This window comes from Kosmotoga sp. DU53, assembly GCF_001639905.1.
GTDB lineage: Bacteria > Thermotogota > Thermotogae > Petrotogales > Kosmotogaceae > Kosmotoga > Kosmotoga olearia.
Genome location: NZ_JGCK01000014.1, coordinates 1 through 57233 on the forward strand (window position 1 = coordinate 1; position 57233 = coordinate 57233).

Sequence of the window (57233 nt, forward strand, 5' to 3'; positions counted from 1 at the left end):
GTTGTTGATTTTCCTCTAAAGCTCCTCACTTGTTAGCTTTTGTTCTTTCTTCTTTCTTTTTCTTATTTGATCTTCTATGTTCTTTAATTTACTTAATTCACTCTTTGTCGCTTCAACAGCAAGTCCACGTGGAATAAGATAATTTCGACCGTATCCGTCAGAAACCTCTTTAATCTCTCCTTTTTTTCCAAGTTTAGCAACGTCTTTCAAAAGAATTACTTTCACAGCGACACCTCCTGTTAAAAACGGGAGGCTCCAGCCTCCCGTTTCATCTTTCGTTATTCTTTGGTGAAGGGCAGGAGCGCCATATGTCTGGCACGTTTAATGGCGGTCTTCACCATCCTCTGATGTTTAGCGCAATTGCCGGTAATTCTCTTTGGAACAATCTTCCCCTTTTCCGTCATGAATTCTTTCAATAAAGCGGTGTTCTTATAATCAACATAAGTTACCTTCATCGCACAGAGTTTACACTTCTTCTTCGTTCTTCTCCTTCTTTTTTCTCTCATTTCTATCCTCCTTATCAGAATGGTATGTCGTCACTATCGGTGTTTTCCGATTCGCTTCCAAAGAAGGTTATATCGTCATCGACTGGCTTTACATTCTCATCAATCAATGGTCCTTCTGTATCCACATTGGCCTGAGATTTCGTCTCCATAAATCTTATATTATTGGCCACTACTTCTGTAGTAGTCCGTGGATCACCATCCTGCGTTTTCCACTTTCTGATACGTAGCGAACCTTCAACAAGAACCAGACGGCCTTTTACAAGGTAGTTGCTGACAAATTCTGCGAGTTTTCCAAAAGAAACGATTCTAATAAAATCAGTGTTATTGCTATCGTTAATATCGGTCCTCATAGGTCTATCGACAGCCAGCGTAAAAACCGAGACTTGCGTTCCATTCGCACTGAAACGTATCTCAGGATCTCGCGTCAAACGCCCGACCAACACCACACGGTTATAACTAATAGACATAATTACTCCTCCACAGAGGGTTCCGTTGTTGTTTTCTGGGAAATTTCACTGGAAACCCCAGATTTTTCATTCTGTTCTTCAGCCTGAGGAGTTTCAATAACCTCAGTTACAACGGCTTCCGCTGCCTTTTTTCGAGCTTTTTTCTCTTCTTTCTCAAGGTCTTCTCTTCTAAATGTCTGCCATCTGAATATCTCTGGCGTTATATTGTAGAGCTTTCCAGAGAGTTAACTTTTTCGGGATCTGCACGGAAAAGTACAACAGTATAATCTCCTTCCGTAAACCCTTTTCTAACACGGTAAGCAAGTTTTCTCATGCCCCATCTGTCAAATTGCTCAATAGTTCCCTCAACACGTTCTTCGATGTACCTTTTGACTTTCTCAGCAATAGCCTCTCTTGCTTCATCAGGTAATTCCGGTGAAACGATGAACATCGTTTCATAAATACGCTTTTCAGACATACGTTACCTCCTCCCATGGACTTATGGCCTTGCCTTTTGGCAAAGCGGGATTTTGACGCAAAAAGATTATAACACAGTAAAACCCAGACAATGGAAATTTTTTGTTTCTGATAAAAATCTCTAAATTTAAGAATACCATCAAGGTTTCCCGTACCAAGGGGAAACTCTCGATGGTACCTAAAAAGTCCTATCCCTTTTATTCCTTTAAAGAATTTGGGAATATGTCAAGAAGTCCAGCTCCTCTTCGGAAAAAACTTCAACACCATGGGTCCTTAAATACCATGCGGTGCACCCCGTGCCGGGTACAAGAACGGATTTGAAGGTTCCATCATAAACATAGTGCGTCCCGCATGAAGGACTCTTTGATTTCAAGATGGCAATCTGTGCCCCCATCAGTTTGGCAATTTTAAGGCTCTCACGAGCACCTTTAATGAAATATCCAGTCACATCTTTGCCATATTCGTCAATTACTCTGGCCCCTTCGTGCCAACCTTTTGAAGAAACTATTTCTGCTCGTGGACGCGGGGTTGGAAGCCCTCCGAGTTGTTCCGGACATATTGGAATTAGAAAAAAATCTTTGGTTAACTGAAGAACATTCAAACTCAAACTGTTTTTCCCGCAATAAGTACAGTTAATCCCTAAAAGACAAGCACTAACAAGTATTTTTTTCATATCACTTCCCACCACTCTGAGTTCCATCGTGTTTGTATTCTCTAACATAGTAAATAAGGTCTCTTGTAGGCAAAAAAGCTATTGGATCACGTGGATAAGACTTTCCGTCAGCAGCGAGCCGCCTTACCTCAAAATGAACGTGAGGCCCCGTTGCTAATCCGGTGCTACCCACTCTCCCGAGAAGATCTCCAGCATAAACATGTTGCCCAACGTAAACACTTATGTGACTCATATGTGCGTATCTCGTTACCGTTTCACCGTCATCATGCATTATTTCAACCATATAACCATACCCTTTGTCAAAACCTGCAAACACAACTGTTCCTCTTCCAGCTGCAAAAATTGGTGCTCCTTCCGGAGCGGCAATGTCCAAACCAGTATGAAATTTTCTTTGGCCGGTGATAGGATGAATTCTCATTCCATAATAAGAACTTATATATCCGTATACAGGCCACCTCAAAGGTTTTTCTATTGGTTCATAAGCAAAAACGTTAATAATGGATGCTGGAATAAAAATCTTCTGTCCTGGAAACACCCAGCTATCTCTGGTAAGGTTATTAGCCTTCAAAAGCGGTTCCAATGGCGTAAAAAACAGTTTAGCAATGTAGGTCAAGGTATCACCTTTTTTTACTTCATAAAGGAGCCCATCAGGTTGAGGAATAATAAGCTGTTCTCCAACACGCAAAAGCCTCGGATTTTCAATATCATTGAAATCAAGGATGGTAGATATATGTACGTCAAATCTTCTGGCAATTTCGTAAAGTGTATCTCCAGGTTGAACTTCATAAGTTAATAGCATATAGGCGTATAAATGTGCAACAGCAATTATAAAAACTAACAGCATTATGTGCTTCAACTTCACCTTTCAACACCTCCACGACTAATTAAGAACACCAAAACAACAATGATTATACCAAATGGAAAGGTATAAATAGAAGAAAACCCGAAAATCGCTCTACCAAACACGTTCAAGCCAATAAATATGGTCATCGATGCTCCAAAAAGTACAACGCTCGCCGCAACATCCTTGATGACCTTCACTTTAGTGTTAAATCGCGGCTCCAATAAATCAGATAGTTCTTCTATTAATGTATTTACCCCTTCAAGTATCCATACTATGAAAACTGAGAATATGATCCACAAAAGATCCGAGTCATCAAGTTGATAAAGAATAGCAAAAAAGAGCACAATAAACCCAATAATAAGCTGGATTCTAAAATTACGTTGCGTCTTGAATAAATGCGTAAATCCATCAAATGCATGTGTGAGGCTCTTTATAAACCTGCTCATTCGAACCCTCTTCCCACAAAATCATGTCTCTCTTCCTTTAATACATAGGATCTTTCAATCAGGGAAAATCCAAGATCGATTGCTTTTTCATTCAGTTCATGATATTTAGGCTTTATATACTTTTTCATAGCTTTTTTTAGCTCATCGGATTGCAATAGATTCGCTGCTTTTGCAATCATTCCAAGACCGGCCATGTTCGCTGGTAAACTTGAGCCAAGTTTTTCTTCAACAATTTTTGTAACGGGTTGAATAATTATTTTTTTCGTGGCTCTGAAGGCTTCTTTGGGTATCCTGTCAATGTAAGAATTATCGACTATTAGAATTCCATTCGTTTTGAGTAGAATCGCATGCATATTCAGAGCGAATTGGTGCATGCTGTAGATAACATCAAAACTGCTCGCTTCTGGATAATCGATCGGTTCTTTGCAAAACAAGACATCGCAGTACGACAATCCCCCACGAACCTGAGCGCCATGGGATTGAGTCTGAACAACCCAGTATCTCTTAGAAACAAGTGCATCGGCTAGTATTATTCCCATAAGAACGTTTCCCTGGCCACCAATACCTGATATTCTTATTGAATGTGGATAAGAGACTGCCACCTATTATCACTCCTCGTTTTCTTCAAGAAGTTTTTCTTTCAGTTTTTCGTATCTATGGGTATAGGTTTCCCTTTCTACGTTCACGAACTCACCCGTAATTATCTTTCCAGTAAGTTCTTCTTCGGACATTTTCATTGCTTTCGTCAGCAGGACGGCATTTTCTTTGAAGTGCTGAAGCATACCCGTAGGAACAGGCATTCCGTTATAACGTCCAAAATACGTATGACAGTTTGTGAGTATCTCAACAACAGAACATCCTTTATGTTTTAGGGCTTTTCTAATGTACGTTACCATCTGGGCATAGTGGTAAACGGTGCTTCTCGCCACGTATGTAGCACCAGAATTAACAGCCAGGTTAACCACATCAAAATTATTCTCGACGTTTCCGTACGGCGCGGTTGCCGCATACATGTCTTCCGGGGTAGTAGGCGAATACTGACCACCAGTCATCCCGTAAATCTGATTGTTGAAAACAATGATTGTTATATCCATATTTCTACGACATGCGTGGATAAAATGATTACCGCCGATTGCCAGCAAATCCCCATCTCCCCCCATAACAACAACATTGAATTCGGGTCTTGCCAGCTTTACACCGGTCGCAAAGGCTATTGCACGCCCGTGAAGGGTGTGCAAGGTATTGAAGTTTAGGTAACCTGTAACCCTCGAAGAACAACCAATACCTGATACCACAGCTATTCTATCTGGATCGAGTTGTTCTTTGTCAACAGCATCGATAAATGCTTTCATTATTACGCCATTTCCGCAACCCGGACACCATACATGAGGCATTCTATCCTGTCTCAGGTACTTGGTTAATCTTGTAATCGCCATGATTACCTCCCCGCATTCTCATAATGTTCTAAGATGACGCCGGTTTTTTCTAGCAAAAACTCAGACAGTGGATCAGGATAATCAACATCATAAACAACACGTTTTATCCCTGCATTGATTATTAACCGCGCACAAATGGAGCAAGGCTTGTGAGTTACATATATGGTTGCACCATCAGTAGAGATACCAAACTTTGCAGCCTGAGAAAGAGCATTTTGTTCAGCGTGAGCAGCATAGCAGATTTCTTGATTTTCACCGGATTGTATCGAAAGCGCATCTCTTATACACTCAATTTCATTGCAGTGGGGAAATCCTGAGGGGGGCTGATTATAACCGGTTGCCAGAATCCTGTTTTCTCTAACAATGATCGCTCCAACTTTTCTATGTAAACAGCTGGAACGTTCTTTTATCAAATGCGCAAGACTCATGAAGTAAGAATCCCAATCCTTTGAATCTCTTGGTTTTTCTTCGACTTTAAATTTTTTTAAAAATGCTTCTATCACATCTTTCTTCATATTCTTACAACAACTCCCTTAGAGTTACCACATGTTTCTTTTCTTCCACTATTATCTTCTTCACTGCTTCTTTGGCCTCATTGTCAGTAATTATCTCCAGCAACTCATAATAGAATATAACCGTTTCTTTCTCTCTTTCGATAGCATAGCGAATAACCTCTTCAGGTTCACTGTTTGCAAACCGTTTGACCAATGTGGCTGAATCCGGAAAAACCTTGTGTTCACTCATCGTCTTAAGATAATCGGAAGCTTCATCCCAGTTTATCAGATTATCGGCTTCTTCCTCGAAACGCTTCAGGAGGGTTTTGAATGTTTGCATATGCTCTTCTTCCTGCTTCGCGAGATATTGAAAAGTGGATTTTGCATCTTCTCTATTACTGTTTTTCGCCATGGTCATATAAAACTTGTAACCCTCAACCTCAATATTCAAAGCAATCTCCAGTATCTCATGAGGTGAAAACATCTTCAATCTCCTCCTTTATCCCCATCAGTCTTTCAAACACAACTTTCGAAAGATCAAGACCCCTATCGTTGAGTTTGATCCTTTCATTATCCACTATAACAAAACCTTCCAAACTTTTTTCTATTCTCTCTACCACTTTCTCCAGCAATGACTCATTCACCTGGAATCTGCTGATTCTGACACCTTCAACAAGCCTGAGCCCCATAAAAAGGGTTTCGAAAAGTTCCTCTAAATCATTGTTTTGATGTTCGTACTCTCTTGCAAAGTGTCCAACATTCATTGCCTTCACATACTCCGAAAATGAAGTTGTGTTGACATATCTAAATCGATTGAAATGACCACCTGCAGAAATCCCCAAGCCGACGTATTCCCCGTTTTCCCAGTAGTTTTTGTTGTGTATACACTGGTAACCTTCCCTTGACCACGAAGAGATTTCGTAACGATTATATCCCTTCTCTTCAAGGGTTTTGATAAGATGTTCATGTAGTTCCGTTATCAAATCTACGCTCGGCAGCTCAATTTTACCAGTTAAAACTCTTCTCATCAAAGGAGTGTCATGGTCGGTATCGAGGATATAATAGGAAATATGTTCAGGTAGGAACCTTTCTATGAGTTTTATATTATTCTCAAAGGTTTCGCGGCTCTCACCTGGAAGCCCTAAAATAAAGTCAAAATTTACGTTATCAAAGGCTTCCCGCGCAAACCCTAATCTTCTGAGCAAATCTACTGGATTTTTTCGGCCAACGTTGTTGAGTACTTCTGTTGGCGCTGTCTGTATTCCGATGCTCAATCTGTTTACACCAAGCTCCTTCCAGTCTCTCAGATTTTCGCAAGTTATCTCCCATGGATTGGCTTCAAGAGTCAATTCTTCTACCTGAAACTGTGAAGAGAAAGCGAGTCTATCGATAAGTTTCTCGAGAAAACGAGGCTGATACAATGAGGGGGACCCACCGCCAAAGTACAGGGTTTTTAGCATTAATTCATTGTTAGAAGTCCACAACTCTATTTCGCTTAACAAGGCTTTATTATAGGTCTCCGCTTGATCTGCATCAAACGGCAGTGTCAAAAAATCGCAGTAATCGCATTTCCTTTTGCAAAAGGGGAGATGTATGTATATTCCAACCTCTTTCATTAATAAATGAACCTCACGAACATCGTGACAACATCTAAATTATTCAAACCGATCCCCAAAGCAAACAGCTCACGATTACCAAGATTGCTGACGAGGAGATGTGTTTTAACCTCATCCAATCCAATAAACATCTTAGCAGACACCGTCAAATTGGTTGTTCCTATCTTAACTAGTCTGTTTAAGTAAAGAGCTATGCCAGGAGAAAATTCTGCGATTGAAGCTCCTATACCAGCTCCGTATCCCAGCTCTCCCAGCGAATCAATTGTTTCTATGTCTAATGTCAACTGAACCCAGCTCTCTGTTAAAAATAGCCTAAAGCTCCTGCTGAAATCCTTTGCAAAAAAGTATAATTCGGAATCCCAGAATTTCGAATTATTATCACTCCTGTTGATTACACGTACTCCTGTGTTGAAAGCACCAATAGGCATACGAAGATTAACCCTGGAATAACTCCGATATCCACCGTTAGAAAACAAATAAACCTCATTGTAGGAATGGGAGAACAAAGGGGCTTTATAAGAATTCGATACTAATCTTCCATACGCGCAAAAATCACCAGTATCGCTAGCTATTATTCCAAAAAACAGGTTTCCATCTTTTACTTTTATCTTGAAAAAACCCGTGGAATATTCCTCCCAGCTGTCGTGATAATAAACCCCAAGGTATGGATTCCCGGAAAAAAGCGAGATGTTCAATCCCACGCTGTCAAAAAACAACGGCAATTCGAATTCAGTTGACCAAAAAGCATCCTGAAGTGTAAATCGTACTGTGGGTGCAGCATATATCAAAACAGAAAAAATGATAAATAGGCCTATCATAAATGTTTTTTTCATTCTTCCAGCAACCTCCTGACAATCTCATTTACAAGAGCTGGATTGGCTTTTCCTTTCGTTCCTTTCATCACGATACCAACGAAATATCCCGCAACGCCTTTTTTGCCGCTCCTGTATTGTTTAACAGCCTTCGGATTTGCCTCCATGGCTTTTCTTATAAGCTCTTCTATCAACTTTTCATCGTTTATCTGCTGTAAACCAAGTTCTTCAACCAGTTCTGATGGTCATTTTTTTGTTCTCTACCATTTTTGAGAAGAGCTCTTTCGCTATTTTCGTGGAAATTTTTCCTGAATCCAGAAGTTTAAAGAGATCGACGAAATGCTCTGGCTTGATACCAAGCTGATCTACGGAAGCGTTCCGCTGCTTTAGCTCTCTTAAAAACTCCGTCATTATCCAGTTTGATGTTTCTTTTGGTTTTCCGGTGGCTCTCGCAACATCCTCAAAGAAATTGGCAAGTTCTTTGTCCGAGCACAGTACTGACGCGTCGTACTCAGGGATACCGTACTCCTGCACAAATCGACTCTGTTTTTCCCATGGAAGTTCCGGCAATTCTTTTTTCACTTTATCCACATATTCCTGCGTCAATTTCAGTTCCGGAAGATCTGGCTCCGGAAAGTATCTGTAATCATTCTCCTCTTCTTTGGATCTCATTGAAGTGGTTTCCCGCGCAGAAAAGTTCCAGCTTCTGGTTTCCCGTACAATATTTTCGCCGTTTTCCAGAGCTGCTTTTATTCTCTCAAATTCAAACTCCAGAGCTTTTTCAACAAACTTAAAAGAATTTATGTTCTTTACTTCCACCCTTTCCGAGGATTTACCTGTCTCTGTGTCGTAAACGGATATATTGGCATCACAACGTAAAGCTCCTTTTTCCATATCTCCACTGCATACCTCTATGTATCTAAGGGTATCTCTCAAAAGCTCCATAAACTCCCTGGCTTCTTTTGGAGAATTCAAATCCGGCTCCGTGACAATTTCTATAAGCGGCACACCACAACGATTCAAATCGACAAAACTTTCCGTGGCTCCAGATATGGAATCTGCTCCCTGATGGATCATTTTCCCGGCATCTTCTTCTATATGTATTCTCCTTATTCGTACCTTCTTTCTATTTTCACCTGTTCCTATCATAAGATAACCATGTTCTGCTATTGGATGAAAATACTGCGTTATCTGGTACCCCTTGGGAAGATCCGGGTAAAAGTAATTTTTTCGATCAAAGGAAGAGAAAAGGTTAATCTCACAATTAAAAGCCAGTGCAGCTTTCAAAGCATATTCCACAACTTTTTCGTTCAGTACCGGTAACGATCCCGGTTGCCCGGTACAAACCGGGCAGATTGCAGTATTAGGTTCCAATTCGAAGACATCGGCGCTACAATTACAAAAGGCCTTTGTCACTGTTGAGAGCTGGGCATGTATCTCCAAACCTATAACTGCTTTATACATGTCAATACCACCTTTCAGCTATTCTCGCCAGACCATTTTCATCATAAGATGGAGAAAGCTTCTCCAGAATTCTTGCTGTGTTTAACATCCGAACATCTTCGAATCGTCTCGCCATCATCTGAAAACCAACGGGTAGCCCTTCATAAGCGCCTGCTGGAAGTGATATTGCGGGAAGACCAGCAAGATTGGCCGGAATCGTGTAAATATCCATTAGATAATAAGTCAAAGGATCGCTTATTTCACCTATCTTAGGAGCTACAATAGGGCTCGTTGGGTTGATCACAAAATCGTATTTCGAGAGAATCTCATTGATTTCTTTTGAAATAAGCTTTCTAACCCTCAGGGCTTTACGGTAGTACGCGTCATAATAGGCTGCGCTTAAAGTAAAGGTCCCGAGAAGTATCCTTCTCTTCACTTCGTCGCCAAAACCAAAATCCCTGCTTTGATTAACAACTTCTTCATATCTATCCGCATCTTTACGCTGTCCGTATCTAATACCATCATAACGAGAAAGGTTCGAACTCGCTTCTCCTGGTGCTATAAGATAATAAGTGGCAACAACATATTTGAGTGATGGAATGGAGACCTTCTCCACGATACCGCCAGCTTTTTCGATAGATTCCACCATTTTCATAAATACCTCTTTTACACTTTCTTGAAGCCCGGGATATTCAATCATTTCCCCAGGAAGGGCGAATTTTAGGCCGGTTAAGTCTTTCGGCTCTTCGTTTTCAAAGTTCAAAGGATGCTCGATCGTTGTGGAATCATCTGGATCGAATCCGATTATTACTTTTGCTACTTCAACGGCATCATCCACACATCGAGTTATTGGACCGATTTGATCAAGAGATGAGGCAAAAGCTACCAGTCCATAACGCGAAACCAATCCATAGCTAGGCTTATAACCCACAACACCGCAAAAAGCGGCAGGTTGCCTGATGGAACCTCCGGTATCACTCCCCAGAGCAAAGGGGACCAAACCTGCAGCTACTGCGGCAGCACTTCCACCACTGCTTCCACCCGGAACTCTATTTGCATCCCATGGATTCTTTGAAGGTCCAAAAGCTGAGAATTCCGTTGAAGACCCCATAGCGAATTCGTCCATATTTGTCTTTCCCATCAATATTGCTCCCGAGTCCCTAAGACGCTTTGTTACCGTGGCATCGTAGACTGATTTATAATTTGATAGAATCTTACTGCCACATGTGGTTTTAGTTCCTCTGGCAAGAATGTTATCCTTTAAGGCGTAGGGAATCCCATTAAGTGGCCCTTCTCCTGAGGTTCTATCAGGATCGGGAATTATCTCTGTAAAAGCATTCAGTTCATCATTGTAGGTGTTAATCCTATCGTTAAAGAAACGAAAAATGCTTTCTTTGTCCTTTAGATTTACGAGTTCTTTTATTTTCATTCGAAGAAATTTATTTGGCAACTGACCCACCTCCCATTTTTACAAAAGTATTGTAGCATCATATATTGAAAAGCTTGTAAAAGCTATCGGGTAATTTTACTCTGAATCATAACCTAACAGGAGTGATGGAATGTTTGAAAGATACAAACACTTTGTGGCGATTGTAAACAATGAAACGCGTGAAGAACTCGAAGACTTATCCGTTAAAAACGGTTTCTTTAACATCTATTTCGAAAACGTGTCTGATGGAGAATGGATTGCCCATCTTTATCTGGTGGCAGATGAAGTAGTTCCCGATTTTTTGAAGGATTTCCCATTCAAATATCTGGAAGATGAAAGCAGCAATAATTGGCATAAAAAATTTAGAGAGAGCTTAAAACCTTTCGAACTCTGTGACGGTATAACTGTTGTCCCGCTTGAAAAACCAGAACCGATTTATCAAAATGATCAGATTGGTATAATTCCTGGATTAGCATTTGGAACTGGGCTGCATGAGAGCACCAGATTAGCAGCCGAATTATTGAAAAAGTTCCTTAAGCCCGGAGACAGTCTGCTGGATGTGGGGTGCGGCACCGGAATCCTTTCGGTGCTAGCGGCAAAGCTCAGGGCAGGGCACGTTGTTGGAATCGATAACGATCCAAATGCCATAGAAAAGACACGTGAGACGTCTAAAATCAACGGGGTATCGTTGAACATACTAGAATCTAATTTCCTTCAGGCTCTGGCTTCAGATGAAAAATTTCATATCATAGTATCTAATATGATCGTCGAGCTTCTCAGCAAGTTCTACGAAGACGCAAAAAATTTCCTTTATGACGATGGAATACTGATACTTTCAGGAATCATCAGTAACAAAGAAGAAAAGTTCACAGAAGAACTAAAGCGTCATTATTTGCTTCTGGAGCGAAAGGCGGAAGGAGAATGGGTGGCTTTAGCAATGAAAAAGAAATAATAAAACTTCAGCTTGGTAGAGATATAGAAAATGATTTTATCGTTGTTAGAAGGTGTAGCTGGGGATATCCGCAGTGTATAAAATCTTCATTGATTACAAATGGAAAACCTTTTCCCACATTGTTTTGGTTGACATGCCCACTTCTCTTGAAGGAAATTTCAAAGCTCGAAGAAAAAGGTATGATTAAAACCATAGAAAGCAGGCTGGAAAACGACGAAAACTTTATGAAAGCATATGTGAAAGCACATAAGGAAACCAAAGATTTGAAAGAACAACTCCTTGCTTCTCTTTCAATAAGTGAATGGCAACGCAATGCCATTATTGAGAGAGGCATAGGCGGCATAAAAGATCTAAAACGTGTAAAATGTCTCCATCTCCAGTTAGCAAATTACATGGGAGGCATAAAGAATCCCATTGGAGAATTGATCTGGAAAATTATTGAACTTCAAGAATGTCCACCAAACGATATCATCTGTGATAGGCTGGTGAATAAATTTGAAAAATAAGCTCCTGGCAAAGGTTCGGGAACTTCCCGAGAAACCCGGGATTTACTTATTCAAAAACAAAAAGGGAGAAATTATATACATTGGAAAAGCAAAAAAACTAAGAAAGAGGGTTTCTTCATATTTTCGTGCTTCAACACACGAACAAAATGGAAAAACAAGAGAACTTTATCAGGAGATTGACGATCTGGAATTCATAGTCGTTCCCACTGAGAAAGAAGCTCTGCTGCTTGAGGCAAATTTGATTTATCAATACAAACCGAAATTCAATGTTCTTCTCAAGGATTCCAAACGTTATCCCTATATTTTTATCTCTGATGATGAATTTCCATACATCTCCATAACAAGAATACGGGATAGAAAAGGTTTTTATTACGGTCCATACACCAGCATAACCCTCGTAAGGAATCTGTTGGACCTTCTCCAGAGGATCTTCAAACTCCGATCCTGTATGGATAATAGAGACTGTAAAAAAGGACGTCCGTGCTTCCTGTATCATTTGAAGATGTGTTCCGCCCCTCTCGCCGGGGAAATTTCCCACGCAGAATACCAGAAGCAGGTTCGTGGATTCATGGACTTTCTCGATGGAAAAACGCTGGATGTCAGAAGACAACTGGAAAGAAGTATGCAAAGACTTGCTGAGAACCTGCAATTTGAGAAAGCAAAAGAGATCCGCGATGTTCTTGTTTCCTTCGATCGTCTTTACAGCAAGCAAGCTGTGGATGTTTCAGAGAGTTATACCGCTGATTTTATTGTTCTTGATTCTGGAATTGTAACATTATTGGAAGTCAGGGGTGGCCTATTGCTCGGTAAATTGACCTTCGATTTTCCCGAAGGAAATTTAAAGGATTTCATTCAACAATTTTATTATGGCCAGAATCACAGAAAACCTCCCGTTTTAATCGTCCCTGGACTGAATAAATCCGAAATCAAAGAAATAGCAGAAGATTTTGAATACATAGGAAATCCAAGGAGCGAAGAGGAAAAACGTTTATTGCTGATAGCCAGTGACAATACTATAGAAGAACTGAGAATTCGATTAAAAGTACAACAATCGTTGAAAATGGCAAAAGAGCTATTGGGGTTGAACAAAATTCCAAGAATTATTGAAGGAGTAGATATTTCACATACGCAGGGGGTTTATACCGTTGCCTCTGTTGTTGTGTTTCGAAATGGCCAACCCGACAAGATGAGTTACCGCAGGTACAGAATCACCGAGCTTAATGAACCTAATGATTTCGAGGCTTTAAAAATACTAATGAGACGTAGATATTCCAAACACCCACCACCGGATCTGCTGCTCGTTGATGGAGGGGCTCCACAACTTGCAGCGGTTCGTGAGTCACTTGAAGAGCTCGGACTGAAGAAGATAGATTTCATTGGATTAGCAAAAGAAGAAGAGGAAATAGTTTTTCCTGACAACAGAGGAAGATTGAAACTTTCACCCGATCATCCCGTTTTGCGATTGTTGACAACGATTAGAGATGAATCACACAGATTCGCAGTGAACTATCACAGAGTCTTAAGAGAGCGAAAGTTTTCAACATCAAGACTCGATGACATTCCCGGTATTGGGCCAAAAAGAAAAAGGGCACTGGTTAGAGCCTTCGGAAGTGTGACAAACATAAAAAAGGCCAGCAAAGAGGAACTCATGAAGGTAATAAAAAATCGAAAAGTTGTTGAACAGATACTTGCATGGACAAAAAAACAGGGGTGAGACAATTTCTCACCCCTGCTTTCTTGAAAGAAAATTACTTAACTTTCTCTTTTAATTCTTTACCGGCTCTGAACTTGGGAACCTTTCCTCCAGGAATCTTGATGGGCTTCTTGGTCCTTGGGTTCACGCCTTTTCTGGGCTTTCTGGTAGCAACCTCAAAGGTACCGAAACCAACGAGCTTGACTTCCTCACCTTTGGAAAGCTTCTCGCCGACGATCTCGATAAAGCAGTCAAGGATTTCTGCTGCAAGTTTCTTTGTTACCCCAGTTCTCCCAGCAATTTCTGCCACAAGCTCCTTTTTGTTCACAGAAACACCCCCTATTCTAGAAATGAGCTGTCGTCGATATTCTAACACTTTTCAAGTAGTCTTTGCAACTATATAAGAGCTGTAAGTCTTTGTTGAAAATGGTTACAAAAAGGGGGTGAATAGAACATTGTTCAAAAGCCATTTACAAACGTTGCTACCTTCTAAGAATTCGTTCTTTCTGGTAAATTCTTAAATTCTTCATCCTTTTAACTTCAAAATTCGTGATCATATAAGAATGCAATTTAAGCCTCATTTCTACGTCCACCAGACCAAAATTAAATTATTTTCAGAAAGATCGTGGATTCGAGAACCTTTGCCAGTCACTCCAGGAAATAGCCATCATTGTTTGGAGTCTTCGTAATGTTAGAATATTGAAAGGATAGAAAAATTGGAGAAGATGTGACTATGCGGTTGAACACAGTTAGAAAATATTACCAGAGCAGAAATGCGAATGGCGCCCTATTCGGAAAGGTTTCCAATATCTACTGGCTATTCGAAGGAAATATTGATCCCAGAATGGATCTTTTTTCCGACAGAGGGTCATTTTTCATTCTTATCCTCAGTGACAGAGTTCTCATAATTTGCCCAACCACAATCTACAGAAGGTTAAAAGAAGAGGTTTTTACCGGTTTTGACTTCGAGTATTTAGAGTATCCCTGGTATGGCGATCCGCTACCCTTACTTGAAAAACTTGGCCACAAATTCGGTACTATAGTAACCGATCTACCGGAACTTCGTGGAGTGAAGGGATATATTGGTGTCGATGACTCTTTCTATTCGGAAAAAATGGTTCTTTCAGAAAGGGAACTCACAAGATTGAGAGCAGTAGGGAAACTGAGTGAAAGTATGCTTTACGAATTCTCTCCAGAGCTTTCTCCTGGTTTAACAGAGATTGAAATTGAAAAGGTACTGAGAGCTCTACTCAATGAAATGGGGCTTGAAGTTCCCTTCATTGGTGTATGTTCCGATGAACGTATCACAAGTTATTCTCAAAGTCATTCCACAGAGAAACGTGTAAAAAGATATCTCAGAATATCGCTTACCACCCAAAAACAGGGATTGCGAGTTTCTCTCACAAGATTTTTCTATTTTGGGACCATACCTTCAGAACTTATTACCGTACATGAAAAGGCCTGCGCTCTTTACGCTCACCTTGCATTTGACACTCTGAACTCTGAAACAATGGAAGAAGTCTACAATAAAATCCATCAGGCATATTCAGTACTCGGGCTCAAAAGAGAAAAACAGGAACTATATGTAGGAGGTCACACAGGATATGTTGACAGAAGTTTTTTGGTTTACACCAGGAATGTAAAGATAAGACCATGTACAGCTTATGCCTATGGGATCGACTACGAAAGTGCCAGAAGTGAAGATACTTTTCTTATTAAAAACGACGGCAACGCCGAATTTTTGACACTAGGAGAAGATTTCCCAAAGATCGTTGTGAAAGTAGAAAACCTGAAGGTTTTTCGTCCGTGGATAATGGAATTGTAAGTTGGGACCGAGAAAAAGCGTTGCGGGTTGTGCGTAAATATCAAGAAACGAGATTCCGAGAGTCCGAGAGAGCTGCTTCGCAGCGACACGAATCCCTTCGGGATTGACACGAACTCATTCTGAGTTGTCACGAACTGCTACGCAGTTGAAAAAACATTTGACGCTCGCGAGGCTGTCAGCTGATGGAGCGACGATAAAGACGGTTGTAGGTTGTACGGGAAGAACACCCTTTTGAAAAGAGTGGCTATAGGGTTGGGGTCTGGGGTTTGAAAAAGATACGCACAACGCACAACCTGTAACCAACAACCATAACTAGCCCTGCATCATTCGCGTCAGCGAATCTAACCCCATTTCCCGCTAGGGATATTGACGTTTAGACCAAAATCTGATATATTTAATGCGTGCACGGGGAGTAGCGCAGATGGCAGCGCGCCTGTCTTGGGCACAGGAGGTCGCTGGTTCAAGTCCAGTCTCCCCGACCAGTAATGCGGCTGTAGCTCAATTGGTAGAGCATCGGCCTTCCAAGCCGAGGGTTGCGGGTTCGAGTCCCGTCGGCCGCTCCAGCGCCCGTGGCTCAATGGATAGAGCATCGGACTTCTAATCCGAGGGTTGCAGGTTCGAATCCTGCCGGGCGCACCATACATACTCCTAATCATGGTGGCTATAGCTCAGCTGGCAGAGCGCCTGACTGTGGATCAGGTGGTCGTGGGTTCAAATCCCACTAGCCACCCCATTTTTTGTGCGCGCCCGTGGCTCAACTGGATAGAGCATCGGACTTCGGATCCGATGGTTGCGGGTTCGAATCCTGCCGGGCGCGCCACTGTCTTTCCCAAGCGCTATCGCACCAGACTCAAAGGAGGTAGCAAAAGATGGAGGTTTTAAAAGTTGCATCCAGTTCAAAACCAAACGCGGTTGCAGGTGCTCTTGCAGGGGTGATCAGGGAAAAGGGAGTTGCAGAAGTTCAAGCCATTGGAGCAGGCGCTGTCAATCAAGCCGTGAAAGCGATCGCAATCGCCCGTGGTTATGTTGCTCCCAGTGGAATTGACCTTGTTTGTCTGCCGTCTTTCGCCGATGTTGAAATCGACGGTGAGGTTAGAACAGCGATAAAATTTGTGGTTAAACCCAAAGAGTAAAAAAACAGGCCAGGTGGCCTGTTTTTCTATTCTACTACAGCAATAAACACATCACCGGGACCTAACGAAAGGTTTAAAGGTCCTGATGTTTTCCATGTTTCATCAACAATATCCTTACCTTTCATGCAAACCTTTAATGTGTGCTCGCCTCTCCAGGTATAATAACCGAGGTCCAGTGTAACGTTCTTCATTTCATTGAAATTGATGTTTCCCACTATGACTAAACCTTTTTCACTATTCCAATACAACATTCCGATAACGTGTTTGTCTTCGGCAAAAAGTAATCTAAGGTTGTGTGGCTCTTTCAAAAGTGCATTCATTGAAATTCGGAGCTGTGAAAGGTGCCTGGTCAACTTACAAAGGTTTTCTTCCGTATTCCAGTGAAGAACGTAATGATCAAAAAAGGCCAGTTTTCCATAAAAAGGGTCCTCAGGTGGAAGAACAAACCTTCCCTCTTCTGAGTTGTCGAGGCCGAGGTTCATAGGCTGACGCTCAAAGATTTCCTGTCCAGCATTGATAAAAGGAATGGTATTGGGTAAAAAGAAATTCAACGCCGTCATAAATTTCGAAAACACCTTCCCATACTTACGGGTACAGGCCCTTGGGGTATCGGGGGTTTCAACAGCTGCGAGAGCTGGTAGTTTTAGCTTCGGCAGGATTTCGTAACAAAGTTCCTTAGTTTTTCCTTCTTCAAATCTCGCTTCCATCCACCAAACATTCCCAAGAATACCATTGTAACCCGAGTCTTTTGCTTTAACATCATTTGACATAACAAGCTCTTCCGCGATTATGGCAAAGGCTGGATCGGCTTTTCGTGCTGCTTCTACAATTTGACGCTCAAGAGCCTCGGGAAGGGCATGCCCCATATCAAGGCGAGCACCATCAACCCCAAAATGTTCATTAAAGTAGGGCATTATGTCTTGAAGCACCTTCCAGAGGCCGGAATTGGGTATGGTCCCCGGGAAAAGAGAAGATTTTATTACATCAAAAAGAATATACGGCGGCTGTTTAGGATCATCGAGATATTTTTTCGCCTCTTCAGGATGGTCTTCATATAATCTGAGAAATGTAATGTCATTCCAGGTTGGCTGAGAGTCATTGATCCAATCCGAGAAACCTGGTGGTGTAATGACTTTGAACTCACGTACCAGTTCCTCTAAAAAATCCTGGTTCCCTTTGTTAGCTTCAACAAAGTTTTCCCAGCGTTGAGGATCCATAACGTTTGGTGCATATCTGAATTTCCTGAGATGTTGTTTTACTATGTCAGAAGAGTAGACCTTTTCCAGATTTTCTTTTGATGGAAGTTCAAAGCCGAGCCCTTCGATTTTCGGCGGAGCGTAATCTTCCAACTCTGAAACATCTATCCAGTAAAACCAATCCGGATGTTCTAAAATTAGGTCCGCATCGCGGGCTGACGTCCGGGGAATAAAATCAAGAATCACGCGAATTCCAAGAGCGTGAGACGCCTCCATAAAAGCCTTGAATTCTTCTTCAACACTGAATCCATCCAACAAAGTATCATGATACCTTGGGTCTATCTCAAAGAAATTTTTTACCGAATATGGTGATCCAACCTCGCCTTTTCTAAATTTGTCGCTGTATTTTGTTACCGGCAGGAAATAAATGGTATTAATTCCCATAGCTTTCAAGTAAGGTAACATGAAAATCATTTTGAGAACTGTGCCGGATTCCGTATACCCCTCGCTGTCGATAGGAGTAAACACTCTCGGATTAAGATGTGGATAAGCTGAGGTCGAACGAATATGCGCGGAATACATGATGCTTTCATTCAGCCATTCAGGGGAGCTTTCTTTGTTAATCTTTGATAATGAAAGAAGGTAATTCTTCCCCTCTTCCATCTTACTCAGAATGTTGCGAATTATACTGTAACCAAATTCATATGGGTTGACATAGATGAACTGACCTTTGAGTCTTACCGTTCCCTCATAATCCCTGGGGAACCATTCGCGAGGTATGGCGTAATCAACTTTGCCAGAATCGATCTTTTCTTTCAAAAAAGCGGCAATGTTTTTAAGATACATTTCAGAAACCTCCCAAAAATTTGGGGCGGCCTGACCGCCCCAAATTACTGGCGGAGGCGGTGGGACTCGAACCCACACGGGGCAAAGCCCCACCGGTTTTCGAGACCGGCTCCTTAGCCATTTAGGATACGCCTCCAATCCAGAAAAATTATATCATGCCATTCAGAACTGTCAATCGAACAATTGATGTTGAGGTTCATAAAAAATTTACTATTCTGCGCAACAGCCGTATGGAAATATGATAAAATAACGAAACGGTGACTACTTTTGCTTGAGATGGGTCTCAAACCCTAAGCGGTACCCAGCTCAGCAAATATTTGTTGCAAGAGGAGGTGTAACTGATGTACGCTATCATCGAAGCATCCGGAAAGCAGTACAAAGTCGAAGAAGGGATCACATTGTTTACGGAAAAACTCAAGGATTTCGCTGAAGGCGATCAGGTTGTATTTGACAGGGTTCTTCTTTTGAAGGACAACAGTGGTGTGAAAGTGGGCAAGCCCTACCTCGAAAACGTTAAGATAGTTGGTAAGGTCGTCAGGCACGGTAGAGGTAAAAAGATCAGAGTCGTGAAGTTCAGACCAAGAAAGAACTACCATCGTGTCAAAGGGCACAGACAGTGGTTCACAGAAGTCCTGATCGAGAAGATCGAGTATTGAGGTGGAGGTGATCTGAATGGCCCACAAAAGAAGTAGCGGAGCTGGAAGAAACGGAAGAGACAGTAATCCAAAATATCTTGGAGTCAAGCGTGGAGAAAACGCCTTCGTTAGAGCAGGGACAATAATAATCAGACAAAGAGGAACAAAGATCCACCCTGGTCAAAATGTTGGTATGGGAAGAGATTTCACGCTTTATGCTTTGATAGATGGTAAGGTACATTTTGAGACTCGCAAGAACAGAAAGTATGTCAGTGTTTACGCTGAATAACCTGAGGCTTTGGTTTTGAAGGGTTATTCTGAAGGGAGGAAGAATGATGAAGATTCAAAAAACACCTATTTGCAAAGTTGGAGTAAGGCATTTTAAGGTAAATACAAAACGTAAAGGTGAAATAGAAAGAGTTGAAAAATTTGTTGTTGCTCCAGATGGAAGCAAACTCGAAAGAAAATGGTATCTTGTGGACGCCACAGATGTTCCTCTCGGAAGACTCGCATCACAGGTCGCAAAGATTTTGATGGGAAAACATAAACCTACCTACACGCCCCATGTTGATACAGGGGACTTTGTTATAATTATCAACGCTTCCAAAGTCAAGCTAACAGGCAAAAAGCTTGATCAGAAGATTTATTACAGGTATTCCGGTTATCCGGGAGGACTAAAAGAAAGAACAGCCAGAGAGATGCTTCAGAAGCATCCTGAACGCGTGATCAAGCTTGCTGTGAAACGAATGCTCCCGAAAACAAGGCTTGGTGCAAAGATGCTTAAAAAGCTTAAGATCTTCACAGGGCCCGAACATATTCATGAAGCTCAGAAACCTGAAACCATCGAATTGGTTAAGTGAGGGGGTTACTGAAGTATGGCAGAAATAGTTGAATATATCGGTACTGGAAGAAGAAAGACCTCTGTCGCTCGCGTTAGACTCAGACCAGGTGAAGGTAAATTCATAGTCAATGGAAAAGAACTTAAAGATTTAAAGGAATATCTGCATAACGATGCATGGGTTAGACATGCTCTTAAACCTGCAGTCTTAACAGATACTCTTGGACGCTTCGATATATTTATCAGAGTGTCAGGTGGCGGATTATCCGGACAGGCCGGTGCCATTAGATTGGGTATTGCAAGAGCCCTTTTACAGTTCAACGAAGATTTGAAACCTCTTCTAAAGCAGAACGGACTCCTTACAAGAGATGCACGTATTGTAGAAAGGAAAAAGTACGGACTCAAAAAAGCTAGAAGAGCTCCTCAGTTCTCCAAACGTTAAGCTTCTTTTTGGTTTCAATGATGGGCCTCGTCGGCCCATCTTCTCTTGGTGGTGGTTGAGTGTTCGATAAGGAGATAATTGACAGAATCAAAAGCTCCATTGATATTGTGGAGCTTGTTGGTCGTTATGTTAACCTCCAGAAGTCTGGAAGTTATTACAGAGGGCTATGCCCTTTTCATAGCGACAGCGATCCATCTTTTTATGTTAGCCCCGGCAAGCAATTTTTCCATTGCTTTGGATGTGGTGTTTCTGGAGACGTGATAACTTTCTATGAAAAAATAGAAAATCTGCCCTTTTCCGAGGCAGTGGAAAAGCTAGCTGAAATCGCAGGCGTTGAGTTACCAAAAAAATATTCCGTCAGAACGGAATACGACAAATATACACAATCCCTAAATATTCTGGCTGAAGCCTATCATAAGGAACTTTTATCGGGAAAACATCCGGATGTCCTTGAGTACCTTTTAAAAGAAAGGGGTTTCTCAGAAGAAACATTGCGTGAATTTCGTATAGGTTTTTCACCAGGAAATCGAACTTTTTTGAAGAAACTGGTGTCAAATTTTGGGGTAAAATTGGAAGAACTTTTAAAAGCAGGCGTTCTGATTAAGAAAAATAGTGATTACTTCGACAGATTCAGCAAAAGAATTATAATACCAATACACAATGAGAATGGAAAAGTTATTGGTTTTGGCGGAAGAATAATACCTGGAGAAACTGGAAGTAAGTACATAAATTCACCTGAAACGCGGTATTTTGTTAAAGGTCGAGTGTTGTTCAATTTACACCGAGCAAAAAAGAGTGTAAAAGAACTTGATTATGTTGTCATAACAGAAGGTTACTTTGATTCGATGGCGCTTTATGAAGCCGGAATTGAAAACAACGTAGGGGTTCTTGGAACAAATTTAACCCGCCAGCACTTAAAATTACTAAAAACCTATACAAACAATCTTCTTTTTTTAATGGACTCTGATAGTGCTGGAAAAAATGCAACTCTCCGTTCACTCGATCTAGCTGAAAGCGAGGGGTTTTCAACCGCGGTAGCAAAAATAACCGGCACAAAAGATGCCGGAGAACTCTTTAAAAACGAGGGACCAAAAGCCCTAGTGGATACACTCAAGAACGCGATACCCGGCGCAGTATTTCGAGTGGATTATCTCGCGCTAAAGGTAGATATTACTACCCCCCAGGGAAAACAAAAACTTCTGGAATTCCTGATTCCCACATTATCCAGGTACCTCCAAAGAGCGGATAATGCGGGTTTCCAGCTTACAGTCAAAGCTATTTCTGAAAAAACAAATCTCCCCATCAAGGAAATAATAGCCGTGGCAAAAGGAAGGGAGAAACCACAAAAGATTTTAAGGGAACGAAGTACTTTTAAACTCAAACAAATAGAAAAAGACTTGCTAAGCATTTATTTTGGGCATCCAGAATTACGAAGCGAGGTCGCAAGAGTAGTTGATTTTTTAGAAACGTCAGAAGCTTTCAGGTATCTGGTGAAATTTATAAAGAAGAATCAGGACTTCAACGAGATTATTGATGAAATAGACGAAAAAATAGGACCTTCTCTTATGGAAGCGGTTGAATATTCTACCGATATTTCGATGGCACGTAAAATGTTAAAAGATATCGAGACGCATGTTGATAAAAAAATAATTCGCGAACAAATTGAGGAAATAGATAGAAAACTTAGAAAAGTAATCGATCCAGCTATGAAAGAATCACTGATGATTCGTCGCATGGAACTCACAAGGTTACTAAAAAGAACCTTGAAGGGTGGTGAAGCTGATGGCAGATAAAAAGAATAGGGCAAAAATGGTGGAGGAACCAAAAGAAAAAAACTCTTCACAAAAGAAAGCAACTGAAGTAGTCATGCTTTCAGACAAAGAGGTTCAATCACGAATCAAAAAACTCGTTAAATTGGGAAAAAAGAAGGGTTATATAACCTATGAAGATATAGACAATGCCTTTCCCCCGGATTATGAGGGATTTGATTCTTCATTGGTTGAAGTAATCTACGAGGAATTAGAAAAGAACAAAGTTCGAATACTGGAGAAAGAACCCACCGAGGATCAGGAAGAAAGCGGACAGGAAAATCCGGCCGAAGATATAGAAACACTTCTCGAAAGTGCTCCAGAGATGTATGACAACATATCTCTAAAAGATCCTATAAAGATGTATCTGAAAGAAATTGGCAAGATCCCTCTGTTAACACCAAGTAAAGAAAGAGAATTGGCAAGGAGAGCACAAAAGGGTGATAAAAAAGCGAGAGAAGAACTTATAACAGCTAATTTGCGTCTCGTTGTTTCTATCGCCAAAAGATATATAGGTAGAGGCTTATCTTTCCTTGACCTTATACAGGAAGGAAATATAGGTCTCATAAAAGCTGTTGAAAAATTCGATTGGAAGAAAGGATACAAGTTCAGCACCTATGCTACCTGGTGGATCAGGCAGGCAATAACCCGTGCTATTGCTGACCAGGCAAGAACTATACGAGTTCCCGTACACATGGTTGAAACCATCAACAAGGTGAACAAGGTGATCCGTGAACATCTTCAGGAACACGGAGAATATCCAACGGTTGAAGAATTGGGTAAATTAACAGGAAAAACCCCGGAAAAAATAGAAGAAATCCTTGCTGCTTCAAAAGAAACCGTTTCGCTCGAGTCACCTATCAGCGGTGACGAAGAATCCACCATGGGAGATTTCGTTCACGATGAATCTATCGAAAAACCCGAAGAAGCAGCAATAAAAATGCTCCTGCGTGAGCAAATCGACGAAGTTTTAGATACTTTGAGCCCGAGGGAAGCCATGGTCTTGAAAATGAGATATGGTCTTCTCGATGGAAAAACAAAAACTTTAGAAGAGGTTGGACAATTCTTTAATGTTACCAGAGAAAGAATTAGACAGATTGAGGTTAAAGCTTTGAGAAAACTTAGACATCCGTCAAGAAGCAAACAGCTCAAAGCACTGCTTGGAATGCTAAATAGCTCAAAATCAGAGTAGCGCGTTTTGAATTCTATAAGCAACGTCCCCTTAATTTGCGTATCATTGATTAGAAAAAAGGATCAGATATAATCGGGTTGAGAATAAAGGGGACGTGATAAGATGGTATTTAAGAAAACCTCCAAAAACATCTCAACAAGCCCACGAATCGTAGCACAGATCGATTTGATAAAAATGGCAAAAAGTGGCGACAAGCAAGCAAGCGACGAGGTTTTGAGAAGGTTAGGTTCAAAAAATGATAAAAGAGCTGAAGAAGATGGGCAGTCTCAAAGATGAGGCTGCTCTTTATTTAAAAAATTTTACATTAAAAGTAAACAACGAAGTCAAACTTGAAAACATATCTCTGGACGTAAAACGCGGACAGGTTGCTTTAATCTATGGTACCAGAGGTTCAGGAAAGTCCCTTCTTCTAAGGGCTTTTTTGCACCTGAATGAAGAAATCTTCGAAGTTGTTCAGGGAGAAGGAGAGATTTGTTTCTTCGGAAAATCTGTTCTAGATATTGAAAGAAAGCTTCTTCGCAAAGAAATCGCTTACGTAGATACCTCTTTCCTAAATGCCATAAGTTTTTTTTCTCTTCACGAGTTTATGCGATTATTGAAAGGTGATCATTTTGTTATAGAAGACCTTTCTGATGAAGAACTGGATCTTCTGAAAGTACTGGAGATTGATGACCTTCTTATTGGAGATCCTAACGTTCCCCTTGGTGTTTTTCAACCTTTTCAACGGCTGGCGCTTCTTATATATTCTACCCTCGTCAGAAATCCCCGGGTAATTATACTCGATAGTGTTCTGGATCATCTTGACGATGAAGTATGTACCAGAGTGAAAAATCTTCTGATCGATTCAAAAGGTGACAGAACTATCCTCCTTTCAAGTCGCTATGTATTCAGGTTTCTGGATGTAGCGGATTTGTTGATATATCTAAAAAGTGGTAAAATTTTATATGCCGGAAGTACGGAAGAATTTGTGAAAGGAAGCCATTCAAGTTTCTAACGGTATCCGGATTCGGAGGTGTGTTACTTGCGTGTTCTTACAGTAACGCTAAACCCTGCTCTAGACAGGGAACTTGTTGTTGAGAACTTTACAATAAACAACCTGCATCGTGTTAAGAACCAGAAGTATTCCATAATGGAACCTGGAGGAAAGGGAATAAACGTCTCACTCATTCTGTCCGGATTTGGAATCCCAAGTATAGCCATGGGATTCATTGGAGGATATATAGGAGCTGTTGTCGAAAGCAGATTGAGAAACCTAAGCGATCTGGTTACGACAAATTTCATCAATGTAGAAGAAGAAACAAGGGAAAATATAACGATTATAGACCCAGCCAGCGATACCATCACAGAAATCAACTCCCAGGGCCCATTTGTGGATAAGCGGGATATCGACAAGTTCATGAAGCGTTATCTTGTCAGTTTAGGCAGGGTAAATGCAGTCGTTATATCTGGAAGTGTTCCTCCGGGTATTCCGGAAGATTTCTACTATTTACTAGGTAACACGGCAAAAGAAGCTGGTAAGCTCGTCGTCTCTGAATCTATTGGCCCCTGTTTTGAATATGCCGTTAAAAGAGGCGCTTTCACTGTTGCCAGACCAGACTTAAGAAGTGACCAGAAGCTTTTTGGGCAGGATTTAGAAGACCTGGACGATTATGTAGAAGCAGGTAAAAAAATTGTTGAATCGGGGGCGAAAATGGCTATCCTTTCTTATGAAATCGAGGGTGATGTTATAGCCACCGAAGAAGGTGTCTGGTTTTTCAAAACCCACGAACACGTGGAACGTTCACATCTACTTGGGACAGGAGATAGTTTTGTTGCCGGTGTGGTTGAACATCTGTTGAAACATCCACACGATTATCTAAATGCAGCAAAACGCGGTATGGCTGCTGCAATAACGGAAGCAGCATATTTAGGAAAAGAAAGAATAACTTTGGACGATGTTGAAACTAACCTTACTGCTTTTGACATAAGTAGGTTGAGGTGATTTGATGAAGGTACGCGATGCGATGATTCATGATGTATCAGCGGTTTTTGAAGATGAAACGATAGAAGATTTCATAATCACGTGTTTGAGAAAAATGCGCACGGGGTTACCGGTTGTTGATGAAGAATTCAGGGTGGTTGGATTCATAAGCGAAAGCGATGTCATAAAATCGTCACTCCCAAGTTATTTTGAATTACTCCAGAGTGCCTCTTTTATCCCGGATACCCATCAATTTGTGAGAAGACTGGGAGACATAAGGAACGATCCTATCGCTTCACATATGGTTTCACCAGCAATCGCTGTGAAACCGGATGATACGCTTATAAATGCAGCCGATCTTCTTATAAAAAAAGGATTAAAAACCCTACCTGTCGTGGATGATGACCACAAACTCGTAGGGATCATAACCCGCTTGAATCTCATTTATTCGGCCCTTCAGGGGCGGGTACTTGAATGAAAGAAATCGTTTCCTTTTTTACCTTCGGTTGCAAACTCAATCAATATGAAACCGAAGGAATGGCGGAGTTATTGCAAAACGATTTTATGGTTACATTCGACTCGGAGATCGCCGATATTTTCGTTATCAATTCCTGTACAGTAACCGCAGAAGCTGAAAGGAAACTCCGGCAGCTATATAGAAGGCTTAAAGCAAAGAATCCAGGTAGCAAATTTGTGATTGTGGGTTGTTATTCAGAACTTTCAGCGGGAGAGCTGAAAGATCTTGGTTTTGACCTGATTCTGGGGATCAAAGATAAATTGAAAATTAAAGAATTCCTTAAAGAAAATACTGAGAACACCTGCATAAAGGATTATTTTCAGGTTACAAAGGGTCCTTATGGAAGAACCCGTGCATATATTGGCATACAGGATGGATGTTTGAACAATTGTTCATACTGTCGAATAAGATTGGCCAGAGGAAACAAAATCATCAGCAAACCCCCTGAAGTTGTTGCCGAAGAATTAAAAACACTCGTTGAGCATGGGTTTCAGGAAATAGTGTTGACAGGGATAAACATAGGTTTTTACGGATTTGGAGAAGGTTATTCCCTGATTTCTTTATTGAAACAACTGGTAAAGATCGAGGGAGAATGGAGATTAAGATTAAGCTCTCTCGATCCGAGGCTCGTTTCAAACGAATTAATCACGTTTATGACCGATAACCCAAAAATAGCTCAGCATGTTCATCTTTCTCTTCAAAGCGGTTCAGATAAAGTTTTGAAATCGATGAATCGTAATTACACCACTAACGACGTCGAACAGATTGTAGCACTCTTCAGATCCAGGAACAATCGTTTTTCTTTTACCACGGATGTCATAGTGGGATTTCCCGGTGAAACCGACACGGATTTTGTAGAAACACTCGAATTTGTTAAACGTATCAGATTTTTGAAAGTTCATATATTCAGATTTTCTCCACGTCCCGGCACCAAAGCTGCCCGCATGAGCAATCAAATCTCCGGGAATATTAAAAAAGAGCGAGCTACTGTCCTGAAAAAGGTCGCATTAGAAGCATCAAAAGACTATCTTAATGAACATGTTGGCAAGGAAAGCACTGTTCTTATTGAAAAGAACGATGGAATTTTTAGCTACGGTTACGACGAATTCTATATCCCTCACAGGGTTACCGGAAGCATAGAAAATGGTTTTGTCAAGGTACAAATTGGTGGCATAGAAGAACTGGAGGCTTTTTCGGATGTTGAATTATCTTGCAGGTCAGTGGCTGTCCGATGAGGAAGCCACCATAAATGTCAAAAATACTGGTATTTTAACAGGAATCTCCGTATACGAGGTTCTAAGAACCTACAACGGTCTTCCTTTTGCTGCAAAAAAACATTTTGAAAGGTTGAAAAAATCTGCCGATTATATGGGGATACCCCTTCCGATAAATTTCGATGAATTTCTTGAGTTGCTCTTAGAAGGTGTGAAGAAAAACCACAATAGCAGCGGTGAAGAACTTAGAATTAAGGTAATTCTTGTACAGAGCACAAATAATTTCTCCGAGATAATAGTCCTTTATGAAGAATTACCAAAGGTTTCTTCTGATGTTTATGAACTAGGAGTAAAAGTCGGGATATCGAAATTCATCCGTCCATCGGCAGCACTGGTTCCTTCAATAATCAAAATCCCGGGAGCACCATGGAAGGTTTTAACCCGCAAAGCCATGGGCGTCTATTACGATATGCTTCTTTTAAACGAAAAAGGAGACCTTTGTGAGGGAACTATATCCAACGTTTTCCTTATAAAAGATGAAAAACTCATCACTCCAAACATCGAATCAGGCATTCTACCTGGCATTACAAGAGAAAACGTGATAGGTCTTGCTAAGGCAATGGAAATTCCGGTTGAGGAAAGAACAGTTAAAGGCTGGGAATTATTCACCGCTCAGGAAGTTTTTTTGACTCATACCAGTGCTGGCATTGTCCCTATCAGAAAGATTGAGGACAGGGTTTATATAGAAGATTTCGCTGATGGAATAACGCGAATTCTACTTGACAACTTTGAGGGATTTATAATGACGAATGAATCCAACTGGGAAGGTCTATCAAAATGAAATGGAATCACCAATCACTTGACAAAATTTTTGAATCACTTTCCGGGAGTAATCCCTTTTTTAAAAAGTTGAAAGTACTTTTACTGCAAAATAACTGGGAGAAGATTGTTGGAACTCCCAATGCCATGCATACACAGATTGAGAATTTCTTCGATGGAAAGCTGTTCGTTTCGGCTGATGATGGTGTCTGGTTGAATGAACTTCGTATGAGAGAAAAGGAGATTCTCAAAAGAATCCATGAAGAACTACACGGAGATTTCGTAAGAAAGATTATTTTTATCCCAAAAAAGTCAAAGTAACTGGAGGTGCATCTATGTCTACTGATTACAATGCGCAAAGTATTAAGATCTTAAAGGGGTTGGAACCGGTTAGACAGAGACCGGGGATGTATATTGGTTCCACAGGAAAAGCGGGACTTCATCATTTAATATATGAGGTTGTTGATAATAGTATAGACGAAGTAGTTGGAGGTTATTGTGATTATATTAAAATAACGATCTTTGAAGATGGAAGCGTCTCAGTTTGGGACAATGGTAGAGGAATCCCTGTCGACATTCATCCCGAAACAGGTACAAGCGCTCTCGAAGTTGTTATGACCACCCTTCATGCTGGAGGTAAGTTCTCAAAAGACAGCTATAAAATAAGTGGTGGATTACACGGTGTCGGTGTCTCAGTGGTGAATGCTCTTTCAGAATGGATGGAGGTAAAGGTCTATAGAGATGGAAAAATCTACCGCCAGCGCTATGAAAGAGGAAAACCGACGACTCCTGTTGAGATCATAGGTGAAACGGATAAGAGAGGATCACTGGTTGCTTTTAAACCAGATAGCCTGGTGTTCACAACTACAGATTTCGATTTTGATATCCTCGAATCCCGTTTTAAAGAACTTGCATTTTTAAATCCCAGAGTTACCATAGAATTCGAAGATAGGCGATACGACGAGAAAAGGGTTTTCCATTTTGAAGGCGGTATTGTAGAATTCGTTAAATATCTCAACAGGAAAAAGACAGCAATAAATAAAGAGCCCTTCTATATTGAAGGAACATACAATGATGTGAAGATCCAGCTTGCTATGCAATACACAAATGCTTACGATGAAAATATCCTGACCTTTGTAAACAACATTAAAACCGTAGAAGGTGGAACACACCTAACTGGCTTCAAGACCGTTTTGACAAAAATGATGAATGATTATGCAAGAAAATTGAACGTGTTGAAAGACAAAGATCCAAACCTTCAGGGTGAAGATGTAAGAGAAGGATTAACGGCCGTTTTGAGTGTGTTCGTCAAAGAACCACAATTTGAAGGCCAGACAAAAGCTAAATTAGGAAATGAAGAAGTATACGAGGCTGTTATCAAGGTTTTAAGAGATAAACTTCCAGAGGTTTTTGACTACCATACGAAAGAGCTCAAAGCCATAATCATCAAAGCACTCGACGCGGCAAAAGCCAGAGTAGCTGCAAAAAAAGCGAGAGAAATGATCAGACGAAAGAATGCGCTTGAAAACACAACTCTTCCCGGAAAGCTTGCAGACTGTACTTCAACGGATCTCGAAACTACTGAACTGTTTATAGTGGAAGGAGATTCTGCTGGAGGATCTGCAAAGCAGGCGCGCGACCGGGAATTCCAAGCTATTTTGCCGTTAAGAGGAAAGATTCTCAACGTAGAAAAATCGAGCTTTGAAAAGCTTCTTAAGAATGAACAGATAAATAATATAATCGTGGCTATCGGAACCGGAATAGGAGATGACTGTAAACTTGAAAACCTGAGGTATGGAAAGATTATAATAATGACAGATGCCGATGTTGACGGTGCACACATCAGAACATTACTTCTCACCCTTTTCTATCGATACATGACTCCATTGATAAACGCAGGTCATATCTATATAGCTCAAGCACCTCTATATAAGGTTGAACTTAACAGAAAGAAGTATTACTTCTATTCAGATGAAGAATTGGAAGAATTTCTCAAAAATAACGACGGCAAGAAGGTATCGATACAGAGATACAAAGGTCTTGGAGAAATGAATCCAGACCAACTCTGGGAAACTACAATGAATCCCGAATCCAGAAAATTGATAAAGATAGAAATGGAAGATGTAGAAGAAGCCGATAGAGTCTTTACTATTCTGATGGGAAGCGAGGTAGAAGAAAGAAGAGAATTCATTGAAAGGCATGCTTTGATGATAACCGAACTTGATGTATGAACTTAGAAGCGAGAGGTTTTATACTTCTTTTAATTCTAGCGGTAGTTTGGACCATTGGGTTAATAAATTTTGTGGTGGAAATCTACTTTACCAGAGCTCATGACATGAGAATTTTAGTGGTAGATAATCGCTCGGTTGAAGTGGAATTTCCAAAGGTTTTTAAAAGAAGCTGGAATACTGATATAATAGTTCCACCAACCACTGAGTTTATTTCTGAGGGTAGGGTGTACCTGCCAGAAGCAGATTATATAGTCTATTTTCTTGATCGTTATTACTGGGCGTCAAAAGAACTGGTACTTCTTGATTTTGCTGATGTTGAAGCAGTTTTTTTGAATCCTTGTGATATCTGGACTTCATTTTCGTTTTGAAGATGCAGGTTATGTACTGGCGAATGAAAACAGCGATCTTATACTAAGAGTGCTCAAATCGTTGTACGGCAGGCGGTCTATTTTAAGAGAGCTTTCAAACATAGATTTTGAAACAAATAAGATATTTCTCAAACGAGGAATCACCATTCAGGTCTTTGATTGGAGAGTAGTAGAAGAAAAACCGGAAATAATACAGAATCTGATCGATAATGCGGAAGATAGGAGTAAATACCTTCTCATGAGTGACGGAAAAATATTGAGAGTGAGGTGAAATAGATGCCAAGGGGGAAAGAGTACACTGTTTCAATTGACCTCGGTACCAATACGTTAAAGGGGGTTGTGGTCAGTTCAGATCCTTCTTCACAACTTCAACTTGAAGCTTATGGAAGTGTAAAGTCCGTCGGTCTTGATAAAGGCGAAGTAAAAGATGCGGTGGCTTTAAAGCAGTCGATCCAGAAACTTGTAGACGACCTCACCGGACAGCTGGGTAAGAAGGACATAGTGGCTGATTTCAGGCTTTGCTTTACCGACGGTGAGTATGCTGTTATGTCTGAAATCGTTGAAGAATCGATTTCAGACGACAAACCTGTTGTGGTAACTCAGGAAATCATTGATGAATTGATGGCAAAAATCACTCAAGATAAGCTAAAAGACAATAAAAACATTCATATGAAATATGTGAGAAAGTACATTATCGACGATGAAAAAGTGGTCTTCAATCCGGTGGATATGCTTGCAAAGCAACTAAAAGTTGAAATGGTCTTCGTTTCAAGCGAGGGAAAATCAACAGAGGTTTTCAAACGACTTTTCGAAGAACTTCTCGGTACAGGAGATTTCCTGATCTTCCCATCCTTAATATCCGGTGCTGAAGCAGTCCTAACCGACACCGAAAAGCAACACGGTGTTGTTTGTGTGTCTATCGGGCATGCTTTTTCTGAATTAGTAATTTATAGAGAGAATCTACCGATTTACGTGTCGCGTATTCCTCTTGGAGTCAGGCATATCGTTAGGGATATCGCTCTGGTTCTCGGGACCTCTCTTGATGAAGCTGAGCGATTACTCGTAACACACGGCTACGCAAGCATGTATCCTCCATCAGGAGATAGTGTCGTAGAATATTTCGGATTAGATGAGAGAACACGAAAGAATGTTTCAGTGAGAAAATTGTCCACTATAATCTACGCACGTGTTAAAGAACTTTTAAATAAAATCAGACGGGAGATTCAATATTCCAAAGCCAATTATCCAGAATTCGCCGAAGAAGGAATCCCAGGTGGAGTAGTCTTTACAGGCGGTGGTGCCAAGTTAAGGGGATTGAGCGACACCGGAGTGGAATCTTTGAAAATGCCAGTAAGGGTAGGAACCTATGAAACCAGTTTTAATCCAAGAATAGAAAATGCTCACGACGTCGTGAACGATCCCATATTCAGTAGCTGTCTCGGTAGCCTGATCGTTCAGGACGCTGTGGAAACCGGAATAGAAGAAGCTATCGGAAAGCAAAAAAGAAGAGGCTTCGCTGATTTCATAAGGTCTTTGTTCTTTGGAGGTGTTGAGGATGAGCTTTGAGATGAGCTACGAAGGAAAAGAAACTGATGTGAGACTTCCTGCGATAAAGGTTATTGGTGTTGGTGGTGCTGGCGGTAATGCAGTAAATAGAATGATCTCTGAAGGAATACATGGGGTCACTTTTATCGCAGCAAATACCGATGTTCAGGTACTCGAAGGCAATAAAGCAGAAATTAAAATTCAGCTTGGTAACCATCTCACACGCGGTTTGGGAGCCGGTGGAAATCCGGAAATCGGTGAAAGGGCTGCAGAAGAAAGTATAGAAGAGGTAAGAAAAGTTCTTGAAGATACAGATCTTCTTTTCATAACGGCAGGAATGGGTGGTGGAACAGGAACTGGAGCCGCTCCAATCGTTGCATCCGTCGCCAAAGAGATGGGAATTTTAACGGTAGCTGTTGTAACCACTCCGTTCTTCTTTGAGGGAAACACCAGATTGAGAGTAGCCAGCGAAGGCTTAAGAAAGCTCAGTAAATCTGTTGACACTTTAATCAGAATTTCAAATAACAAACTGTTGCAAGAACTTCCACCTGACACCTCCATTGTTGAAGCTTTCGCCAAAGCCGATGAAACCCTGCATCATGGAATTAAAGGTATATCGGAATTGATCACGAAACGTGGTTATATAAACCTTGATTTCGCAGACGTTGAATCCGTGCTGCGCGACGCCGGAACGGCGATGCTTGGAATAGGTATAGGTAGAGGTGAAAAGCGCGCCGAGGAGGCTGCAAAGGCCGCACTCGAAAGCAGGCTCCTTGAAAGACCAATTGACAATGCTATGGGAATCATTCTCAATGTCTCTGCCAAGAATATTACCCTGAGAGAAATGAACATCGCCGCTGCAATCGTCAGACAGAACTGCAGTGAAGATGCCGATGTTAAACTGGGTTTAATTGTCGATCAGGAAATGCCAGACGATGAACTGCACGTAACCCTCATAGCAGCCGGTCTTGAAATGGAAGAAAGCGAACTGTTTGGTGAAGCTTCCGATATACCTGCTATTTATAGATTCGGTCTGGATACCCATGAAGAAGAGGAAGGTACATGAGGGTTTACAAACGCCTGGGTGAGCTTTTAACAGAGCGGGGCTTGATTACTCCTGAGGTTCTTCAGCAGGCCGTAACAATACAAAAAAAGGTTGGCAAACCCCTCGGTGAAATACTCGTAGGGATGGGATTGCTATCCTGGGAGGATATCTACACCGCTTTATCCAAACAGTACAACCTGGAACTCGTTGAAGAACTTCCCAATATGGTACCGCCTGAGTTATTGAAACTTGTTCCACGTTCTGTGGCAGAACGCCTTAAGGTGGTTCCAATTGAGTTTTCCCCGGAAACCAACACGCTCAAAGTCGTTACTCCGGATGTTTTGAAAGTCCCTCAGATTGAACGAGAACTCTCTTTCCTTACAGGAAACAAAATCAAGGTAGCACTTACTCCCCCACCAAATTTTGAGGCACTGTATAGAGCAAGTTATGAAGAAGCATCTTCAAGTGAAATTATTGAACACACCTTCGATTTAGAACCTTCAGAAGAAGTGGTCGAAGAAGAAGAGGTTACCAGTGAAGAAACACCTGTAGGAAAGTTCATAAACGCCCTTCTCGAAAACGCGATAAGAAGTGATGCAAGTGATATTCACCTCGAACCTTTTGAAAAGGTGGCAGTGGGAAGATTCAGGATAGATGGAATTTTAAGGAAGATACTGACCTATCCTAGACGTGCCCATAACTCGGTGGTTTCAAGAATAAAAGTCATGTGTGGTCTTGATATATCAGAAAAGAGGCTTCCACAGGACGGTAAGTTCTTCATTCGAAGGGGTGGAGAACAGTACGATTTCCGTGTATCCACAATGCCAACGATCTTTGGCGAAAAAGTCGTCATGAGAGTTTTGAGGGTTTCCAACGCAAAAAAGAAACTCGAAGAGCTTGGATTAAGCGATTACAATTTAAAGAGGTTTAGAAAGCTTCTGGAAGCTCCCCACGGAATAATATTGGTTTCCGGACCCACAGGTAGTGGTAAATCCACGACGTTGGTGGCAGTCTTAAACGAAGTAACATCTGAAAAGGTGAATGTTGTTACAGCGGAAGATCCTGTTGAATATACAATAGAGGGTATAACTCAGTGTCAGGTAAACGCTGAAATTGGTTTAACTTTTGCGCGCTACTTGCGTGCTTTTCTTAGGCAAGACCCGGATGTTATAATGGTAGGTGAAATCCGTGATAGAGAAACAGCGCAACTCGCCATAGAAGCTTCGCTTACAGGTCATCTTGTCTTCTCCACGATTCATACCAATAGTGCTCCTGGAGCTGTCGCAAGATTGGTCAACATGGGGGTTGACCCATTTCTTTTAAGCGCTTCTTTGATTGGGGTAATTGGCCAAAGACTGGTCAGAAGACTTTGTAGTAATTGTAAAGTAAAAATCCCGATAAGAGAAGAAATCCTGGAAATAGCAAGCAAAATTTTCCCAAATAAAAATGAATTCTACGAATTCGTACCCGGTTCTGGATGTAACGAATGCCGGGGAATTGGATACAAAGGAAGAACCGGTATTCATGAGGTTCTTATTGTCAATAACGAACTGAGGGATTTAATGGTTAGAGGTGCTTCTGAACACGAACTTAGTGAAGCTGCAAAAGCGGCCGGGATGAGAACCCTTTATGAGGACGGTATCGAAAAGGTCCTGCAGGGCATAACATCAGTCGAAGAAGTAAATAGAGTCGCAACCGAACTGTAAACGTGTGAGCATACTAAAACATAAATTTGAAGGAACATCATAACCGGCTTAATTGGCTTTAGAATGAAATTACCGCTCCATGAGCGGTAATTTTTTTTCTGATATGATTAATTTGAAGGTCTAGATAGAAATTAATAAGGAGGGTCGTATATGGCGTACAGAGTTTTGGTTTGGGGATTGGGTGCCATGGGAAGCGGCATTGCCAGGAACATTCACTCAAAATTAGAACTGAAACTTGTCGGAGGCGTGGAAAAGAAGCCGGAAGCTGTTGGAAAAGATATTGGAGAATTTCTGGGAATCGGGAACATAGGCGCAAAGATATACGATGATCCGGAAAAAGCGATTCTTGAAACTCGACCGGATTTAGTTGTGATTGCAACAAATTCTTTTGTTCGAGAGGTTATGGAGAAAATAGAGCTTGCGGCAATAAACCATGTGGATGTGCTCACAATAGCGGAAGAAATGGCTTATCCTTTTTATTCCCATCCTGAGGAATCTACTATTATTGATAACATAGCAAGAAGATATTCTATCAGTATTTTAGGAACAGGAATCAATCCTGGTTTTGTCCTTGACCTTTTGATTATCGCCATGACTGGCGCTTGTTTGAATGTAGAACGAATCGAAGCAAAAAGAATAAATGATCTGTCGCCATTCGGAAAGACCGTTATGGAAACCCAGGGCGTGGGAACAACTCCTGAGGAATTCGAAGAAGGATTAAAAAACGGGACCATTGTTGGACATATAGGCTTCCAGCAATCAATAGCTATGATAGCTGACGCTCTTGGTTGGGAACTCACCAAAATTGAAGAAATTCGTGAACCTATCATTTCGAAAACCGAAAGGAAAACAGCGGTTGCTCATGTAAAACCCGGTATGGTTGCCGGTTGTAAGCACATTGGGAGAGGTTATATTAACGATAAAGTCGTTATTGAATTGATACATCCCCAACAGATTCTTCCACAGCTTGAGGGTGTAGAAACTGGAGATTATATAGATATTTACGGTGATCCAGAAATACACCTTTCTATAAAACCAGAAATCCCTGGGGGCAAAGGAACGATAGCGGTGGCAACAAACATGATTCCTTACGTTATCGAGGCCGAACCAGGATTCCTCACAATGGCAGACCTTCCCGTTCCGCGAACCTTGCTTAAAGATCTTGGGAGGTGATTCCTGTGGAAGCCGTTCGGGGTCAATGGGTCCAGATACACAAAATAATATTGAAACCAGGCGAAAGAGCCCCACAGGTTCCCGAAGATACTGCAAAGGTTCCCTTTGAACTGAGAGTAAAGGGATATCTTCAAGATGAGAAAGCGGCAATTGGTGATCTAGTAACGATAAAAACACCGATCGGTCGCGAAGTGAAAGGGCAATTAATTGATATTGAGCCAAGATATACCCATGATTTTGGTGATTACGTTTCAGTGCTTGACGAAGCAGGAGCCGAACTTCAGGAACTGATGCGTAAAATAAGCGAGAGTGATGAAAGATGAAAGAACTGTCATATGATGCCATAATGCAACGCAAAAACGAAATAATGAAGAAATCTGTTGGGATAGATTATGGGAAATACACGATTTCTGACATAGCTTTTGATTATGAAAGAATGATGAACGAAGTCGCTCTAGATATAGATACGGTAACGAAAAATACAACTTGAGACAGGCGTAGGAAATACCAACCTCATAGAATTAAAAAATATAACCAAATTGGTGAGGTACATTTCGGAACCCGGGAAAGGGGCAAGGATATTTGTCAAAGACGAAGCAAGTAACCCATCTGGTAGTTTCAAAGACAGAAGAGCTTCTGTAAGTGTGTATATGGCAAAAAAGCTTGGATATGAAGGGGTCATAGCCGCCACTAGCGGTAATTATGGTGCTTCTGTGGCGTCACAGGCAGCCAAGCGCGGGTTGAAATGCATCATTGTTCAGGAGACATACGACAGCAACGGCATTGGACAACCTGAAATTCTCGAGAAGGGACGTGCCTGTGAAACCTATGGTGCAGAAGTGGTCCAGCTTACCGTAGGACCTGAATTGTTCTATTATTTTCTTGTATTACTGGAAGAAACAGGTTATTTCAATGCATCACTTTACACGCCATATGGAATCGCAGGTGTGGAAACCCTCGGTTATGAAATAGCTTTGCAGTGCCGTGAGCAAATTGGATGTGATCCTGATTATGTGGTTGTTACCCACGCTGGTGGTGGAAATCTGACGGGTACTGCCAGAGGGTTGCTCAAAGCAGGCGCTAAAAACACAAAAATCGTGGCTGCAAGCGTTGACTTACATGGCCTCCATATGGCGAGTGACAGAGACTTCAATCGAAAGTCTTTTACAACCGGCCACACAGGTTTTGGAATCCCCTTTGCAGTGTATCCTGATAGATCTGATGTTCCCAAAAACGCCGCCAGGGCTTTGAGGTACATGGATAGATATCTACTGGTAACTCAGGGTGAAGTTTTCTACGTTACGGAGATGCTGGCACGTCTCGAAGGAATGCAACGTGGCCCTGCTGGCAACACATCCCTTGCCGCTGCGATTTCTCTTGCAAGAGAACTTCCCAAAGACAACATCGTAGTGGTTCAGGAAACGGAATACACGGGAGCTGGAAAATTACCAAGTGCTCAACTAACTTTTGCTAAAAAGATGGGGGTTGAGGTCGTACGGGGAGATCCGCGAAAGCTTGACAAGCCAGGTAAACGGATCGTCATTCCTGAGCATCCATCACAATTGAGAGCTCTTGATGTTGATTTGCAAAAACTGAAGAAATCCTACATCAAAGAATTGGTTAAAAGAGGAATAAAACACCTGGAAGAGGTCGATATTGAGTTTCTGGCTGAGGATCTCAAAACAACAAGAGAAAACGTAAAAACTCTCTTCGAGGAGGTAATCAAAGATTATGGTACAGAGAGCTGATGATTTTAAGGAAAGAAGTAAGCGTCTTCAGAATATGACCGATGAAGAATTGGACAGGTATTTCTGGGAACTCGCTGAAAAAATTGTTGATCCTTTGATCAAGCTCGCCAGTACTCACACTAGTCCATCAATTGAGCGCTCGGTTCTATTGAGAATGGGTTTCAATAGTTTAGAAGCCAAAGCAATAGTCGAAAAAGTTGTTGATATGGGATTACTGGGAAAAGGTGCTGGTAATATCGTTTACACCATTTCTCAAAAAACAGGAAAATCCATTCTCGAAGCTGGAAGAGAGCTCGCAGCCGGTAAGTACTGGGACCTTGTTGAAGAGAGTTTCAAAGGGGTGGGATCAAAATGAGTTTACCACCAAATGAAAGATTGAATGTTGAAGAGATCCTTAAAGATTTAGAACATTACAGACCGCGAAGAAGAGGCTGGACGTGGAGAAAAAAACTTCCAGAAGGTACAAAAATAGGGGAATTTACTTATGATCAAATAAGTGAACCTTTGAAAAATAGCGTTCCCCTACCAGCTGCTCATCATTTTGGAAATATCGATCCTCAACCCGATGTGGTCATAACCTCCGAGATCGCTTCCGGGAGGTTCGAAGATGATATTCGCAGGATGAGAATGGCGGCGTGGCATGGTGCCGATCATATCATGGTCATACGTACGCTTGGCCAGAGCCATATGGATGGTCTCATAGAAGGTACACCTGAAGGTATTGGAGGTGTACCTATTACCAGAAAACAGATACGGGCCAGCAGAAAGGCACTGGATATAATTGAAGACGAAGTTGGGCGTCCAATAAACTTTCACAGCTACGTTAGTGGTGTTGCAGGACCTGAAATCGCTGTGCTTTTTGCCGAAGAAGGTGTGAACGGTGCGCATCAGGATCCCCAATATAATGTACTTTACAGAGGAATAAACCCGATAAGATCCTTTGTGGATGCTGCGGTTGCGAAAAAAATAATGGACATGGGCAAATATGCTGCAGATTGACGGGGCTCACAACGCGAACGCCTCCGCTAAGATGGCCTGGAAAGTGATGCCGGAACTTATCGTTCAACATGCGATAAACTGTATGTTCTCTTTAAAAGCAGGCATGAAGAAAGAAAACATTGCTCTTTCAACCGTTCCACCAATGGTTTCTCCAGCCCCCGAATTTAAGCTGAACTTCATTTATGCTCTTACAGTGAGAGAATTGTTCAAAGGATTCCGTTTCAGAGCTCAAATGAATACCAGATACATCGAGTCCGACCTCTTTGATGCTACAAGAATACACGTTCTCGATACCCTTATCTCCAGGTTGACCAGTGCAGATTTGCAATCCACTATCACTCCAGATGAAGGAAGAAATGTGCCGTGGCATATTAATTCCGTAAGAGGTGTTGAGACAGCAAAACACACGCTTATAGCTCTCGATGGAATAAAAAAATTCCTGAAGGTCAATGAGGAAGAAGTTAGACCCAGAATAAGGGAACTAAAAATGCGTGCCATACTCTTTATGGAGGAAATACTGGAAATAGGAGGATATTTTGAAGCGGTAGAACAGGGCTTTTTTGTTGATAACGGGTACTACCCAGAAAGAATGGGTGATGGAATAGCGAGACCTAAAGATGGTGGAATAGGAGCCGGTAGTGTTGTTCCGAGAGATCCTGATTACATGGCTCCTGTTTGTGAACATTTCGGTTATAACAACCTCCCCGAAGGTATAGAAAAACCATGTGATCTCATCGGTGGTTGTACTTTCCATAACCCTGAAAAAATACAGTTTATCGATGAACTGGACGAAAACGATAACGTTACTAACAGAATTCAGAAGGTGATAGAAGAAAGAGAAAAGGGCTTCATTGGTCCAGAAGTAGAGTGGTGGGGTGATGGCTGGATACAGATAGACATGACTATTCCTGATGACGAAGCTCACGCAGAAGCCGCTGCAATTGAAATTTGTAAACGTTTGGGGTTGGAAGAACCCACAGTGATAAGCAAAACAATCCTTCATCCGGTGGAGGGAACCTATATCGAATTGAAAGCGCGTGTTCCATTTAAAGTGAACCGAAATGAACTCGAGCTTCCAAAAAAACCCGAAACCCTCCCGGAAGAGGAAATATTCCAATATGTTTCCAAACACCCAATAAAGGTCGTCGCTGGCACCGCAGGCAATGATGAGCACTCAGTAGGTTTAAGGGAGATTTTAGACATAAAACATGGTGGAATAGAAAAATATGGGATCAAGTACACTTACCTCGGTACCAGCGTTCCACCGGAGAAATTCATAGACGCTGCAATAGAGACGGGTGCTGATGCTATCCTTGTTTCTTTAATAATCACTCACAACGATGTGCACGTACAAAACATGAAAAAGATTCATCAACTCGCCATCGAAAAAGGAATCAGGGATAAAATAATTCTCATAGCCGGGGGAACGCAGATAAACAACGATCTTGCTGTTAGCTGTGGTATGGACGGCGGATTTGGTCGTGGCACCAAAGGCATTCACGTTGCGAGTTTCCTTGTAAAAAAACTCAGGGAAAAGCACTCTAATTAAAAAATTTAACCTGCTCAATACAAAAAAGCTCCTCACTTTAAGTGAGGAGCTCTTTGTTTTATCTTCAAATAATTACTTCACAGAATTCATTATTCTAGAAGTGTAATTCTATCTTCACTTTTTTGGTGTTACTGCTTTTACAACCCCTGCAGCCAGAATTATTTTAGTGATATCGCCAGCTATAAACGGAATCGTTCCCATCCAGAGAAGTTCCTTCATTGTTATAGGGTTATTTTTAACAAGATTAAGCCAAATAGCCAGCTGACAGAGTCCCAGTCCATGGACTATTACAAAGTTTGCAACAACCATTAATCCAAGCATAGGAACGAAATTTCTGGACTTTGGATACCTGTCGCAGAAATATCCAATGAACAAAGCCGCAAAGATAAAACCAACGAGATAACCACCCGTCGGTCCTGTAAGGTGATGGATTCCTCCACTCCAGCTTGAAAACCATGGTATTCCCGCGGCTCCGAGCGTAACATAGATAGCCTGACTTACTCCTCCCCACCATCGACCAAGGAGGATCCCTGCCATCAAAACCGCAAAGGTCTGGCCCGTCGCTGGAACGGGAGTCCAGGGCAAATAAAACTTTACCTGTGCCAGAAGTCCAGTCAAAGCTGCCATTCCAATAGCAAGTATAAGTTTTCTTGTTACCGTTTGTTCTCTCGGCCATTTAAAAAGTTTCTGTCGTACTTCAAAATAATGTTCGGTAAGAGCCAATCCTCGCATGATTTACCTCCTCGTATTTGTACATTTCGGGAAGCATTCAAAAAGAAATATAACATACTTAAGATTACATCACCGTAGATGCAAACTACAATCAAAGAACCATCCAGTTAATATTTTCAGGTTTTTTCCGCAGGTTATTCACCAATTATTTTTACAAGGACTCTCTTATCACGCATTCCGTCAAATTCACCATAAAATATCTGTTCCCATGGACCAAAATCCAATTTTCCATCGGTTATTGCTACAACCACTTCACGTCCCATGACTGTCCTTTTGAGATGGGCGTCGGCGTTGTCTTCAAAACCATTGTGTTCGTATTGGGAATACGGTTTTTCGGGTGCAAGCTTTTCAAGCCAGCGTTCAAAATCGTTGTGAAGCCCGGGTTCATCATCATTGATGAAAACACTCGCAGTTATGTGCATGGCATTCACCAGACATAGCCCTTCTTTAACTCCGCTCTCTCTAACACATTCCTCAACAAGGGGCGTGATATTTATAAATTCTCTTCTCTTTCTTGTGTGAAACCAGAGTTCTTTTCTGTAACTTTTCATATTTTCCCTCCTTTAACTTTCATACTTTTCATATTATAACGATTATAATGCTGTTTTGAGAAAATGCTCATAAACACCTTTAATTAAAGGATATGATTGTCGAAAGAACAGCAACTGTCATCAGCCAAAACAAAGTTTTCACCGAATAAAAATTGGGGAATCACTTTATCAAGAGATGTGCTCACCATATTAAACCAGTCATCATGGGTGTTATAATACCGCGGGAGGTGGTGCTTGTGAGAACAATTATTTTTGTGTTTTCCATTATTATGATTTCCTCTATTGCACTGGCAGGTATTTCCGTAGGGTTGGATACTTTGATTGTTTCCAGTTATTTTATCGAACCTGATGCAACACCCGTAAGTACTGTACTGGTAATTGGTCTTGATTTTCAAATGGACTTTGCGCGTTTCTTTAAAGTCGGACTCACCACACCAATCTTTGGAGCCTTTATTTCAGATGAAAGTGATATCACACCTATACCCCCGGGATTTCTATGGTATACATATGCTGGTGTTAAACTGCCATTTAGAAGATTCTATGCTATGGCAGACATTGGGACCGTCCTTGCTATAGGAGGTTTTGTTCCCGAGTCAAAATTCCTCAGGGTAGGCGGAGGTTTCTATTTTGGCCCACGAAAATTTGTTGAATTAGCTACGGTAGCAAAGCTGGAAGAACTCCAGGAGTCACTGGGGAAAATATTTACATTTAAGATAGGCTATCAATTCTAAAAAACGTCCGTCGGTAGGCGGACGTTTTTTGTTTTTTTCAGCGCTTATTGAACGTCAACAGATTTTACCCCACCAATTCTCGACAATTTATCGAGATTCTTCTTCAATATATTTAAGGATTCATAGGGAATACCTATTTCCAAAGAGGTTTCGTTTCCTTCGGTATCAATGCCAATTGAGGTAACTTCTACTTCTAAGCCTTTCAGTATGTCCAGCAAATCCGTAAGCAAATAAGGCCTTCGTTCTGCTTCTATAAGTAATTTCCATTTTTTCTTCCCTATTAGGAAATCGATTGGTTTAAAAAATATCACAACAAGCAAGATGATCAATGTTACCAGTGATGAAAGCAGATACTCTCCAGAACCAAAACCCATTCCAACTGCAGCCGTAACCCATAAAGTTGCAGCGGTAGTTAATCCTTTCACTGAAAACCCTTTTTTCAAAATAGTTCCAGCCCCCAGAAAACCTATACCAGAAACAATTTGTGCTGCTATTCTTCCAGGGTCTCCACCGTTGACAGCAAACACGGTCACTGATAATTCCGTCAGAAAAGCCGCTCCCACTGATATAAGTGCGTGAGTCCTGAGCCCGGCCGGCCTTTGAATCCTTTCTCTCGTGAAGCCTATGAATGCACCGGCAATCGTAGCAGCTACAAGTCTGAAAAAAAGATCCAGAATAAACATTATTGTTAACCCCCTTTTATAAGACATTATAACCTAATCTATCAAAGACAAAAAACATGGTCATCAAATGATATAATTAGTTAGGAATGCCAACTATAAGAAATAAATTACCACTTTTATTGACCGCATTGTTCAGATTCATGGCGGTTCTGAGTTTTGGTATGCTTCTCCAGCTCAGATTGAGAGAGCTAGGTGCATCTGTTTTACTTATTACTTTACTATCAACGATCAGAGGAGCAATTACTACTCTGAGTTCACCCGTTTGGGGTGCGGTTTCAGACCACTTTAAAGAACGAAAACTTTTTCTTTTATTGAGTTTGGGTGTACCTACCCTGCTATATCCCATCTACGCTATCCTGGATATTCCGTACACTTTTATAATCATCGCAGGTGTAATAGCCTTCTTCTCTTCAGGTTATGATCCCATAGCCATGGCTATGAGTACAGACCTGGCAGATGGCTCTCTTGTTTCAACATCACATGAATTAGCTCTATTAAACTCAGCCAGTTCGATAGGGATGTTCTTAGGAAGGGTTTCACTTTCAGTTCTGCTTCTATGGCTCTCGGTGAAAAACACGATTTTGTTTTTCTCTGCTATCTCTCTTATGGCTTTTATTCAGGCTTTTTTCATTCCTGAAAAAGCTAACACTCCTGAAGTTGAACGGAGAAAGAAGAGAAGTTTCATCTTTCCTTCAGCAATTTTTGACATTAATCGTATGAAAAGAAACGGTCTGTGGGCGGTTTATCTTGGAAGTTTTATAAGACAATTCGGAATTGCAGGAACAACCTCTCTTATAGCCGTTTACATGACAGAAGTTGTGGGGCTCTCTAAATCTCTTGCTGTGCTGTTATCCGGATTGAATCCTTTACTTCAGATTTTTTCGCACATCTTTTTCGGAAAAGTTATCGGAAAGATAGGTTCCAAAATAAGCCTGGTGATTGGTATTTACCTTTCAGGTATTACACCTCTCTTCTTTGCCCTGTCAAAAAATTGGGTGCTGGTTGCCCTTGCTTATCTTTCGCTTGGTGTCGCTTTTGGGGCTTTTATAAATGGTGCGGCAACGTTTATCACATTGAATTCACCCCAACATAAGAAAGCAGAATTTCTCGGGCTCTTGAGATCGGCAAGGGCTCTTGGCTTTATGCTTGGCCCTGTTACCGCAGGTTTGATCGCCGAACATTCTTACGCGGCTATGTTCATTTTTATGATGACAGTTACATTTTTCAGTGGTACCATGGTTTTGTTATTCAGTAGAGAAAACCCTGAAGACTAAAGTGGGGCCAATATGAAAGAGTTCAATCGAAAACTCTTAAGCATAGCACTGCCGATTACCATTCAAAACCTTATATCTATGAGCCTAAATCTCGTTGACAATCTCATGATCGGGCAACTAGGCTCGGCTGCCATTGCTGCCGTTGGTCTCGTGAACCAGATGAACTTCGTTTTAATACTCTTTCTTTTTGGTGCCAGCAGCGGTACTGGTGTTTTCATTTCACAGTACTGGGGAAATCGAGATCTCAAAAACATAGGAAAAACTATCTCAACACGTTTTGAAGATTACCTACGTGGGTTGGATTCGTATTTTTCATGTTTGCTTTTCTTCTTCCCACAGCAGATCATAAGTTTCTTCTCCAGGGATATTACCGTCGTAACAGCCGGCGTTGCATACTCAAAAATAATCTCTTTTACAACGTTTCTGATACCGTTCACCTTTGTGATGGCGATGGCACTTCGGACAATAGAAAAGCCAAAGATACCAATGTATATAAGTTTCGTGGTTCTGGCTTTCAATACCGTCGGCAATTACCTTCTTATATTCGGCGTTGGCCCTTTTCCGGAAATGGGTGTGAAGGGTGCAGCAATCGCGACTCTTTTATCAAGGCTCATAGAGTTTTTTCTTTACCTGTACGTCCTGCTTAAACCGGTAACTGCCTTAACTATATCGAGGCATGAATTTCTGGATTTCGATACGGTTTTTTTCAGAAAACTCATGGTTGTCGCTCTGCCGGTAATCGTGAACGAGTTACTATGGAGTGTCGGCATGACAACCTATTCTTTCATTATGGCACGTATAGGAACCGAAGCGCTAACTGTAAAAAACATAGTTAGCACTCTGGAAAGCTTCGGCTTCATCATTTTTGGCGGGATGTCAGCAGCAACTGTAGTAATGGTAGGCTCAGAGCTTGGAAAGAAAAATTACGAAAAAGCTTTTAAGAATGCTATCAAGTTGTTAAATCTAATGGTGGTCATTGGAGTAATAACAGGAATCGGGATTATCTTGCTGTCACGCTTTTTAATAAGAATGTACAATGTCGAAGAAGTCATAAAATCGACCGTAGTAATGGTGATGATTATAGTGGGATTAGCACAGCCTGTAAAAATGTTCAACGGCCTCAATATAGTCGGTGTACTGCGAAGTGGTGGAGATACAAAAACAGCAATGTTTCTTGAACTCTTCAGTCTATGGGGAATTGGGATCCCGCTGGTTGCTCTAAGTGGTATAGTCCTCAAGTGGCCATTGCCCTTTGTGTTTTTGATGATGCTTCCGGAGGAGCTCTTCAAAGCTTCTCTGGGTATGTTAAGAGTCCATTCGCGAAAGTGGCTGAGGAATGTGATAGATTGAATACTTGTTATTTTAATAAGTTTAAATCAAATTTTCAGAAGTGATATATATCGCTGTTCGAAAGAATGATAGAATATATTGAGAATAATTCTCAATAAGCCCAAAAAGGTGATGCCAATGAAGATAAAGTTATCCGAACTTCCAGAAGGCGCGAAAGGAAAGATTCTGGAGTTGTACATTCCAGTTGAGCTCCGGGAAAGATTGTTTGGTCTTGGATTTGTTGAAGGAGAACAGATAGAGGTTCTCAAAAGAGCGCCTTTGGGTGATCCGGTAGTTTATAAGATAAAGGGATCTTCCGTAACATTACGAAACGACATAGCCTCGAAAATAGTGGTCGATTCTTCCATATTTCCTCTTTACTATGCTGAACCGGGAAAATATAAGATCGTCAGGATTTTTGGAGGGCGCGGAATCCTGATGAAATTGCAGCAAATTGGATTAATTCTAGAGAAAACCATAGATGTTGAGAAGAACTCTTTCGGTAAAGTTACAATATTACTGGATGGGAAAAAACACGTCCTGCCCAGGGGTCAGGCATTGAAAATTCTTGTTGAGGAGTTCAAATGAAAGCAGATAACAGATCACCGCAGCAAAAATTCAAACCCATAAAAAAAATTCCAGAAGATAACGGTAGTATAATACCTACAAAACGCTTATCGGTGGCGCTGCTCGGTAATCCTAACGTTGGAAAAACCAGCATCTTCAACGCGCTCACCGGCGCAAGGCAATACGTCGGGAACTGGCCGGGGGTAACCGTTGAAAAGCGCATCGGGATAATGTACCACAACAATATAGAATTCAAAATCACCGACCTTCCAGGTACCTATACACTTTCCGCAACAAGCCCTGACGAGAAAATCGCCCGTGATTTCCTTCTCTATGAATCTCCGGATATCGTTATTGTTATTTCAGATGCCATAAACCTTGAACGGAGCCTGTATCTATTGCTCCAGGTTTTAGAATTGCGCGGTGATGTAATTCTGGTGATTAATGCTATCGATGAAGCAAAGAAAAGCGGCATCTATATAGATAAAGCAGAAGTAGAAAAACATCTTGGAATCCCCATTGTCCTTACCTCCGCAGTTACAGGTGAAGGTATTCCCGAGTTAAAAAACATCATGTCAAAGATGAAAGAAGGTAAGGTACATGTGCACTATGTCTTTGACCATGAACTAGAAGAGGAAATCAGCCGAATTTCATCCATTCTCGTTGCACGTAGAGAACTTAAAAACTATGATGCAAGATGGTTAGCGATAAAAATCCTGGAGGGTGACGCTGAAATCCAAAAATTAACGGGGATTGAAATCAACAGGGAATTTTCACAGGAACTCGCTGTAACACGATATCGTTTTATAAAACAAATTCTGCGAGACGCTTACAGCAGAAAAACAAAAACAAAATGGGATTTAAATACAGCCATTGATCATGTTATAACCCATAAGTTTCTTGGCCTTTTGATATTCCTGATCATAATGTATTCGGTCTTTCAACTAACCTTTAGCTTTGGAGCTCCTTTTTCTTCCCTCATTGAGGAAGTAGTAGAAGGGTTAGCGGGATTTTTTTCGTCTCTTATTCCCGTTCAATGGCTTTCATCGTTGATCTCCGATGGAATCATAAGTGGTGTGGGTGCTGTTCTTGTTTTTGTGCCAAATATCTTCATTCTCTTCCTGGCTCTCGGAATCCTTGAAGAAAGTGGATATCTACCAAGGGCGGCATTCGTCATAGATCGAATAATGTACGCAATGAAACTCAGCGGACGATCCTTTATGTCCATGATTCTCGGTTTTGGCTGTAACGTTTCATCGATAATGGCAGCACGAGCTATCAACGAGCCTCAGGAGCGGATAACCACTATTCTTGTTTCACCTTTCATCAGTTGTAGCGCTCGATTGCCTGTTTATGTTCTGATCGCAGGAACTTTTTTTGGTGCAAAAGCCGGGTTGGTTGTGTTTTCTCTGTATATTTTGAGTATCGTTTTCACGGTCCTGTCAGCGCTGTTTTTCAATAAATTACTTTACAAAGGCAAACCCGCTCCCATGATAATGGAACTTCCGCGCTACAGACGTCCTACCGTAAAATCACTGCTCATCTACACATGGAACAGAGGAAAGCATTTCCTTGAAAAAGCGGGAACAATCATCTTTGCAGCATCGATCATCATTTGGTTCTTATCATACTTTCCCTCAGCTGGAAATGTGCACGATAGCTATGCTGCTATACTTGGAAGAGTTCTTGAGCCTCTTTTCAGACCGATAGGATTCAGCTGGCAAATCGTTACCAGCCTCGTGTTTGGTATTGCGGCAAAAGAGGTAATCGTTTCAACTCTCACAATGTTTTATTCAACCGGTGCAAATCTGGATGGAGGAACTCTTACACTTGTTAATAGCTTAACCCCGCCTACGGCCTTTGCTTTCTTGATATTTGTTCTCCTTTATGTACCTTGCATAGCAACTCTTGTAGTTATGAAAAATGAAACAGGTAGCTTAAAATACCTTATTATCTCTGTTGTATACAGTTTCACACTGGCATACGTTATGGCTCTATTGTTTTCTTTCATAGGAGGTTATATTCTATGAAAAACTCCCGGATAAATGTTTTATTATGGCTCATGGGTACTCTTTATTTTCTGCTTGGCCTAAATACTCTGCTTGGTTTCTTTCTCGCCGAAAAAGATTTAATGTTTGCAATTATGCTCATGGTAAACGCCGCTATTTATCTCTTTGGCCTGCTGGAAAATCCCGAAAATCTCAATAGAAGAGCCGCTCATCTTCTGGTTGGAAGCTTCTTTTCCTTTCTCATCTCACTCTTCAAAATCTTCATACTCATAGGGTTGTGGTTGTCGGGAATTGTGGAGAATATGTGCATGTTATCCATTCCGGTTGCCAATATTCTCGTGATTTTCTCGGGAATTGTAGCCTCTTTCATCTACGCTGCAACGCGTAAATTATTTGATTAAACCCTCATGAAATAACATATTAACCAGATTCAAACAGGTTTATCACTTTATGTGGTAATATGTTTTGTGTTTGGAGGTGATTATGATGGCAAAAATTTTTGTCATAGATAACACATTGAGTATCAGACGATTAATGAAAGACATCCTTGAAAGAGAAGGATACGAGGTTGAGAGTTTCGCAACCGCCGAAGAAGCTCTTCATGAGATAGAGAAAAATGAACCTGACCTGGTGATGGTAGATTTGAGATTACCATCTATGGATGGTATTACCTTTATAAAAACACTGGAAGAGAATGGTTTCATTTTCCCGATTGTCGTTGTATCGGATATTACTTCGCCGGAAGCCATTACCGAAGCTTTCAGACATGGGATTTGCGATTTTATCAGTAAGCCTTTTTCGCCTGAAGAAATTGGAAGTGCTGTAGAAAGATGCATCAAGAATGATGAAAGTCTCCAAAAACGCGCCAGAGAAATAGAGCGCATGCTGGAAAAAAGTGACTTTAGAAGGGCATTGAAACATATAAGCAAATTGTTTTCCGATTTTCCAAACTCTGCTTATCCGCATTTTCTTTACGCTTTGGCTCTCAAAGAATCAAGACGCGGGGAAGCAATACGTCATTTAAAAGCAGCTTTAGCTCTTGAACCAGGCTTTATGAGAGCGAAAAATGAACTCGAAAAACTTGAAAATTCCGGGGATGGTGAAAAATAAATGCCAATTGTCAAAGGTGCATTGAAAAAGAAAGGGTACTTCGTTGTTATCTTCGGTTGTGGAAGATTGGGATCGAGAATTGCCAACTGGTTATCTTCAACAGGGAACAGCGTTGTGGTTGTGGATAAAGACGAAAGAGCCTTTGATGCTTTGTCTTATGAATTTACCGGATTTAAAATAGTCGGGAATGCAAACGAACTTGAAACGCTCAAACTTGCCAAAGTAAATAAGGCGGATTTCGTTCTTTCGCTCACTCCTGACGACAATACGAATATAATGGTTGCTCTGGTATCAAAGGAAATCTTTGGTATTCCCCAGGTAATCGCACGTGTTTATGATCCGAACAACCTTGACATGTTCTCACAGTTTGGGATAGAAATAATATGTCCTACTTTGCTTGCGGTTGATAGTGTAAAGTCGGCTCTTTCATTTATGGGCGGTGAGGAAAAATGAAGGTAGCTATCATTGGTGGGAAAAACCTAACATACTACCTGGCAAAAGGATTGATTTCACGTGGCTACAGAGTTTATGTCGTCAATAAAGACGAAGAGTATTGTGTTGATCTTGCGAAACGTCTGAAAAAAGTTACCACAATCGTCGGTGATGGGGCTAGGCGACATGTTCTTGAGCAACTTGAACTGAGCGAAGAAGACCAATTCATAGCTTTAACCCCCAATGACCAGGATAATCTCATAGCCTGTCTCACTGCACAAAGATTACTCGGGATCCGAAGACCGATAGCGCTAATTAACGATCCTGATAACAAGGAAGTTTTTGCAAAAATGGGAATCACCGCTGCCATAAGCCCGATAGAGATGATTTCCATGACTTTAGAAGATAGCCTTTTCCGGGAGCAGATTACGAACCTTATACCAGCGTCCGAAAAACTCTCTGTTTTTCGGATAGATCTGCACAGCACAGCACCGGTAATAGGAAAAATGGTGAAAGATCTGGAACTTCCTGAAGAAAGTGTAATCGGGGCGATTATCAGAGGCGACGAGGTTATAATACCCCGGGGTAACACGCAGATTTCCGAAAACGACACTCTCATAGTTCTAAGCAATCCCGCTGTTCAATCAAAAGTTTTTGAAGCGTTATTGGGAGAGGTATAAATGTATCCAAAGGCATTAAAGAAACGATATAAAGTGATTTTTGGTTACATCGGGGAACTCTTTGTGTACTTTTCGGTCGCGCTTTTAACGCCCTTAATAATAGGAATCTGGCATCCTGAAGAATTTTCAAACGCCGAACCGTTTATTTATGCTGCTTTGATCAGTTTCCTCTTCGGTATGGCATTCAAGCTGTGGTTGAAAGTAAAACCGGGTACGCCACTATCCGTCCAAGAAGGAGCTATAATCGTCGTTTTCGTCTGGATCTTTGGCATAGTTTTCTCAGCTCTTCCTTTCGTTTTTGGAAACATTCTAAATTTCTCTCAGGCCATATTCGAATCAACCAGTGGTTGGACTACAACAGGTCTAACTCTTGTGGATGTAACAAAGATTCCAAGAGTTTATTTGGTTTGGAGAAGCCTGATGCAATTTCTCGGTGGTGCGGGGTTCGCTATCATAATGATGTCAGCTATTTTGGGACCTGGAGGATTCGGGCTTTACCACGCGGAAGGTAGAATCGACAATCTCGTTCCAAATATAAAGAGCTCAGTAAGAAGGATATTGCTGATTTACTTCACTTACGCAATTGGCGGAATAATAGCTTACAAAATTGCCGGAATGAACTGGTTCGACGCTTTTAACCATTCGTTGACAGCACTCTCCACCGGTGGGTTTTCAACCAGAGCTGGATCGATCGGTGAATTCAACAGCGTGGCTATCGAAACTGTTACAATAGTTCTTATGATACTCGGAACAACAGGATTCGGCATTCACTATACTCTCTGGAAAGGAAATTTCAAGGCTTTCGCAAAAAATGGCGAACCGAAACTCATGGGCTTAATACTTTTATTCTTCACCCCCATGTTGATGTCAACCACTTTCAATATGTTAGCGGCGAGTTCTTCAAGTTCTTTCAGGTTAGCAGTCTTTCAAGCTGTCTCAGCGCTTACAACTACAGGATTTTCAACGGTTGATTTCACTAATTGGGCTTCAAAAGGACTTTTTACCGGTCTCTATCTTCTAACGCTCCTCATGATTTTCGGTGGAGACATGGATTCGACCTCAGGTGGGTTGAAACAATACCGTCTTTACGCGCTCATAAAGCTCATAGGTCTTGAAATAAAGAAGTTCTTTCTCCCCAAGAATGCTGTTGCCGTTACAGAGATCTGGAAAGGGGAGAAAAAGCGTTATATAGATTCTAACCTTGTGAAAGAAATCCTCATAGTGTTCACTATGTATTTCTTGACCTATACAATCGGCACTGGCATAATCAGCGCTTACGGATACAGTCTTGCAGACTCGGCTTTTGAATTTGCCTCTGCTTTGAGTACCGTGGGGCTTTCCGTAGGCATTACCCGTCCGGATGCTCCATTGGGCATCATCTGGACAGAAACCATTGGCATGTTCCTCGGAAGACTGGAGTTTCTTGTCGTAATATTCGGTATAACAAAGATGTTCAAAGATGCCTTTTATATAGCTACCGTTCGTAAAAGGAAAGCTACGGAGGTGTAACCATGATAACCAGAATAAAGGGAACACAGGATGTGTTTTTCGAAGAGATAAAATACTGGCACTACATCGAAAATACTATCCGAAAGATAACAAAGCTGTACGCATTTGAAGAAATCCGCACACCCATTTTTGAACATACAGAGCTCTTCAAACGAAGTGTTGGTGAATCCACCGATGTTGTACAAAAGGAGATGTACACCTTTAATGATAAAGGTGGGCGTTCTCTCACTCTGAGACCGGAAGGTACAGCAAGCGTGGCAAGGGCTTACGTTGAAAATGGTTTTATAAACAGGGGTTCCCCCTTGAAGCTTTTCTATGTAGGTCCTATGTTTCGCTACGAAAAACCTCAGGCAGGTAGATTGAGGCAGTTTCACCAATTTGGTATTGAAATACTGGGTTCGCATGATTCAACCGCAGATTACGAGGTTATAGAACTGGGGATAAACTTTCTGAAGGAATTGGGAATAAGTGGCACTAAATTGTATATAAACAGTGTTGGTTGTAATAAATGTAGACCTAAGTATAACGAGGTACTAAAAGATTACTATTCGGACAAGCTCTCCACGCTTTGTGATGATTGTAAGCGGCGATATAACACAAACGTTCTCAGACTTCTCGACTGCAAAATAGATAAAGAAGTGGCAGAAGGTGCTCCATCGATACATAATTACCTTTGCGATGACTGCAAGATCCATTTCGAACAGCTGCAGTATTACCTTAAATCGAGAAACCTGGATTATGAAGTCGATCATAAGCTGGTAAGAGGGCTTGACTATTACACAAAAACCGCTTTCGAAATCAGATCAAACATGTTAGGAGCACAGGACCAGGTTCTTGCCGGGGGCCGATATGACGGACTTGTAGAATACATCGGAGGAAAATCCGTGCCTGCTGTTGGTTTTGCTGCCGGGATGGAGAGAATGATTCTTCTATTAAAAAAGATGGGAATTGAGCCGAAGGTTGAAGAACTAAATACCGTTGCCATTCTTCCCATGAATAAAGAAGCCTTTGTAAAGGCTTTCGAATTTGCAGAAAGGCTCAGAAAGAAAGGAATATCTACTTTTGTTGATGTTATGGAACGTAACTTGAGAAATAAATTCAAGCACGCGAGCAGAATTGGCGCAAAAATTGCCGTTGTTATTGGTGAGGAAGAATTGGAAAAAGGTTTTGTTACCATAAAAGTCATGGAAGAAGGCAGTCAATATACGGTGGATTCGGACTGGATGGCCGACTACATCTTCAAGAAACTAAAAGAATTATAGGCATTTTTGGTTGTTCAGGAGAGCATTTTAAAGATAAACAATGATAATCAGACTTAACTGTGTACAAAAACCTCTTGTGGTGTGTTATCATACTTACGAGGCATGATGACTCCGCAGGAGGGATTTTTTATGAAAAAAGAAAAGATACTGGAGTTTCTAGAGGCTTCCCCAACAATCCAGGATCTCAGGAAGTTTGCGAAGATGTTAGGGTTGAGAATCAAGCGAACCATGAGAAAAAGAGACCTCATACGCCTTTTAAAAACCGAAGCAAACAAAATGAAAGACATTTCGTCCGTAACCTCAAAAATCAGTACGCCCGAAAGCAAAGATCAACCTCATCTTCCTTCGAAACCCGAAAACTTCGATCTCCCCAACTCATACACCAAGGATAAATTGGTGATGCTTCCTGTTAATTCCAGATGGGTCTATCTCTACTGGGATTTTTCCACAGAAACTCAAAAACGCGTCTTTGAATGTGGAGGAAAACTTGTTTTGAGAGTGTATGATGTTACAAACATAATTTTCGATGGTTCTAACGCCCACAAAATCAAAGAAATCACGCCTTCCGGAAAAACTAACAACTGGTATCTTAAGGTTGATTTTTCTGATGCTAATTACCTTGCAGAAATCGGAATCATAGAGAACAATAAATTTACCCCGCTTATAAGATCAAATATTGTAAGAACACCTGTCGCTTTTCCTAAATTCAAGGAAAAGGAAGAATGGTTGATATTGAACAATCAGGAAAAGAAAGTTGTAAGTGCTCTCGAATCCGAAAAATTTCGCAAAGCAGCTTTCCCATTTGAAAACAAACCCACAAGCTTCTCGAACCCTTCCTCTGAAGAATTTTTAAACTATCTATTTCGTTCAATAAGCGGGAGGAAGGAATTATGAAAAAAGGTTATTTTGTTCTGGTGCTTCACGCTCATCTGCCATACGTAAACCACCCAGATTTTCCTCAATTTATGGAAGAACGATGGCTCTTTGAAGCAATAACTGAAACCTACATCCCCCTTCTACGAGTTTTCGAAAAGCTCGAACGTGATGGAATCAGATTCAAGATCACAATGAGCATCACTCCTCCTCTAATGGAAATGCTGGCTAATCCTGATTTAAAGAAAAAATATCAAGAGCATTTAGACAAGTTAATCGAGCTTTCCAAAAAAGAGGTTGAAAGGACCTCCAAAGAAAATCCAAAAAAGCACAAAATGGCTAAATTTTACCTTCAGGATTTCACAAACATAAAAGAGTACTACTCAAGACTCGATGGGAATCTTATAGGAGCCTTTGCAAAATTTCAGCAAAAAGGGTACCTGGAAATCATAACTTGTAACGCAACGCATGGATTTCTTCCACTAATGGCTAGATACCCAGAAGCGGTAAACGCACAGATTGAAATAGGTGTTCAGACTTACAAACGTCATATTGGAAATTCTCCAAATGGAATATGGTTGGCAGAATGTGCTTATGTTCCCGGGATCGATAGATTCTTAAAAGAAAATAATCTTTCTTTTTTCTTTGTAGATTCACATGCTCTATGGTATGGCGACCCGGCTCCTCGATATGGTGTTTATCGACCGGTTATAACCCCAAATAACGTCTTCGTGTTTGCTCGCGATCCGGAATCAAGTCAGCAGGTTTGGAGTGCCGAAGTTGGATATCCCAGTGACTACCGTTACAGGGAGTTTTATCGGGATATTGGCTTCGATCGTGAAGACTGGTACATTGCACCAAATATAGACCCAAGTGGTCAACGTTGTAATACCGGAATAAAGTATCACAGAATAACAGGCAAAGATGTTGATTTGAACAAAAAAGAACTTTACGATATAGACGAAGCAAAAAAAGCCGTAAAAGAACATGCAAAAGATTTTGCTACAAAAAAGAAGTTACAAGTCGAAAAACTTTATGATAATTTCGATGGCGTCGAACCTGTGATTGTAGCACCTTTTGACGCTGAGCTTTTTGGGCACTGGTGGTATGAAGGTCCTCTATTTATTGAAGAACTTTTCAGACAGCTTCATGCCATTGATGAAGTTGTTCCGACCACACCACCAGAGGTTATTTCTTCTCTCGAAATGATACAAATTGTTACACCAGCTGCCTCATCATGGGGAAGTAACGGTTACAATGAGGTCTGGTTAAACCGAAAAAACGACTGGATATACCGTCATCTTGACGAAGCCGTTGAACGAATGATAGAACTTTCAAAAAAATATCAAAATACTCATGATCCACTCACAAAAAGAGCTTTAAATCAGATGGCTCGAGAACTTCTTCTAGCCCAGTCAAGTGATTGGGCTTTTATTATGACCACAGGAACAACTGTAGAATATGCAGTTAACAGAACTAAAACCCATATGAAAAGGTTTCTGGAACTGTATGATCAGGTAATAAGTGGTAAAATTAACGAGAGGGAATTGAAAATTCTGGAATGGGTCGATGGGATTTTTCCTGATATCGACTTCAGAATCTACAGCAAAAACTTTTGAAGGAGGGGTAATCGTGCCCGAAAAGTACTTTGAGGTAAGGTGGCACGGCAGAGCTGGGCAGGGAGCAAAAAGTGCTTCTCAACTTCTCGCTGAGGCCGCACTTGAAGCTGGTATGTACGCTCAGTCTTTTCCAGAATACGGAGCTGAGCGCTCTGGAGCTCCAATGAAGGCTTTTAACAGAATATCAGACGTTCCTATTAGGGTTCATCACACCGTTGAAAACCCGGATATCATCGTGATAGTAGATGACACTCTGCTCGGACTGTCCGCCATCACAGAAGGTGTTAAAGAAGATACAGTTATGATTGTAAACACGGTAAGAGGCAGTAATTTTGTAAGAGAAAAGACCGGTTTCAAAGGCAAAATATTCACAATTCCAGCAACAGACATTGCTCTTGAAGAAATTGGGAGAGGAATTCCAAATACCGTTATGATTGGTGCACTTTTGAAAGCTTCGAATGACAAGATACCTCTTGATGCGGTATTGAACAGAGTAAAGAAAATGTTTAGCGGGAAGCTCACCGAAGAAAAAATCGAAGCTAATTTGAGAGCGGTCCGCAGGGGATACGAGGAGGTGAAATGATGGCTCAAAAAGGCTGGAAAGATATTCCAATAGGCGGAATTATTGACACCCCGGGTTCTGCTCGTGAATACAAAACAGGTACATGGAGAATAATGCGTCCCATATGGGATGTTAACAAATGTATAAATTGTATGCAATGCTGGCTTTTCTGCCCTGATCTTGCCATCATTCAAAATGACGCCAAAATGGAAGGAATCGATTACGATTACTGTAAAGGTTGCGGAACCTGCGCAGCAGTGTGTCCAAAAGATGCCATTGAAATGCGACCTGAAACGGATTTCCAGGGGGAGGAGTGATCTGAATGCCAGTTAAAAAAGCGATTACCGGAGCTGCGGCGGTTGCAAATGCCATGAGGCAAATAAATCCTGATGTTGTCGCTGCTTATCCAATAACTCCTCAAACACCTATCGTTGAATATTTTGCGAAATTCGTTGCCGATGGTATTGTCGATACAGAAACAATTCCTGTTGAAAGCGAACACAGCGCGATGAGTGCCGTTGTCGGTGCTGCTGCCGCTGGTGCGAGAGCTATGACCGCCACCAGCGCTAACGGTCTTGCACTGATGCACGAAATAGTTTACATAGCTGCCAGTTCAAGACTTCCAATCGTTATGCCAGTCGTCAACAGAGCTCTCAGTGGACCGATAAATATCCACTGTGACCACAGTGATACCATGGCAGAGAGAGATTCCGGCTGGATTCAGCTGTTCTGTGAAAACGCTCAGGAA

At 41.3% G+C, this 57233-nt stretch carries 60 protein-coding genes, 6 tRNA genes and 5 pseudogenes (1 of these 71 running past the window's edge); 50 read left to right on the top strand and 21 right to left on the bottom strand.

Going from position 1 to position 57233, the window contains the following annotated elements; all coding sequences use genetic code 11:
- Positions 1-18 precede the first annotated feature (18 nt).
- From rplI to gatA, 15 genes and pseudogenes are all read right to left on the bottom strand, one after another.
- A pseudogene (gene rplI, locus DU53_RS01440) lies at positions 19-225 on the bottom strand (50S ribosomal protein L9); the annotation flags it as partial.
- A gap of 53 nt (positions 226-278) precedes the next feature.
- On the bottom strand, positions 279-506 hold the full coding sequence (gene rpsR / locus DU53_RS01445) for a 30S ribosomal protein S18 (RefSeq protein WP_012744825.1): 228 nt from the start codon (positions 504-506) through the stop codon (positions 279-281).
- Between the two features lie 14 nt (positions 507-520).
- Positions 521-973 (bottom strand): single-stranded DNA-binding protein, encoded by a 453-nt coding sequence (locus DU53_RS01450; protein ID WP_012744826.1) that lies wholly within the window; start codon positions 971-973, stop codon positions 521-523.
- A 92-nt stretch (positions 974-1065) separates the two neighbouring features.
- Positions 1066-1430 (bottom strand): annotated as a pseudogene (rpsF, locus tag DU53_RS12655) (30S ribosomal protein S6); the annotation flags it as partial.
- A 204-nt stretch (positions 1431-1634) separates the two neighbouring features.
- Positions 1635-2102, bottom strand: coding sequence for a DUF523 domain-containing protein (locus DU53_RS01460; RefSeq protein WP_012744828.1), 468 nt, complete (start codon positions 2100-2102; stop codon positions 1635-1637).
- A 1-nt stretch (position 2103) separates the two neighbouring features.
- On the bottom strand, positions 2104-2964 hold the full coding sequence (locus DU53_RS01465) for a M23 family metallopeptidase (protein ID WP_012744829.1): 861 nt from the start codon (positions 2962-2964) through the stop codon (positions 2104-2106).
- Positions 2961-3392, bottom strand: coding sequence for a diacylglycerol kinase family protein (locus DU53_RS01470; protein ID WP_012744830.1), 432 nt, complete (start codon positions 3390-3392; stop codon positions 2961-2963). The genes DU53_RS01465 and DU53_RS01470 overlap by 4 nt, the downstream gene beginning before the upstream one ends.
- The gene (locus tag DU53_RS01475; RefSeq protein ID WP_012744831.1) at positions 3389-3994 is read right to left on the bottom strand and encodes a 2-oxoacid:acceptor oxidoreductase family protein; all 606 of its coding nucleotides are present in this window, start codon (positions 3992-3994) and stop codon (positions 3389-3391) included. Before DU53_RS01475 ends, DU53_RS01470 begins: the two co-directional genes overlap by 4 nt.
- 6 nt (positions 3995-4000) lie before the next feature.
- Positions 4001-4828: a 2-oxoacid:ferredoxin oxidoreductase subunit beta gene (locus DU53_RS01480; protein ID WP_012744832.1), complete on the bottom strand. Its 828-nt coding sequence runs from the start codon at positions 4826-4828 to the stop codon at positions 4001-4003.
- A gap of 2 nt (positions 4829-4830) precedes the next feature.
- Positions 4831-5343 (bottom strand): cytidine/deoxycytidylate deaminase family protein, encoded by a 513-nt coding sequence (locus DU53_RS01485; protein ID WP_012744833.1) that lies wholly within the window; start codon positions 5341-5343, stop codon positions 4831-4833.
- 4 nt (positions 5344-5347) lie between these two features.
- The gene (locus DU53_RS01490; protein ID WP_012744834.1) at positions 5348-5806 is read right to left on the bottom strand and encodes a ferritin family protein; all 459 of its coding nucleotides are present in this window, start codon (positions 5804-5806) and stop codon (positions 5348-5350) included.
- On the bottom strand, positions 5790-6938 hold the full coding sequence (hemW, locus tag DU53_RS01495; protein WP_012744835.1) for a radical SAM family heme chaperone HemW: 1149 nt from the start codon (positions 6936-6938) through the stop codon (positions 5790-5792). The genes DU53_RS01490 and hemW overlap by 17 nt, the downstream gene beginning before the upstream one ends.
- Positions 6938-7771, bottom strand: coding sequence for a hypothetical protein (locus tag DU53_RS01500; RefSeq protein ID WP_063727115.1), 834 nt, complete (start codon positions 7769-7771; stop codon positions 6938-6940). The genes hemW and DU53_RS01500 overlap by 1 nt, the downstream gene beginning before the upstream one ends.
- A pseudogene (gatB, locus tag DU53_RS01505) lies at positions 7768-9214 on the bottom strand (Asp-tRNA(Asn)/Glu-tRNA(Gln) amidotransferase subunit GatB). The gene DU53_RS01500 and the pseudogene gatB overlap by 4 nt, the downstream one beginning before the upstream one ends.
- A 1-nt stretch (position 9215) precedes the next feature.
- Entirely contained in the window at positions 9216-10622 is a 1407-nt protein-coding gene (gene gatA / locus DU53_RS01510; protein ID WP_063727162.1) for an Asp-tRNA(Asn)/Glu-tRNA(Gln) amidotransferase subunit GatA, read from the bottom strand.
- Positions 10623-10752: 130 nt separating this feature from the next.
- Between gatA and DU53_RS01515 the strand changes: the two genes are divergently transcribed.
- Genes DU53_RS01515 through uvrC form a run of 3 tightly spaced genes read left to right on the top strand, consistent with a single transcriptional unit; the run spans position 10753 to position 13794 of the window.
- The gene (locus DU53_RS01515) at positions 10753-11574 is read left to right on the top strand and encodes a 50S ribosomal protein L11 methyltransferase (protein ID WP_063727117.1); all 822 of its coding nucleotides are present in this window, start codon (positions 10753-10755) and stop codon (positions 11572-11574) included.
- The gene (locus DU53_RS01520; RefSeq protein WP_063727119.1) at positions 11544-12080 is read left to right on the top strand and encodes a DUF501 domain-containing protein; all 537 of its coding nucleotides are present in this window, start codon (positions 11544-11546) and stop codon (positions 12078-12080) included. The genes DU53_RS01515 and DU53_RS01520 overlap by 31 nt, the downstream gene beginning before the upstream one ends.
- Positions 12070-13794 carry an excinuclease ABC subunit UvrC gene (uvrC, locus tag DU53_RS01525; protein WP_063727121.1) on the top strand — a complete coding sequence of 575 codons (1725 nt, stop codon included), beginning with the start codon at positions 12070-12072 and terminating at the stop codon, positions 13792-13794. Before DU53_RS01520 ends, uvrC begins: the two co-directional genes overlap by 11 nt.
- Before the next feature lie 34 nt (positions 13795-13828).
- Here the strand turns inward: uvrC and DU53_RS01530 are convergent, their stop codons facing one another.
- Positions 13829-14101 carry an HU family DNA-binding protein gene (locus DU53_RS01530; protein WP_063727123.1) on the bottom strand — a complete coding sequence of 91 codons (273 nt, stop codon included), beginning with the start codon at positions 14099-14101 and terminating at the stop codon, positions 13829-13831.
- A gap of 405 nt (positions 14102-14506) precedes the next feature.
- Between DU53_RS01530 and DU53_RS01535 the strand changes: the two genes are divergently transcribed.
- From DU53_RS01535 to DU53_RS01565, 7 genes are all read left to right on the top strand, one after another.
- Entirely contained in the window at positions 14507-15598 is a 1092-nt protein-coding gene (locus DU53_RS01535) for a Xaa-Pro peptidase family protein (protein ID WP_063727124.1), read from the top strand.
- A gap of 406 nt (positions 15599-16004) precedes the next feature.
- Positions 16005-16080, top strand: a tRNA-Pro gene (locus DU53_RS01540).
- A gap of 5 nt (positions 16081-16085) precedes the next feature.
- A tRNA-Gly gene (locus DU53_RS01545) sits at positions 16086-16161 on the top strand.
- Positions 16162-16237, top strand: a tRNA-Arg gene (locus DU53_RS01550).
- A gap of 18 nt (positions 16238-16255) precedes the next feature.
- A tRNA-His gene (locus DU53_RS01555) sits at positions 16256-16331 on the top strand.
- 10 nt (positions 16332-16341) lie between these two features.
- Positions 16342-16418 (top strand) — tRNA-Arg (locus DU53_RS01560).
- A 49-nt stretch (positions 16419-16467) separates the two neighbouring features.
- Positions 16468-16731: a stage V sporulation protein S gene (locus tag DU53_RS01565; protein WP_012744848.1), complete on the top strand. Its 264-nt coding sequence runs from the start codon at positions 16468-16470 to the stop codon at positions 16729-16731.
- 26 nt (positions 16732-16757) lie between these two features.
- Here DU53_RS01565 and DU53_RS01570 read toward each other — a convergent pair whose 3' ends face one another.
- Positions 16758-18773 carry an alpha-amylase family glycosyl hydrolase gene (locus DU53_RS01570; RefSeq protein WP_063727126.1) on the bottom strand — a complete coding sequence of 672 codons (2016 nt, stop codon included), beginning with the start codon at positions 18771-18773 and terminating at the stop codon, positions 16758-16760.
- A gap of 48 nt (positions 18774-18821) precedes the next feature.
- Positions 18822-18909: transfer RNA gene (locus DU53_RS01575), tRNA-Ser, on the bottom strand.
- A gap of 205 nt (positions 18910-19114) precedes the next feature.
- Here DU53_RS01575 and rplU point away from each other — a divergent pair.
- The 24 genes and pseudogenes from rplU (at position 19115) to oraE (ending at position 40562) form a co-directional block, all read left to right on the top strand.
- A complete protein-coding gene (gene rplU / locus DU53_RS01580; RefSeq protein ID WP_063727128.1) occupies positions 19115-19429 on the top strand; it encodes a 50S ribosomal protein L21 in 315 nt (104 codons plus the stop codon).
- Between the two features lie 16 nt (positions 19430-19445).
- Positions 19446-19697: a 50S ribosomal protein L27 gene (gene rpmA, locus DU53_RS01585; protein ID WP_063727129.1), complete on the top strand. Its 252-nt coding sequence runs from the start codon at positions 19446-19448 to the stop codon at positions 19695-19697.
- A 46-nt stretch (positions 19698-19743) separates the two neighbouring features.
- Positions 19744-20268, top strand: coding sequence for a 50S ribosomal protein L13 (gene rplM / locus DU53_RS01590; RefSeq protein ID WP_012744852.1), 525 nt, complete (start codon positions 19744-19746; stop codon positions 20266-20268).
- Between the two features lie 15 nt (positions 20269-20283).
- Positions 20284-20688 carry a 30S ribosomal protein S9 gene (gene rpsI / locus DU53_RS01595; RefSeq protein ID WP_012744853.1) on the top strand — a complete coding sequence of 135 codons (405 nt, stop codon included), beginning with the start codon at positions 20284-20286 and terminating at the stop codon, positions 20686-20688.
- A gap of 59 nt (positions 20689-20747) precedes the next feature.
- Positions 20748-22481, top strand: a complete 1734-nt coding sequence (gene dnaG, locus DU53_RS01600; RefSeq protein WP_063727131.1) for a DNA primase — start codon at positions 20748-20750, stop codon at positions 22479-22481.
- Positions 22471-23688: an RNA polymerase sigma factor RpoD gene (gene rpoD, locus DU53_RS01605; protein ID WP_063727133.1), complete on the top strand. Its 1218-nt coding sequence runs from the start codon at positions 22471-22473 to the stop codon at positions 23686-23688. Before dnaG ends, rpoD begins: the two co-directional genes overlap by 11 nt.
- A 102-nt stretch (positions 23689-23790) precedes the next feature.
- Positions 23791-23964: a hypothetical protein gene (locus tag DU53_RS12235; protein WP_161484727.1), complete on the top strand. Its 174-nt coding sequence runs from the start codon at positions 23791-23793 to the stop codon at positions 23962-23964.
- Entirely contained in the window at positions 23924-24682 is a 759-nt protein-coding gene (locus tag DU53_RS01610; RefSeq protein ID WP_082853739.1) for an ATP-binding cassette domain-containing protein, read from the top strand. The genes DU53_RS12235 and DU53_RS01610 overlap by 41 nt, the downstream gene beginning before the upstream one ends.
- Before the next feature lie 18 nt (positions 24683-24700).
- Complete coding sequence (locus tag DU53_RS01615) at positions 24701-25669, top strand: 1-phosphofructokinase family hexose kinase (protein ID WP_235599656.1); 969 nt, start codon at positions 24701-24703, stop codon at positions 25667-25669.
- A gap of 4 nt (positions 25670-25673) precedes the next feature.
- Positions 25674-26126 carry an HPP family protein gene (locus tag DU53_RS01620; RefSeq protein ID WP_012744859.1) on the top strand — a complete coding sequence of 151 codons (453 nt, stop codon included), beginning with the start codon at positions 25674-25676 and terminating at the stop codon, positions 26124-26126.
- Entirely contained in the window at positions 26123-27400 is a 1278-nt protein-coding gene (gene mtaB, locus DU53_RS01625) for a tRNA (N(6)-L-threonylcarbamoyladenosine(37)-C(2))-methylthiotransferase MtaB (RefSeq protein ID WP_063727136.1), read from the top strand. Before DU53_RS01620 ends, mtaB begins: the two co-directional genes overlap by 4 nt.
- Positions 27363-28220, top strand: coding sequence for an aminotransferase class IV (locus tag DU53_RS01630; protein WP_012744861.1), 858 nt, complete (start codon positions 27363-27365; stop codon positions 28218-28220). Before mtaB ends, DU53_RS01630 begins: the two co-directional genes overlap by 38 nt.
- Positions 28217-28519: a DUF721 domain-containing protein gene (locus DU53_RS01635; RefSeq protein ID WP_012744862.1), complete on the top strand. Its 303-nt coding sequence runs from the start codon at positions 28217-28219 to the stop codon at positions 28517-28519. Before DU53_RS01630 ends, DU53_RS01635 begins: the two co-directional genes overlap by 4 nt.
- 14 nt (positions 28520-28533) lie before the next feature.
- Positions 28534-30429, top strand: coding sequence for a DNA topoisomerase (ATP-hydrolyzing) subunit B (gyrB, locus tag DU53_RS01640; RefSeq protein WP_012744863.1), 1896 nt, complete (start codon positions 28534-28536; stop codon positions 30427-30429).
- Positions 30426-30797: a DUF4894 domain-containing protein gene (locus DU53_RS13115; RefSeq protein WP_063727137.1), complete on the top strand. Its 372-nt coding sequence runs from the start codon at positions 30426-30428 to the stop codon at positions 30795-30797. The genes gyrB and DU53_RS13115 overlap by 4 nt, the downstream gene beginning before the upstream one ends.
- Entirely contained in the window at positions 30769-31068 is a 300-nt protein-coding gene (locus DU53_RS13120; RefSeq protein ID WP_063727138.1) for a DUF4894 domain-containing protein, read from the top strand. Before DU53_RS13115 ends, DU53_RS13120 begins: the two co-directional genes overlap by 29 nt.
- Positions 31069-31073: 5 nt before the next feature.
- Complete coding sequence (gene ftsA / locus DU53_RS01655; protein WP_012744865.1) at positions 31074-32363, top strand: cell division protein FtsA; 1290 nt, start codon at positions 31074-31076, stop codon at positions 32361-32363.
- On the top strand, positions 32353-33408 hold the full coding sequence (gene ftsZ / locus DU53_RS01660; protein ID WP_012744866.1) for a cell division protein FtsZ: 1056 nt from the start codon (positions 32353-32355) through the stop codon (positions 33406-33408). The genes ftsA and ftsZ overlap by 11 nt, the downstream gene beginning before the upstream one ends.
- On the top strand, positions 33405-35093 hold the full coding sequence (locus tag DU53_RS01665) for a GspE/PulE family protein (protein WP_012744867.1): 1689 nt from the start codon (positions 33405-33407) through the stop codon (positions 35091-35093). Before ftsZ ends, DU53_RS01665 begins: the two co-directional genes overlap by 4 nt.
- A 150-nt stretch (positions 35094-35243) precedes the next feature.
- Positions 35244-36266 (top strand): 2,4-diaminopentanoate dehydrogenase, encoded by a 1023-nt coding sequence (gene ord / locus DU53_RS01670; RefSeq protein ID WP_012744868.1) that lies wholly within the window; start codon positions 35244-35246, stop codon positions 36264-36266.
- Between the two features lie 5 nt (positions 36267-36271).
- Positions 36272-36589, top strand: coding sequence for a 2-amino-4-oxopentanoate thiolase subunit OrtA (gene ortA / locus DU53_RS01675; protein WP_012744869.1), 318 nt, complete (start codon positions 36272-36274; stop codon positions 36587-36589).
- Positions 36586-38014 (top strand): annotated as a pseudogene (ortB, locus tag DU53_RS01680) (2-amino-4-oxopentanoate thiolase subunit OrtB). Before ortA ends, ortB begins: the two are co-directional and overlap by 4 nt.
- A complete protein-coding gene (locus tag DU53_RS01685) occupies positions 37998-38369 on the top strand; it encodes an ornithine aminomutase subunit alpha (RefSeq protein ID WP_012744871.1) in 372 nt (123 codons plus the stop codon). Before ortB ends, DU53_RS01685 begins: the two are co-directional and overlap by 17 nt.
- Positions 38366-40562, top strand: a pseudogene (oraE, locus tag DU53_RS13130) (D-ornithine 4,5-aminomutase subunit OraE). Before DU53_RS01685 ends, oraE begins: the two are co-directional and overlap by 4 nt.
- Positions 40563-40676: 114 nt before the next feature.
- Here the strand turns inward: oraE and DU53_RS01695 are convergent.
- Positions 40677-41294, bottom strand: coding sequence for a biotin transporter BioY (locus tag DU53_RS01695; protein WP_012744873.1), 618 nt, complete (start codon positions 41292-41294; stop codon positions 40677-40679).
- A gap of 134 nt (positions 41295-41428) precedes the next feature.
- Complete coding sequence (locus DU53_RS01700; RefSeq protein ID WP_012744874.1) at positions 41429-41845, bottom strand: secondary thiamine-phosphate synthase enzyme YjbQ; 417 nt, start codon at positions 41843-41845, stop codon at positions 41429-41431.
- Positions 41846-42081: 236 nt separating this feature from the next.
- Here DU53_RS01700 and DU53_RS01705 point away from each other — a divergent pair, with 236 nt between their 5' ends.
- Positions 42082-42576, top strand: coding sequence for a hypothetical protein (locus DU53_RS01705; RefSeq protein WP_063727139.1), 495 nt, complete (start codon positions 42082-42084; stop codon positions 42574-42576).
- A 44-nt stretch (positions 42577-42620) separates the two neighbouring features.
- On the opposite strand, the gene DU53_RS01710 is transcribed toward DU53_RS01705, so the two are convergent.
- Positions 42621-43259: an MgtC/SapB family protein gene (locus DU53_RS01710; protein ID WP_063727140.1), complete on the bottom strand. Its 639-nt coding sequence runs from the start codon at positions 43257-43259 to the stop codon at positions 42621-42623.
- 86 nt (positions 43260-43345) lie between these two features.
- Here DU53_RS01710 and DU53_RS01715 point away from each other — a divergent pair, with 86 nt between their 5' ends.
- The 15 genes from DU53_RS01715 to porA form a co-directional block, all read left to right on the top strand.
- Positions 43346-44533 (top strand): MFS transporter, encoded by a 1188-nt coding sequence (locus tag DU53_RS01715; protein ID WP_012744879.1) that lies wholly within the window; start codon positions 43346-43348, stop codon positions 44531-44533.
- 12 nt (positions 44534-44545) lie between these two features.
- Complete coding sequence (locus DU53_RS01720; protein WP_063727141.1) at positions 44546-45883, top strand: MATE family efflux transporter; 1338 nt, start codon at positions 44546-44548, stop codon at positions 45881-45883.
- A gap of 78 nt (positions 45884-45961) precedes the next feature.
- Entirely contained in the window at positions 45962-46450 is a 489-nt protein-coding gene (locus tag DU53_RS01725) for a FeoA family protein (protein ID WP_082853741.1), read from the top strand.
- The gene (gene feoB / locus DU53_RS01730) at positions 46447-48459 is read left to right on the top strand and encodes a ferrous iron transport protein B (protein WP_063727143.1); all 2013 of its coding nucleotides are present in this window, start codon (positions 46447-46449) and stop codon (positions 48457-48459) included. Before DU53_RS01725 ends, feoB begins: the two co-directional genes overlap by 4 nt.
- Positions 48456-48839 carry a hypothetical protein gene (locus tag DU53_RS01735; protein ID WP_063727145.1) on the top strand — a complete coding sequence of 128 codons (384 nt, stop codon included), beginning with the start codon at positions 48456-48458 and terminating at the stop codon, positions 48837-48839. Before feoB ends, DU53_RS01735 begins: the two co-directional genes overlap by 4 nt.
- Positions 48840-48924: 85 nt before the next feature.
- Positions 48925-49548, top strand: coding sequence for a response regulator (locus DU53_RS01740; RefSeq protein WP_041288613.1), 624 nt, complete (start codon positions 48925-48927; stop codon positions 49546-49548).
- Entirely contained in the window at positions 49549-50001 is a 453-nt protein-coding gene (locus DU53_RS01745) for a TrkA family potassium uptake protein (protein ID WP_012744885.1), read from the top strand. It abuts the gene before it with no gap.
- Positions 49998-50660 carry an NAD-binding protein gene (locus DU53_RS01750; protein WP_063727147.1) on the top strand — a complete coding sequence of 221 codons (663 nt, stop codon included), beginning with the start codon at positions 49998-50000 and terminating at the stop codon, positions 50658-50660. The genes DU53_RS01745 and DU53_RS01750 overlap by 4 nt, the downstream gene beginning before the upstream one ends.
- The gene (locus tag DU53_RS01755; RefSeq protein ID WP_063727149.1) at positions 50661-52169 is read left to right on the top strand and encodes a TrkH family potassium uptake protein; all 1509 of its coding nucleotides are present in this window, start codon (positions 50661-50663) and stop codon (positions 52167-52169) included.
- A gap of 2 nt (positions 52170-52171) precedes the next feature.
- Complete coding sequence (gene hisS / locus DU53_RS01760) at positions 52172-53431, top strand: histidine--tRNA ligase (protein ID WP_012744888.1); 1260 nt, start codon at positions 52172-52174, stop codon at positions 53429-53431.
- A 129-nt stretch (positions 53432-53560) separates the two neighbouring features.
- Positions 53561-54325, top strand: coding sequence for a DUF4912 domain-containing protein (locus DU53_RS01765; RefSeq protein WP_012744889.1), 765 nt, complete (start codon positions 53561-53563; stop codon positions 54323-54325).
- Positions 54322-55923 (top strand): glycoside hydrolase family 57 protein, encoded by a 1602-nt coding sequence (locus DU53_RS01770; RefSeq protein WP_012744890.1) that lies wholly within the window; start codon positions 54322-54324, stop codon positions 55921-55923. The genes DU53_RS01765 and DU53_RS01770 overlap by 4 nt, the downstream gene beginning before the upstream one ends.
- A 13-nt stretch (positions 55924-55936) precedes the next feature.
- Positions 55937-56506, top strand: a complete 570-nt coding sequence (locus tag DU53_RS01775) for a 2-oxoacid:acceptor oxidoreductase family protein (protein WP_012744891.1) — start codon at positions 55937-55939, stop codon at positions 56504-56506.
- Positions 56506-56802, top strand: a complete 297-nt coding sequence (porD, locus tag DU53_RS01780) for a pyruvate synthase subunit PorD (protein WP_012744892.1) — start codon at positions 56506-56508, stop codon at positions 56800-56802. Before DU53_RS01775 ends, porD begins: the two co-directional genes overlap by 1 nt.
- Before the next feature lie 5 nt (positions 56803-56807).
- On the top strand, positions 56808-57233 hold the 5' portion of the coding sequence (porA, locus tag DU53_RS01785; RefSeq protein WP_012744893.1) for a pyruvate synthase subunit PorA. 744 nt of this gene lie beyond the right edge of the window; 426 of the gene's 1170 nt are visible here — the first part of the coding sequence; the start codon lies at positions 56808-56810; its stop codon lies off the right edge, out of view.

What these genes read in the sequence shown, in the direction of transcription:
- rpsR (WP_012744825.1), bottom strand. Translation starts at nt 506, where the DNA reads ATGAGAGAAAAAAGAAGGAGAAGAACGAAGAAGAAGTGTAAACTCTGT.
- DU53_RS01450 (WP_012744826.1), bottom strand. Translation starts at nt 973, where the DNA reads ATGTCTATTAGTTATAACCGTGTGGTGTTGGTCGGGCGTTTGACGCGA.
- DU53_RS01460 (WP_012744828.1), bottom strand. Translation starts at nt 2,102, where the DNA reads ATGAAAAAAATACTTGTTAGTGCTTGTCTTTTAGGGATTAACTGTACT.
- DU53_RS01470 (WP_012744830.1), bottom strand. Translation starts at nt 3,392, where the DNA reads ATGAGCAGGTTTATAAAGAGCCTCACACATGCATTTGATGGATTTACG.
- DU53_RS01480 (WP_012744832.1), bottom strand. Translation starts at nt 4,828, where the DNA reads ATGGCGATTACAAGATTAACCAAGTACCTGAGACAGGATAGAATGCCT.
- DU53_RS01485 (WP_012744833.1), bottom strand. Translation starts at nt 5,343, where the DNA reads ATGAAGAAAGATGTGATAGAAGCATTTTTAAAAAAATTTAAAGTCGAA.
- DU53_RS01490 (WP_012744834.1), bottom strand. Translation starts at nt 5,806, where the DNA reads ATGTTTTCACCTCATGAGATACTGGAGATTGCTTTGAATATTGAGGTT.
- hemW (WP_012744835.1), bottom strand. Translation starts at nt 6,938, where the DNA reads ATGAAAGAGGTTGGAATATACATACATCTCCCCTTTTGCAAAAGGAAA.
- DU53_RS01500 (WP_063727115.1), bottom strand. Translation starts at nt 7,771, where the DNA reads ATGAAAAAAACATTTATGATAGGCCTATTTATCATTTTTTCTGTTTTG.
- gatA (WP_063727162.1), bottom strand. Translation starts at nt 10,622, where the DNA reads ATGAAAATAAAAGAACTCGTAAATCTAAAGGACAAAGAAAGCATTTTT.
- DU53_RS01515 (WP_063727117.1), top strand. Translation starts at nt 10,753, where the DNA reads ATGTTTGAAAGATACAAACACTTTGTGGCGATTGTAAACAATGAAACG.
- DU53_RS01520 (WP_063727119.1), top strand. Translation starts at nt 11,544, where the DNA reads ATGGGTGGCTTTAGCAATGAAAAAGAAATAATAAAACTTCAGCTTGGT.
- DU53_RS01535 (WP_063727124.1), top strand. Translation starts at nt 14,507, where the DNA reads ATGCGGTTGAACACAGTTAGAAAATATTACCAGAGCAGAAATGCGAAT.
- DU53_RS01565 (WP_012744848.1), top strand. Translation starts at nt 16,468, where the DNA reads ATGGAGGTTTTAAAAGTTGCATCCAGTTCAAAACCAAACGCGGTTGCA.
- DU53_RS01570 (WP_063727126.1), bottom strand. Translation starts at nt 18,773, where the DNA reads ATGTATCTTAAAAACATTGCCGCTTTTTTGAAAGAAAAGATCGATTCT.
- rplU (WP_063727128.1), top strand. Translation starts at nt 19,115, where the DNA reads ATGTACGCTATCATCGAAGCATCCGGAAAGCAGTACAAAGTCGAAGAA.
- rpmA (WP_063727129.1), top strand. Translation starts at nt 19,446, where the DNA reads ATGGCCCACAAAAGAAGTAGCGGAGCTGGAAGAAACGGAAGAGACAGT.
- rplM (WP_012744852.1), top strand. Translation starts at nt 19,744, where the DNA reads ATGAAGATTCAAAAAACACCTATTTGCAAAGTTGGAGTAAGGCATTTT.
- rpsI (WP_012744853.1), top strand. Translation starts at nt 20,284, where the DNA reads ATGGCAGAAATAGTTGAATATATCGGTACTGGAAGAAGAAAGACCTCT.
- rpoD (WP_063727133.1), top strand. Translation starts at nt 22,471, where the DNA reads ATGGCAGATAAAAAGAATAGGGCAAAAATGGTGGAGGAACCAAAAGAA.
- DU53_RS12235 (WP_161484727.1), top strand. Translation starts at nt 23,791, where the DNA reads ATGGTATTTAAGAAAACCTCCAAAAACATCTCAACAAGCCCACGAATC.
- DU53_RS01610 (WP_082853739.1), top strand. Translation starts at nt 23,924, where the DNA reads ATGATAAAAGAGCTGAAGAAGATGGGCAGTCTCAAAGATGAGGCTGCT.
- DU53_RS01620 (WP_012744859.1), top strand. Translation starts at nt 25,674, where the DNA reads ATGAAGGTACGCGATGCGATGATTCATGATGTATCAGCGGTTTTTGAA.
- mtaB (WP_063727136.1), top strand. Translation starts at nt 26,123, where the DNA reads ATGAAAGAAATCGTTTCCTTTTTTACCTTCGGTTGCAAACTCAATCAA.
- DU53_RS01630 (WP_012744861.1), top strand. Translation starts at nt 27,363, where the DNA reads ATGTTGAATTATCTTGCAGGTCAGTGGCTGTCCGATGAGGAAGCCACC.
- DU53_RS01635 (WP_012744862.1), top strand. Translation starts at nt 28,217, where the DNA reads ATGAAATGGAATCACCAATCACTTGACAAAATTTTTGAATCACTTTCC.
- gyrB (WP_012744863.1), top strand. Translation starts at nt 28,534, where the DNA reads ATGTCTACTGATTACAATGCGCAAAGTATTAAGATCTTAAAGGGGTTG.
- DU53_RS13115 (WP_063727137.1), top strand. Translation starts at nt 30,426, where the DNA reads ATGAACTTAGAAGCGAGAGGTTTTATACTTCTTTTAATTCTAGCGGTA.
- ftsA (WP_012744865.1), top strand. Translation starts at nt 31,074, where the DNA reads ATGCCAAGGGGGAAAGAGTACACTGTTTCAATTGACCTCGGTACCAAT.
- ftsZ (WP_012744866.1), top strand. Translation starts at nt 32,353, where the DNA reads ATGAGCTTTGAGATGAGCTACGAAGGAAAAGAAACTGATGTGAGACTT.
- DU53_RS01665 (WP_012744867.1), top strand. Translation starts at nt 33,405, where the DNA reads ATGAGGGTTTACAAACGCCTGGGTGAGCTTTTAACAGAGCGGGGCTTG.
- ord (WP_012744868.1), top strand. Translation starts at nt 35,244, where the DNA reads ATGGCGTACAGAGTTTTGGTTTGGGGATTGGGTGCCATGGGAAGCGGC.
- DU53_RS01685 (WP_012744871.1), top strand. Translation starts at nt 37,998, where the DNA reads ATGGTACAGAGAGCTGATGATTTTAAGGAAAGAAGTAAGCGTCTTCAG.
- DU53_RS01695 (WP_012744873.1), bottom strand. Translation starts at nt 41,294, where the DNA reads ATGCGAGGATTGGCTCTTACCGAACATTATTTTGAAGTACGACAGAAA.
- DU53_RS01700 (WP_012744874.1), bottom strand. Translation starts at nt 41,845, where the DNA reads ATGAAAAGTTACAGAAAAGAACTCTGGTTTCACACAAGAAAGAGAAGA.
- DU53_RS01710 (WP_063727140.1), bottom strand. Translation starts at nt 43,259, where the DNA reads ATGTTTATTCTGGATCTTTTTTTCAGACTTGTAGCTGCTACGATTGCC.
- DU53_RS01715 (WP_012744879.1), top strand. Translation starts at nt 43,346, where the DNA reads ATGCCAACTATAAGAAATAAATTACCACTTTTATTGACCGCATTGTTC.
- DU53_RS01720 (WP_063727141.1), top strand. Translation starts at nt 44,546, where the DNA reads ATGAAAGAGTTCAATCGAAAACTCTTAAGCATAGCACTGCCGATTACC.
- feoB (WP_063727143.1), top strand. Translation starts at nt 46,447, where the DNA reads ATGAAAGCAGATAACAGATCACCGCAGCAAAAATTCAAACCCATAAAA.
- DU53_RS01735 (WP_063727145.1), top strand. Translation starts at nt 48,456, where the DNA reads ATGAAAAACTCCCGGATAAATGTTTTATTATGGCTCATGGGTACTCTT.
- DU53_RS01740 (WP_041288613.1), top strand. Translation starts at nt 48,925, where the DNA reads ATGGCAAAAATTTTTGTCATAGATAACACATTGAGTATCAGACGATTA.
- DU53_RS01745 (WP_012744885.1), top strand. Translation starts at nt 49,549, where the DNA reads ATGCCAATTGTCAAAGGTGCATTGAAAAAGAAAGGGTACTTCGTTGTT.
- DU53_RS01750 (WP_063727147.1), top strand. Translation starts at nt 49,998, where the DNA reads ATGAAGGTAGCTATCATTGGTGGGAAAAACCTAACATACTACCTGGCA.
- DU53_RS01755 (WP_063727149.1), top strand. Translation starts at nt 50,661, where the DNA reads ATGTATCCAAAGGCATTAAAGAAACGATATAAAGTGATTTTTGGTTAC.
- hisS (WP_012744888.1), top strand. Translation starts at nt 52,172, where the DNA reads ATGATAACCAGAATAAAGGGAACACAGGATGTGTTTTTCGAAGAGATA.
- DU53_RS01765 (WP_012744889.1), top strand. Translation starts at nt 53,561, where the DNA reads ATGAAAAAAGAAAAGATACTGGAGTTTCTAGAGGCTTCCCCAACAATC.
- DU53_RS01770 (WP_012744890.1), top strand. Translation starts at nt 54,322, where the DNA reads ATGAAAAAAGGTTATTTTGTTCTGGTGCTTCACGCTCATCTGCCATAC.
- porD (WP_012744892.1), top strand. Translation starts at nt 56,506, where the DNA reads ATGGCTCAAAAAGGCTGGAAAGATATTCCAATAGGCGGAATTATTGAC.